Origin of the sequence: Streptomyces cucumeris (genome assembly GCF_024295805.1) — a bacterium.
Classification (GTDB): Bacteria; Actinomycetota; Actinomycetes; order Streptomycetales; family Streptomycetaceae; genus Streptomyces; species Streptomyces cucumeris.
Window position 1 is genome coordinate 51,802 of sequence record NZ_JANCLX010000034.1, and the last position, 47,607, is coordinate 99,408.

At 70.7% G+C, this 47,607-nt stretch carries 47 protein-coding genes and 4 pseudogenes; 27 read left to right on the forward strand and 24 right to left on the reverse strand.

What is annotated here, in order from left to right:
• Positions 1 to 109: 109 nt before the first annotated feature.
• The 4 genes from NMK44_RS34045 to NMK44_RS34060 form a co-directional block, all read right to left on the reverse strand.
• Positions 110 to 538 carry a DUF6003 family protein gene (locus NMK44_RS34045; protein ID WP_254750428.1) on the reverse strand — a complete coding sequence of 143 codons (429 nt, stop codon included), beginning with the start codon at positions 536 to 538 and terminating at the stop codon, positions 110 to 112.
• Between the two features lie 66 nt (positions 539 to 604).
• Positions 605 to 1,249: a response regulator gene (locus NMK44_RS34050; protein ID WP_254750430.1), complete on the reverse strand. Its 645-nt coding sequence runs from the start codon at positions 1,247 to 1,249 to the stop codon at positions 605 to 607.
• On the reverse strand, positions 1,201 to 2,475 hold the full coding sequence (locus tag NMK44_RS34055) for a sensor histidine kinase (protein WP_254750432.1): 1,275 nt from the start codon (positions 2,473 to 2,475) through the stop codon (positions 1,201 to 1,203). The genes NMK44_RS34050 and NMK44_RS34055 overlap by 49 nt, the downstream gene beginning before the upstream one ends.
• Positions 2,476 to 2,498: 23 nt before the next feature.
• Entirely contained in the window at positions 2,499 to 3,245 is a 747-nt protein-coding gene (locus NMK44_RS34060) for a CPBP family intramembrane glutamic endopeptidase (protein ID WP_254750434.1), read from the reverse strand.
• Positions 3,246 to 3,473: 228 nt separating this feature from the next.
• Here NMK44_RS34060 and NMK44_RS34065 point away from each other — a divergent pair, with 228 nt between their 5' ends.
• On the forward strand, positions 3,474 to 3,701 hold the full coding sequence (locus NMK44_RS34065; RefSeq protein WP_254750436.1) for a hypothetical protein: 228 nt from the start codon (positions 3,474 to 3,476) through the stop codon (positions 3,699 to 3,701).
• Between the two features lie 64 nt (positions 3,702 to 3,765).
• Here NMK44_RS34065 and NMK44_RS34070 read toward each other — a convergent pair whose 3' ends face one another.
• From NMK44_RS34070 to pdxR, 3 genes are all read right to left on the reverse strand, one after another.
• A complete protein-coding gene (locus tag NMK44_RS34070; protein WP_254750438.1) occupies positions 3,766 to 4,623 on the reverse strand; it encodes a maleylpyruvate isomerase family mycothiol-dependent enzyme in 858 nt (285 codons plus the stop codon).
• 63 nt (positions 4,624 to 4,686) lie between these two features.
• Positions 4,687 to 5,586: an alpha/beta fold hydrolase gene (locus NMK44_RS34075; RefSeq protein WP_254750440.1), complete on the reverse strand. Its 900-nt coding sequence runs from the start codon at positions 5,584 to 5,586 to the stop codon at positions 4,687 to 4,689.
• Positions 5,587 to 5,781: 195 nt separating this feature from the next.
• On the reverse strand, positions 5,782 to 7,185 hold the full coding sequence (gene pdxR, locus NMK44_RS34080; protein WP_254750442.1) for a MocR-like pyridoxine biosynthesis transcription factor PdxR: 1,404 nt from the start codon (positions 7,183 to 7,185) through the stop codon (positions 5,782 to 5,784).
• A 47-nt stretch (positions 7,186 to 7,232) separates the two neighbouring features.
• On the opposite strand from pdxR, the gene NMK44_RS34085 reads away from it, so the two are divergent.
• On the forward strand, positions 7,233 to 8,438 hold the full coding sequence (locus tag NMK44_RS34085) for an MFS transporter (RefSeq protein ID WP_254750444.1): 1,206 nt from the start codon (positions 7,233 to 7,235) through the stop codon (positions 8,436 to 8,438).
• A gap of 20 nt (positions 8,439 to 8,458) precedes the next feature.
• Here NMK44_RS34085 and NMK44_RS34090 read toward each other — a convergent pair whose 3' ends face one another.
• The gene (locus NMK44_RS34090) at positions 8,459 to 8,851 is read right to left on the reverse strand and encodes a hypothetical protein (protein ID WP_254750446.1); all 393 of its coding nucleotides are present in this window, start codon (positions 8,849 to 8,851) and stop codon (positions 8,459 to 8,461) included.
• 213 nt (positions 8,852 to 9,064) lie between these two features.
• Here NMK44_RS34090 and NMK44_RS34095 point away from each other — a divergent pair, with 213 nt between their 5' ends.
• Together NMK44_RS34095 and NMK44_RS34100 are read left to right on the forward strand one after the other, a co-directional pair.
• The gene (locus NMK44_RS34095; protein WP_254750448.1) at positions 9,065 to 9,511 is read left to right on the forward strand and encodes a hypothetical protein; all 447 of its coding nucleotides are present in this window, start codon (positions 9,065 to 9,067) and stop codon (positions 9,509 to 9,511) included.
• Positions 9,512 to 9,564: 53 nt separating this feature from the next.
• Positions 9,565 to 10,496, forward strand: a protein-coding gene (locus tag NMK44_RS34100; protein WP_374215379.1) for an IS5 family transposase whose coding sequence is annotated in 2 segments (ribosomal slippage) — positions 9,565 to 9,954 and positions 9,957 to 10,496 — 930 coding nt in all. Because the reading frame shifts where the segments join, the coding sequence is not laid out codon by codon here.
• Here NMK44_RS34100 and NMK44_RS34105 read toward each other — a convergent pair.
• On the reverse strand, positions 10,439 to 11,428 hold the full coding sequence (locus NMK44_RS34105; RefSeq protein WP_254750450.1) for a LysR family transcriptional regulator: 990 nt from the start codon (positions 11,426 to 11,428) through the stop codon (positions 10,439 to 10,441). The two genes, NMK44_RS34100 and NMK44_RS34105, sit on opposite strands and share 58 nt — an antisense overlap.
• A gap of 108 nt (positions 11,429 to 11,536) precedes the next feature.
• Here NMK44_RS34105 and NMK44_RS34110 point away from each other — a divergent pair, with 108 nt between their 5' ends.
• Both NMK44_RS34110 and NMK44_RS34115 read left to right on the forward strand, forming a co-directional pair.
• Positions 11,537 to 12,580 (forward strand): zinc-dependent alcohol dehydrogenase family protein, encoded by a 1,044-nt coding sequence (locus NMK44_RS34110; RefSeq protein WP_254750452.1) that lies wholly within the window; start codon positions 11,537 to 11,539, stop codon positions 12,578 to 12,580.
• Between the two features lie 29 nt (positions 12,581 to 12,609).
• Complete coding sequence (locus NMK44_RS34115) at positions 12,610 to 13,293, forward strand: SDR family oxidoreductase (RefSeq protein ID WP_254750454.1); 684 nt, start codon at positions 12,610 to 12,612, stop codon at positions 13,291 to 13,293.
• A gap of 44 nt (positions 13,294 to 13,337) precedes the next feature.
• Here NMK44_RS34115 and NMK44_RS34120 read toward each other — a convergent pair whose 3' ends face one another.
• From NMK44_RS34120 to NMK44_RS34130, 3 genes are all read right to left on the reverse strand, one after another.
• Entirely contained in the window at positions 13,338 to 14,633 is a 1,296-nt protein-coding gene (locus tag NMK44_RS34120; protein WP_254750456.1) for an enolase C-terminal domain-like protein, read from the reverse strand.
• A 4-nt stretch (positions 14,634 to 14,637) separates the two neighbouring features.
• Positions 14,638 to 15,597: a sugar kinase gene (locus NMK44_RS34125; protein ID WP_254750458.1), complete on the reverse strand. Its 960-nt coding sequence runs from the start codon at positions 15,595 to 15,597 to the stop codon at positions 14,638 to 14,640.
• Positions 15,598 to 15,722: 125 nt separating this feature from the next.
• Complete coding sequence (locus NMK44_RS34130; protein WP_254750459.1) at positions 15,723 to 16,532, reverse strand: IclR family transcriptional regulator; 810 nt, start codon at positions 16,530 to 16,532, stop codon at positions 15,723 to 15,725.
• Between the two features lie 182 nt (positions 16,533 to 16,714).
• On the opposite strand from NMK44_RS34130, the gene NMK44_RS34135 reads away from it, so the two are divergent.
• From NMK44_RS34135 to NMK44_RS34180, 10 genes are all read left to right on the forward strand, one after another.
• Entirely contained in the window at positions 16,715 to 18,052 is a 1,338-nt protein-coding gene (locus NMK44_RS34135; protein ID WP_254750461.1) for an ABC transporter substrate-binding protein, read from the forward strand.
• Between the two features lie 11 nt (positions 18,053 to 18,063).
• Positions 18,064 to 19,056, forward strand: coding sequence for a carbohydrate ABC transporter permease (locus NMK44_RS34140; protein WP_254750463.1), 993 nt, complete (start codon positions 18,064 to 18,066; stop codon positions 19,054 to 19,056).
• Complete coding sequence (locus NMK44_RS34145; RefSeq protein ID WP_254750465.1) at positions 19,053 to 19,961, forward strand: carbohydrate ABC transporter permease; 909 nt, start codon at positions 19,053 to 19,055, stop codon at positions 19,959 to 19,961. The genes NMK44_RS34140 and NMK44_RS34145 overlap by 4 nt, the downstream gene beginning before the upstream one ends.
• The gene (locus tag NMK44_RS34150; RefSeq protein WP_254750467.1) at positions 19,958 to 20,812 is read left to right on the forward strand and encodes an NAD-dependent epimerase/dehydratase family protein; all 855 of its coding nucleotides are present in this window, start codon (positions 19,958 to 19,960) and stop codon (positions 20,810 to 20,812) included. Before NMK44_RS34145 ends, NMK44_RS34150 begins: the two co-directional genes overlap by 4 nt.
• A complete protein-coding gene (locus tag NMK44_RS34155) occupies positions 20,809 to 21,504 on the forward strand; it encodes a bifunctional 4-hydroxy-2-oxoglutarate aldolase/2-dehydro-3-deoxy-phosphogluconate aldolase (RefSeq protein WP_254750469.1) in 696 nt (231 codons plus the stop codon). Before NMK44_RS34150 ends, NMK44_RS34155 begins: the two co-directional genes overlap by 4 nt.
• The gene (locus NMK44_RS34160; protein WP_254750471.1) at positions 21,501 to 22,394 is read left to right on the forward strand and encodes an aldose epimerase family protein; all 894 of its coding nucleotides are present in this window, start codon (positions 21,501 to 21,503) and stop codon (positions 22,392 to 22,394) included. The genes NMK44_RS34155 and NMK44_RS34160 overlap by 4 nt, the downstream gene beginning before the upstream one ends.
• Positions 22,395 to 22,479: 85 nt before the next feature.
• Complete coding sequence (locus tag NMK44_RS34165) at positions 22,480 to 23,280, forward strand: SDR family NAD(P)-dependent oxidoreductase (protein ID WP_254750473.1); 801 nt, start codon at positions 22,480 to 22,482, stop codon at positions 23,278 to 23,280.
• A gap of 102 nt (positions 23,281 to 23,382) precedes the next feature.
• Complete coding sequence (locus NMK44_RS34170; RefSeq protein WP_254750475.1) at positions 23,383 to 24,621, forward strand: enolase C-terminal domain-like protein; 1,239 nt, start codon at positions 23,383 to 23,385, stop codon at positions 24,619 to 24,621.
• A 42-nt stretch (positions 24,622 to 24,663) separates the two neighbouring features.
• Entirely contained in the window at positions 24,664 to 27,063 is a 2,400-nt protein-coding gene (locus tag NMK44_RS34175) for a glycosyl hydrolase family 28-related protein (protein WP_254750477.1), read from the forward strand.
• Positions 27,020 to 28,189, forward strand: a complete 1,170-nt coding sequence (locus NMK44_RS34180; protein WP_302888943.1) for a lactonase family protein — start codon at positions 27,020 to 27,022, stop codon at positions 28,187 to 28,189. The genes NMK44_RS34175 and NMK44_RS34180 overlap by 44 nt, the downstream gene beginning before the upstream one ends.
• Before the next feature lie 30 nt (positions 28,190 to 28,219).
• Here NMK44_RS34180 and NMK44_RS34185 read toward each other — a convergent pair whose 3' ends face one another.
• The 4 genes from NMK44_RS34185 to NMK44_RS34200 all read right to left on the reverse strand — a co-directional run bounded on the left by NMK44_RS34185 (position 28,220) and on the right by NMK44_RS34200 (position 31,588).
• Positions 28,220 to 28,852 carry a DUF4232 domain-containing protein gene (locus NMK44_RS34185; protein WP_254750481.1) on the reverse strand — a complete coding sequence of 211 codons (633 nt, stop codon included), beginning with the start codon at positions 28,850 to 28,852 and terminating at the stop codon, positions 28,220 to 28,222.
• A 205-nt stretch (positions 28,853 to 29,057) separates the two neighbouring features.
• Positions 29,058 to 29,288, reverse strand: a complete 231-nt coding sequence (locus NMK44_RS34190) for a hypothetical protein (RefSeq protein ID WP_254750483.1) — start codon at positions 29,286 to 29,288, stop codon at positions 29,058 to 29,060.
• Between the two features lie 275 nt (positions 29,289 to 29,563).
• Positions 29,564 to 30,067: a lamin tail domain-containing protein gene (locus tag NMK44_RS34195; RefSeq protein ID WP_374215382.1), complete on the reverse strand. Its 504-nt coding sequence runs from the start codon at positions 30,065 to 30,067 to the stop codon at positions 29,564 to 29,566.
• 492 nt (positions 30,068 to 30,559) lie between these two features.
• Positions 30,560 to 31,588: a methyltransferase gene (locus NMK44_RS34200; protein ID WP_254750487.1), complete on the reverse strand. Its 1,029-nt coding sequence runs from the start codon at positions 31,586 to 31,588 to the stop codon at positions 30,560 to 30,562.
• A gap of 213 nt (positions 31,589 to 31,801) precedes the next feature.
• Here NMK44_RS34200 and argG point away from each other — a divergent pair, with 213 nt between their 5' ends.
• Both argG and NMK44_RS34210 read left to right on the forward strand, forming a co-directional pair.
• On the forward strand, positions 31,802 to 33,250 hold the full coding sequence (gene argG, locus NMK44_RS34205) for an argininosuccinate synthase (protein WP_254750489.1): 1,449 nt from the start codon (positions 31,802 to 31,804) through the stop codon (positions 33,248 to 33,250).
• 361 nt (positions 33,251 to 33,611) lie between these two features.
• Positions 33,612 to 34,718 carry a PP2C family protein-serine/threonine phosphatase gene (locus tag NMK44_RS34210; protein WP_254750491.1) on the forward strand — a complete coding sequence of 369 codons (1,107 nt, stop codon included), beginning with the start codon at positions 33,612 to 33,614 and terminating at the stop codon, positions 34,716 to 34,718.
• 4 nt (positions 34,719 to 34,722) lie between these two features.
• On the opposite strand, the gene NMK44_RS34215 is transcribed toward NMK44_RS34210, so the two are convergent.
• Positions 34,723 to 35,532: a MerR family transcriptional regulator gene (locus tag NMK44_RS34215; protein WP_254750493.1), complete on the reverse strand. Its 810-nt coding sequence runs from the start codon at positions 35,530 to 35,532 to the stop codon at positions 34,723 to 34,725.
• 22 nt (positions 35,533 to 35,554) lie between these two features.
• Positions 35,555 to 36,019 (reverse strand): hypothetical protein, encoded by a 465-nt coding sequence (locus NMK44_RS34220; RefSeq protein ID WP_374215380.1) that lies wholly within the window; start codon positions 36,017 to 36,019, stop codon positions 35,555 to 35,557.
• A 33-nt stretch (positions 36,020 to 36,052) separates the two neighbouring features.
• On the opposite strand from NMK44_RS34220, the pseudogene NMK44_RS34225 reads away from it, so the two are divergent.
• Positions 36,053 to 37,087, forward strand: a pseudogene (locus NMK44_RS34225) (UDP-N-acetylglucosamine--N-acetylmuramyl-(pentapeptide) pyrophosphoryl-undecaprenol N-acetylglucosamine transferase); the annotation flags it as partial.
• Positions 37,084 to 38,091 (forward strand): SDR family NAD(P)-dependent oxidoreductase, encoded by a 1,008-nt coding sequence (locus tag NMK44_RS34230; protein WP_254750495.1) that lies wholly within the window; start codon positions 37,084 to 37,086, stop codon positions 38,089 to 38,091. The pseudogene NMK44_RS34225 and the gene NMK44_RS34230, both read left to right, overlap by 4 nt.
• 11 nt (positions 38,092 to 38,102) lie before the next feature.
• Here NMK44_RS34230 and NMK44_RS34235 read toward each other — a convergent pair whose 3' ends face one another.
• The gene (locus tag NMK44_RS34235) at positions 38,103 to 39,113 is read right to left on the reverse strand and encodes an AraC family transcriptional regulator (protein ID WP_254750497.1); all 1,011 of its coding nucleotides are present in this window, start codon (positions 39,111 to 39,113) and stop codon (positions 38,103 to 38,105) included.
• A 159-nt stretch (positions 39,114 to 39,272) separates the two neighbouring features.
• On the opposite strand from NMK44_RS34235, the gene NMK44_RS34240 reads away from it, so the two are divergent.
• The 4 genes from NMK44_RS34240 to NMK44_RS34255 all read left to right on the forward strand — a co-directional run bounded on the left by NMK44_RS34240 (position 39,273) and on the right by NMK44_RS34255 (position 43,882).
• Entirely contained in the window at positions 39,273 to 40,682 is a 1,410-nt protein-coding gene (locus tag NMK44_RS34240; RefSeq protein ID WP_254750499.1) for an MFS transporter, read from the forward strand.
• Positions 40,679 to 41,098: a carboxymuconolactone decarboxylase family protein gene (locus NMK44_RS34245; protein WP_254750501.1), complete on the forward strand. Its 420-nt coding sequence runs from the start codon at positions 40,679 to 40,681 to the stop codon at positions 41,096 to 41,098. Before NMK44_RS34240 ends, NMK44_RS34245 begins: the two co-directional genes overlap by 4 nt.
• Positions 41,099 to 41,140: 42 nt before the next feature.
• A complete protein-coding gene (locus tag NMK44_RS34250; protein WP_254750502.1) occupies positions 41,141 to 42,220 on the forward strand; it encodes a beta-keto acid cleavage family enzyme in 1,080 nt (359 codons plus the stop codon).
• Between the two features lie 96 nt (positions 42,221 to 42,316).
• Positions 42,317 to 43,882 (forward strand): long-chain-fatty-acid--CoA ligase, encoded by a 1,566-nt coding sequence (locus tag NMK44_RS34255; RefSeq protein WP_254750504.1) that lies wholly within the window; start codon positions 42,317 to 42,319, stop codon positions 43,880 to 43,882.
• Between the two features lie 14 nt (positions 43,883 to 43,896).
• On the opposite strand, the gene NMK44_RS34260 is transcribed toward NMK44_RS34255, so the two are convergent.
• Positions 43,897 to 44,583: a cysteine hydrolase family protein gene (locus tag NMK44_RS34260; RefSeq protein ID WP_254750506.1), complete on the reverse strand. Its 687-nt coding sequence runs from the start codon at positions 44,581 to 44,583 to the stop codon at positions 43,897 to 43,899.
• 55 nt (positions 44,584 to 44,638) lie between these two features.
• Here NMK44_RS34260 and NMK44_RS34265 point away from each other — a divergent pair, with 55 nt between their 5' ends.
• Positions 44,639 to 45,151 carry a PadR family transcriptional regulator gene (locus tag NMK44_RS34265; protein ID WP_254750508.1) on the forward strand — a complete coding sequence of 171 codons (513 nt, stop codon included), beginning with the start codon at positions 44,639 to 44,641 and terminating at the stop codon, positions 45,149 to 45,151.
• A gap of 103 nt (positions 45,152 to 45,254) precedes the next feature.
• Entirely contained in the window at positions 45,255 to 45,776 is a 522-nt protein-coding gene (locus NMK44_RS34270; RefSeq protein WP_254750510.1) for a P-loop nucleotide/nucleoside kinase family protein, read from the forward strand.
• Between the two features lie 77 nt (positions 45,777 to 45,853).
• Here NMK44_RS34270 and NMK44_RS34275 read toward each other — a convergent pair whose 3' ends face one another.
• Complete coding sequence (locus NMK44_RS34275; protein ID WP_254750512.1) at positions 45,854 to 46,174, reverse strand: hypothetical protein; 321 nt, start codon at positions 46,172 to 46,174, stop codon at positions 45,854 to 45,856.
• Positions 46,175 to 46,255: 81 nt separating this feature from the next.
• Positions 46,256 to 46,483: pseudogene (locus NMK44_RS34280) on the reverse strand (response regulator transcription factor); the annotation flags it as partial.
• A gap of 401 nt (positions 46,484 to 46,884) precedes the next feature.
• Here NMK44_RS34280 and NMK44_RS42255 point away from each other — a divergent pair.
• A complete protein-coding gene (locus tag NMK44_RS42255) occupies positions 46,885 to 47,010 on the forward strand; it encodes a hypothetical protein (protein WP_302888944.1) in 126 nt (41 codons plus the stop codon).
• Between the two features lie 42 nt (positions 47,011 to 47,052).
• On the opposite strand, the pseudogene NMK44_RS34285 reads toward NMK44_RS42255, so the two are convergent.
• Positions 47,053 to 47,484: pseudogene (locus NMK44_RS34285) on the reverse strand (MerR family transcriptional regulator); the annotation flags it as partial.
• Between the two features lie 15 nt (positions 47,485 to 47,499).
• A pseudogene (locus NMK44_RS34290) lies at positions 47,500 to 47,607 on the reverse strand (IS5/IS1182 family transposase); the annotation flags it as partial.

Consider the following 47,607-nt stretch of genomic DNA (forward strand, 5'->3'; position numbering starts at 1 on the left):
CCCCCCGCCGGCCCGCCCCCCCCCCCCCGCCCCCGCCGGGCCCGCGGCCCCCCCCCCCCCCCCCCCCCCCCCCCCCCCCCCCCCGCCGTGTTACGTGATCGGCCGAGGGCTATGAGCGCTCGGCGATCTCCCCCACCATCTGGGGGTCGAGACCGGTCAGCTCCGCGATCCGGTGCACCGGCAGGCCAGTGGCCAGCGCCTGGTGAACGAGGCGGTCACGGTCCTCCGCGGTGTGCCGGAAGTCCCTCAGCCGGGTCTCGACCGCCGCGATCGCATCCGTGGCACACGCCTGACGAACGGTCTCGGTCTCCTCAGAGGTGAGCGGCAGCGGAAGGCGCTCCGCCTGTTCGGGGATCGAAGCCTCCGCCTCGGGCGGCAGGATGCGCACGTGGCGCGAGTCCGATGTCGTGTCATGGGCCTGGAGCCAGGCCCGCACCGCGGTTGTGTCCAGGCACTCCAGCCGTCCCACCGCGGCCAGCGGGGCTCCCAGCCGCGGACGAGCATCGGGAATCAGGACGAGATAGGCGTCATCAGCCACGTCGGGTACGTCGCTCTCACATCAGTCACCGGTCAGAACAGGGCGATCCTAGCCGCGCGGAGGGGGTCATCCCTTCAGATACGCCAGTACCGCCAGCACCCGCCGGTTGTCTTCCGGTGACTGATCGATCCGCAGTTTCCCGAACACCGACGCGATGTGTTTGGCCACCGCGCTCTCGCTGATGTGCAGGGTATGGGCGATGGCGGTGTTGGAACGGCCCTCGGCCATCAGCTTGAGGACCTGGTGTTCGCGGGGGGTCAGGGAATCGGTACGGCCCCGCTTCTCGCTGCGCGTGAGCAGCTTGGCGATGACCTGGGGATCCATCACCGTGCCACCCGCGGCGACCGTGCGCAGGGCATCGATGAACTGTGCCGTGTGGGTGACGCGGTCCTTGAGCAGATAGCCCACGGCGCCCTCGCCGGAGGCGAGGAGTTCATGGGCGTAGAGCTGGTCGACGTACTGGGAGAGGATCAGGACGGGGAGTGCGGGGCGGTGACGGCGGGCCTCGAGGGCCGCTTGGAGCCCCTCGTCCGTATGCGTCGGCGGCAGCCGGATATCGATCACGGCGACGTCCAGATCGGTCCGGGCGAGGGCCTTCACCAGCGCGGGGCCGTTGTCGACCGAGGCGATGACCTCGCAGCCGTGTTCCCTCAGGGTGCGCGTCAAGCCGTCGCGGAGGAGGAAGAGGTCTTCGGCGAGGACGACACGCACGGGATCTCCAGGGTCACGATGGTCGGTCCGCCCGGCGGACTGTGCAGGGCGAGTGTGCCGTCGAAAGTATCCAACCGGCCCCGGACACCCTGCAGCCCGGTACCGGCCGACAGGTCCGCACCGCCGTGGCCGTCGTCCGTCACGGTCACCCGCAGCCGCTGCCCGTCATGGGCGAGGACGATGTCGACGCGGGTCGCCGCCGCGTGTTTGGCCGTGTTGGTGAGGAGTTCGGACACCGCGAAATAGGCCGCCGATTCAACGGGGGCGGGCAGCCGCACGGGGGGCAGGTCCACCGTCACGTCCACGTCCAGATGACTGTCCAGGGCCAGTGAACGGACCGCGTCGGCCAGGCCGCGGTCCGCCAGGATCGGGGGATGGATACCGTGGACCAGGTCCCGCAGATCCTGCAACGCGCGCTCGGAGGCGGCGCGGACGTCGAGGAGGAGCGCGCGCGCGGTGCGCGGGTCGGTGTCCAGCAGACCGGTGGCCTCGTCCAGGGTGAGTCCCAGCGCCACCAGACGGGCCTGTGCGCCGTCGTGCAAGTCCCGCTCGATACGGGTGAGTTCGGCCGCGTGGACATCCAGGGCGGTGGATCGTGTGGCGGCCAGCCGGGCCACCCGGCGGGTCAGTTCGGTGCTGCGCGGGGCGGACAGCAGGCGGTGTGTGAGACGGGCGTGCAGCGCCGTCGCGACCGGCGCCAGGCGCAGGCCCGCCACCAGGAGGGCGACTCCGAGGAGCAGGGCGGTGACCATGGTGGCCGACGTCGTGACGGGTACGAAGGCGTACCAGTTGCCGTCGCCCAGCCGACGCCATACGAAGGGCTGGACGAGCGCGCCGAACAGCCCGTACTCGGCCAGCGCGAGCGGAACCGCCGCGAGTACCCCGCCCGTCCACGGCTCCAGCCAGGCCCAGCGCAGATCGTGCCAGAAGCCGTCGTCCGCGAGGATCGCGGCACTGCCGCGCCGGGCCGTGGTGTCCGCGTCGTGCGGGAGGGGGTCGGGAGGGCTGAGCGGGCGGCCGGACCAGCGGGCCGCGCGGTCCCGGTACCGGTCGGATACGCGGCGCAGGAGCCGGGCGGCCGGAGGCAGGGCCCAGAAGCCGACCCCGAGCGGTATGAGCAGCAGCGCCCCGCCGACCAGCATCCCGGCACCGATCACCGCGAGACCGTTCAGCCCGAGCAGTTGACAGCGCCCGAGGGCGACCCACCGCTCGCGTCGGAAACGCACCGCCCGCATGACCCCCGCCCCGCTCACCCCGCCGTCGCCGTGATCGTAACCGGCGCGGTCCGCCGTACGCGCCACACCCACGGCACCGCCGCCACCGCGCACGCCAGGCCGAACAGGACCATCGGTACCGCCTTGCCCTTCTCCTCGTCCATGAAGCAGAGCATCCCCAGGTTGACCAGGGCGTGGAAGGCGCCCGCGCAGAGCAGGCGGACGGGCCCCCGCGCCTGGTCCAGGGCCAGGCCCAGGATGACGGACATCGCGGTCGTGGCCAGCAGGAAACCCGCGGCGTAGGCCGGACTCCCGGCCAGCGCCTGGACGTGCCACAGGCCCCACAGCACCCCGACCGCCGCCGACGCGGTGAACGGGCCGAACCGGGTGCGCAGCAGGGGCTGCAGGAAGCAGCGCCAGCCGATCTCCTCACCGCACGCCCCGACCAGTTGGGCGAGAGCGATGAGGAGGAAGGGGTGGTGGAGGGTGAGCGGGTCGGTGGCATGGGCCGCGCCGCTGAGGACGGCGTACGCGCCGGCCGACAGGAAAATGATCAAGGGGGCGGTGGCGAGCAACGGCAGCCCCGGTGCGGCCACTCCCCCGGCGGATCCGGAAAGCAGGCCACGGGTCCGGGACGGCCACACCAGGGCCGCGACGGCCACGGCCAGTGCCGGACCGAACTGGGTCAGCTGAACGACCTCAGTGGGAATACGGGTGGCCGGCTGCACGGCTGCCAGCACCCCGGCCGCCACGAACGCGACCGTCCCGTAAACCGCTGCCATTGCTATCCATCGCTGTCTCGTCTGCATGCCCTCGACGATGCCGGGCCGCCGGCGAGCGCGGACTGCACCTGGTTGCCCGATCACCCTGTATCCAGCACCACCCCCCCGGCGGCCGAACGCGCCGATCACGGAACGGTTAGGGTGAACGGGGAGACGGACAATTCTGTACTGGCCAGGGAGGGTTGGATGAGGGGCAACCATGTGTCCCCACCGGGAACCCCAGGCGCGGTGGATGACACCGAAACCACACAACAGCGCATAGCGCCCGGGCCGCGGATCGACAGCCGCACCGTGAGAACGGCGCTGCTGTGGCTGATGATGCTGGCCTGCATCGCCTGGGTGGTCGTCGTCGGAGTGAGCTTCCTTCAGCTCGACCACGACCTCGAGCATCCGTCGCCCGAGAACGGCCTCTCCGACTGGCTGTGCTCCGGACAGACCCGCACCTGCCGGCCCTGAAGGCACCCGCGGCTTCGCCCTGGCGGGGATCGGGCCCGTGCCGATGCCCAGAAGGGCCGGCGGCTCAGTAGATGATCGAGACGATCTGGCAGGCGGCTTCGGCCAGTTCGCGGTCTCCGTCGATACGCGCGCGGGCCACAGCGGTGGCGGGCTGGATGCCCCGGGTGCACAGCTGCCAGGCGGTCTCGGTGTCCCAGCGGACCGTGGCGGACAGATGTCCGGCGGCCTGCTCGGCCAGCGACCAGCCGTCCCCTGCGAGTGTCGCGGTCCAGGTACCGCCTGCCGGGCCGTCGACGCCCACCTGGATCCGGGTACCTGCCGGGGCGTGGACCACACGCAGCGTATGGGGCAGCGCCCGCATGAAGGTATCCAGGACGACGGACAGGAACTGCTGATCGGGGTCGGTGTCCTGGCCGACGGCATGGCGGATCTGCTGGCGGTGGGTCCAGTACTCGGTGAAGTCCCGCGCGCTGTCCAGCCACATCGGCGCCGGATCGGCACCGGCCCAGGACACCCCCAGCGACGGGGCGGCGAGGTCGACGGTCTCGTAGAAGCGGACGATCTGCCCGCCGACGAGATCGAGTGTGTCGGTGAGCGCGGGCGGGCTCACTCGGCGGTGGGCGTCGACCCACTCCTGGTTGATGCGGTGGATGAACCGCTCCAGCGTCTCGCCCGGTGCGAAGCCGGGCCCTTCGGTGTGGCCGTCGCGATCGCGGGCGAGGCGCCCGTAGAAGTCGCCCAGGAGGTGGGCGGCGAGGTCGCGGACGCTCCAGCCCGGCACCGCCTCCTCGCGCCACTCGGCGGGCGACAGACCGCGCAGTGTGGCCATCAGCGCGGCCTGCTCAGGAGCGAAGAGGGCACGGGCGTCGATCGGGTCGCCGAGCCAGGCATGGCCCGGCGCATTGCTGAGCTGGGAGTTCATAGCCCAACCCTGCCAACCGGTGTGCCCGGCCGACCACTGGATATCCCAAGGACGCGCGGGCCGCTAGACCGTGCCGGTGAAGTCGGCCATCACCCCACGCCACCGCTCGACGACGGCGGCGTTCGGCAGGGCGTGACCGTAGCCGCCGAGGAAGACGCTCTGGGCTCCGGGGATGGTCTCGGCCAGCGCCCGGCCGTGCTCGACGGGGACGATCGGGTCATCGACCCCGTGGATGACCAGGGTCGGCACATCGAGCGTGCGCAGGCGGGGCGCGAGGTCACCCATGGCGGCCGTGGCGGTGAGGACCGGCCCGCTGGGGTCCGGGCGCATCGGGTCGATCGCGCGGTCGAACTCCCGGGTCAGGGTGCGGCGGCACTCCCCCAGGTCGTATTCGGTGGTTCCGGCCACGAAGGCGTACATCCGGAAGCGGGCTTCGATGAACGCCTCGCGGGTGGTGGGCGGAGTGGCCGTCAGCTCGGCGTTGAGGGCGCCGAGTTGCTCCAGGAACCGCGGGTGCGGTGGCGGGGAGAAGAACAGGGGCCGACCGGTCAGGGCGGAGGGGTTCGCGGCGAGCGCCGAGCTGGTGGAGACCAGGGTCAGCGAGGACACCCGGGGACGGTGGTCCAGGGCCATCAGCTGGGCGACGAGGCCGCCCATGGAGAGACCGACGACATGCGCGGTGTCCACGCCGTAGGCGTCCAGCACCGCGACGGCGTCACGGGCCAGATCATGGCAGTCATAGGGGGCCTTGTCGAGGTCCACCAGGCCGGATTTGCCCGTGTTGCGGTGGTCGTAGCGGATGACGTACCGGCCGTCCGCCGCCAGACCATGGCACAGGCTGTCCGGCCATCCGATGGCCTGGGCGTTCCCTCCGGTGATGAGCAATACGGCGGGGGCGGCGGGGTCGCCGAAGTCCTCGCTCCACAGTTTCAGCTCACCGGCATCGACGATCTTCTCGGACATGTGATCCTCGCGTTCCTCGCATGGGCGGAGTGGTCGGAGACGGACGGCCGAAGCTCTGGCCCCGGTTTCAGCGGTCATGCGTCTCAGCGCTCCGGTGAAGGTCTCCATGGTCGGGGTGGTGCGCGGGGCGACCGATGAGCACTCACTACTCACCTTCCGCCGGGCGGCCCTGACCGGCCCGGCGGTGGCGCTCGATCAGCCGGTGAGGAGGTGGCCGACGGCCGCGATCCCGTCGGCGATGGCACGTTCGCCGACGTCTCCGAAGCCGAGGACGAGTTGCGCGGGTGTGGCCGCGTGCGAGGCACGGCAGGCGCTCATGCCGTAGAGGCCGATGCCGCGTGCGCGGGCGGCGGTGACGACCTGATCCTCTTGGACACCGGCAGGCAGATGGGCGACGGCGTGGAAACCGGCGGCGAGCCCGGTGAGCGGCAGTCCGGGGGCGTGTGCGGCGAGGGCGGCGAGCAGGGTGGTGCGGCGGGCCGCGTAGATGGTGCGCATCCGGCGCAGATGGCGGTCGAAACGCCCGGACTCGATCAGTCTGGCCAGGGCGAGCTGGTCGAGTGTGGAGGTGCCGCGGTCGCTGCGGTGCTTCTGCTCGGTGATCGGTCCGGTGAGTTCGGGCGGGCAGACCATCCAGCCGATGCGGAGGGCGGGGGCGAGCGACTTGCTGACGGTGCCGAGCGATATGACACGGTCCGGCGCCAGGCCCTGGAGCGCGCCGACGGGTTCGCGGTCGTACCGGAACTCGGCGTCGTAGTCGTCCTCGAGGATGATCGCGTCATGGTCCCTGGCCCATGCGAGCAGGGCCAGTCGGCGCTCGGGGGCGAGGACAACACCTGTCGGCCACTGGTGGGCCGGGGTCACCACGACGGCACGGGCGTTCGTGGCGGCCAGCGCCCGGAGGTCGATTCCGTGCTCGTCCACCGGCACGGGAACCGCCCGCAGGCCCGCCGCGGCGGTGGCCGCGCCGACGGTGGCGGGTGAGCCGGGGTCCTCGAAGGCCACGGTGCGCACACCGTGGCCTTCGAGGACCCGTAGCGCCAGGCCGAGGCCCTGGGCGTATCCGTTGCAGACGACGATGTGGTCGGGGTCGGCCGCGGCGGCCCGCACCCGGCGCAGATACCCGGCCAGGACCTCACGCAGCATCGCGCTGCCGCGCGGGTCGCCGTAGTCCAGCTCGGCCGTCGGCATGGCACCTGTCGCCTCGCGGAGGGCCCGGAGCCAGTCCTGGACGGGGAAGGACGCCAAGTCCGGTACGCCCCACCGGAAGTCGGCCACCAGTCGCGGAGCGGCGGCCCGCGGCGGCGCGGCGCTCGGCGGGGCCGCGGCGCCCGCCGCCACCCGGGTCGCGGAGCCCGGTCGGGTGACCAGATAGCCCTCGGCCTGGAGTTGGGCGAAGCACTCCTGCACCAGACCGCGGGACAGGCCGAGCGTCCGGGCGAGTTCGCGGGACGACGGCAGCCGTTCACCGACCCGCAGACGGCCGGAGCGGATGGCGTCACGCAGTCCGTGCTCCAACTGCGCGCGCAGCGGCCGGCCGGACGAACGGTCGACGGTCAGCAGCAGTTCGGGCGGGGAACTGGACCACTCCGGAAGCATGGAACTGGACCTTATCGGCGATCCGGTCGGGCGCTTAGCGTCCTGCCGTGACCGACACACAGCACCCGACTCCCCCGCCGCTCACGCCGCCCCGTCCGCCGTTGCTGACCCGGCCGTTGCTGCTGCGCTTCGTGTCGATCCTGGGCGCCTCGACCAGCTTCCACCTGCTGCTGCCCGTGGTCCCCGGCTATGCCGCGAGCGGCGGCGGAGGCGGCGGGACGGCCGGATCGGCCACCGGCGCTCTGATGCTCACGACCGTGGTGGGTGAGCTCGCCACACCCGCCCTGGTCAACCGCTACGGCTACCGGGCCGTGCTCGCCGTCGGCCTGGGTCTGCTGGGCGCACCGGCGCTGGCCTTCACCGTCTCCCGCGACCTGTGGTGGATCGTCGTGGTCTGCCTGCTGCGCGGTCTCGGTTTCGCGTTCACCGTGGTCGCGGGCGGCGCGCTGACGGCCTCGCTCATCCCGGCCGAACGGCGCGGTGAGGGGCTGGCCCTGGTCGGCATCGTCAGCGGGGTGCCCTCGGTCCTGGCGATGCCACTGGGCGTGTGGCTGGCCGCCCACGCGGGCTACGGGGTGGTCTTCGCCGCCGGGGCCGTGGCCGCGCTCGCCGCGATCCCCACGGTGCCCGGTCTGCCCGACCGGGTTGGTGCCTCGGGACGGCCACTCGGGATGGCCGAGGGGCTTCGGACGGCCGAACTGCTGCGCCCCGCCGTGACGTTCGCGGCCACCGCCCTCGCCGCCGGGATCATCGTCACCTTCCTGCCGCTGGCGGTCCCCGCCTCGGCGGCGGGACTGGTGTCGGTGGCGCTGTTCGTTCAGCCCGCGGCGGCCACGCTGGCCCGCTGGCTCGCGGGGCGGCACGCGGACCGGCACGGCCCCGCCGGCCTGGTCCTGCCCGGTCTTCTGCTGTCGGCCGTCGGCACGCTGCTGATGGCGTCGACCGGCAGCCCGGTGGCCGTGGTGGTGGCGGTCGGCGTGTTCGGAATCGGCTTCGGCATCGCCCAGAACGCCACGCTGAACCTGATGTACGCGCGTGTGCCCGCCACGGGATACGGCACGGTCAGCGCGCTGTGGAACGTCGCCTACGACGCGGGGATGGGCGTCAGCGCCGTCGCGTTCGGCTGGGTCGTGGCGGGTACCGGCTACCCCTGGGCCTTCGTGCTGACCGCGGTGGTGATGCTGGGTGCCCTCGGCCCGGTGCTGGCCGACCGGCGCACCGCTCCCGAGGCACCAGAGCCGCCGCCACGGTGACCGCGACGTCCTTGCGTCTGTCACCCCTCGCGGTTGTCCAGCCGTAGCTCGGCCTCCCGCTCCTGATCGCCGGAGACGGACCCGATGTCCTGGACCGCGAAGGCGGACGCGAGGCCCGCCAGCAGCCGGTCGACGGCCCAGTAGCCGCCCTGGGCGCTGACCGTCACCGGCTCCGTGAGCCGGGGCGGCGCCGCCGGGGCGGGCGCCTCGAAGACATCGACGGTCGCGGCCCAGACGATCGTTCCCGTCCCCGCCGGGTCCCGGGGTTCGTCGTCTCTGGCCCGGTCGGTGTGGAACATGGTGTCGAGCGCGGTGAAGACGGTCTGTGCGTCCCCGGGCGGGCAGCCGCAGACCTCCACCTGGACCCACGTCGCACCCTCACTGGTCGGTGGGGTCTCTTCCGTGTCGTTCACTGTGGCCTTCCTCTGCGCATGGTGCTCGCGGCTCGCGGCCCTCCGGCGTCGGCGTGCCGTACGGCGATGGACACGTACCCGCACCAACGGCCATCGTCACGGGGACCGGAGCGAAGTGGGCACTGAAGGGGCGCCCCGTCAGCCGCACGGCCGAGCGGCCATGCCCCGGAATTCGGAGGCGCCGGACCCGCCCGGGGGCTGACAATGGCGCGCATGGTCGTCTTCCGCTGCCGTCGCTGTCACGGCGATGTCACCGCACCCGTCCAGGAGATACCGCTGCCCGATGCGGACGAGACCCCGGCGCCGTACGAGGTGCCGGAGGGTGAGGAGTGCCCGCCGCGGATGCGGCCGGGGACCTTCGCCTACGATCCGCCGGAGGCAGGCGAGCGAGTGTTCCGGCCACAGGTCACGGGGGCTGCCCTGGGTCTCCGCCGGGCGGGGCTGGAGGGGATCGTGCTGGCCCGGGCCGATGTGCGCGGAACCGAACTCATCTCGCTGCGCGGACGGCTGAACGGCTGCTGCGGTCTGGACGGCTGTGACGGCCCGAACCTCGTCTGCCGTGGCTGCGCCGCCGAAGTGGCCACCGAGCGATCCGACTGCTGGACCCTCCAGGAGGTCGTGCTCGTCCCCGACGCGGTGGAGGCAGTCCTCACCGACTAGGACTTGTCCGGGCGATCACGTGACTGCTGCGTGTCTGCGTCGTTGGTTTGGGCATGGGGCGGGGTGATTTGACGGATGCGGAGTGGGAACGGTTGCGGCCGTTCCTGCCGGTCAGCAACGGGCGATGCGGTCGGTGGCGGGATCACCGGCAGGTGATCGACGGCATCCTTCACCGGGTGCGGACCGGTGTGCAGTGGCGGGATCTGCCTGAGCGGTTCGGCCCGTGGAAGACGGTGTATGAACGTCATCGGCTGTGGTCGGCTGACGGCACCTGGGAACGCCTGCTCCAGCAGGTGCAGGCCGCCGCTGACGCAGCCGGTGAGATCGACTGGGACATCGCGGTGGACTCCACGATCGTGCGTGCGCATCAGCACGCGGCCGGAGCCTACACCGACCCGCCACCGGCCCTGGCGTCAAAGGGGGCCCAAGCAGCAGAACACCAGGCCGAGACGCCGTGGCAGAGTCTGCACGCCCGGCTGGCGGAGGTGGTGCGGGAGGTGAGGGCCTGGGCCGCTCGCGCGGTGGGCTCACCAGCAAGCTCCACCTGAGCGCCGACGGCCGCTGCCGCCCGCTGTCCCTGGTCGTCACCGGCGGACAGCGGGCGGACTGCACCCAGTTCCAGCCGGTGCTGGAGAAGATCCGTGTTCCACGGACCGGACCGGGCAGACCACGCACGAAGCCCGACAGCCTTGCCGCCGACAAGGCTTACAGCAACGGGCCCTGCCGCGACTACCTGCGAAGACGGGGCATTCGGCACACCATCTCGGAGAAGGCCGACAGCCAGGCCGCCCGCCTACGCAAAGGCTCACGCGGCGGACGGCCACCCGGCTTCGACGCGGAGCGATACAAGAAACGCAACACGGTCGAGCGGACGATCAACCGGTTGAAGCAGTCCCGAGCCGTGGCCACTCGCTACGACAAACGCGGCTACGTCTTCCTCGGCACCGCCACCACAGCCGCCCTGGTCATCTGGCTCCGAACTTGATCGCCCGGACAAGTCCTAGCTACGGGCGCATCCTCCACGATGACTTCGAGCGCTCTCAGCGCGGCGGTGATCGCCGGTTCCTGCGGGGTGCCGGGCCGGACGGCGATGTCGACGGTGCGCGTGAGCGTGGCGTCGGTGGTGGGCCGCGCGGTGAGGGTGGGCGGGAGGTGCCTCGTGGCCATCCGGGGAAGCAGGACCGGGTGGCCCCCCTTCGCGGCGAGAGCAATCATGGCGTTGAAGTCGGTGCAGGTGTGCCTGATCTCGGGGGTGAATCCGGCAGACCGGCAGGCCTGGAGGACGGCCGCTCCGCACGCGGTGTGCGCGGGGGCGGCGATCCACGGTGCGTCCGCGAGGTTCCGCAGTTCGACCGGATGGCCCTCGGTGCCTGCCGCCGGGTGCTCACGCGGCAGTACGGCGACCAGCGGGTCGATGGCGAGGATGCGTGTTTCCACGCCGTGCGGAGCCGGGGTGGCGAGGTTGGCGTACCGGTAGACCAGTGCGAGGTCGGCGCGGCGCTGGAGGAGCAGACGCACCGCGTCGATGGGCTCCGCCTCGGTGATGTGCACGCGCAGTCCGGGGTGCGTGTGCTCCAGTGACCGGCTGAGCGGAGCGGCCAGCGGGGCGAGGCCGCTGGGGAAGCATGCGAGGTCGAGCCGCCCGACCGGTTCCGCGGCGCCGTGGTGCAGGCGGCTCTCGGCCCGTTCGAGTGCGGCGAGCACCTGCTCGGTGTCCTCGGTCAGCGCACGGCCCGCGGCGGTGAGGGAGATGGTGCGGCCCGTGCGTTCCAGCAGGTGGGCGCCGGTCTCCTCTTCGAGGAGCCGCAACTGCTGGGAGACGGCGGAGGGGGTGACGCCGTGGAGTTCGGCCACCGCTGTCACCGTGCCGTAGGCGGCCAGGTCGCGCAGCAGAACGAGGCGTCGGATATCGAGCATCAGTTCATCTTAAGTGAAAGGTGTAGGTGTTGTAGCTGGACATGAAGTGGCGTCGGAAGCGACGCTGAGCGGCCTGCCCCCGTCACTCGGCATCAGGAGCTGTTTCCCGTGCGCGCCACCGTCATCCACGGCCCTCATGACATCCGCATCGAGGAGGTCCCGGATCCCCGGATCGAACACCCCACCGATGCGGTGGTGCGTGTGCTGAACGCCTGTATCTGCGGCAGCGATCTCTGGGCCTACCGGGGTGTCGCCCCGCGGGTGGCCGGGCAGCGCATCGGCCATGAGTTCCTCGGCGTCGTCGAGGAGAGCGGCTCGGAGGTCACCGGCTTCACGCCCGGCGACCTGGTGCTCGCGCCCTTCGTCTGGTCCGACGGTGTGTGCGTGCACTGCCGGGCGGGGCTGCAGACCTCCTGTCCGCACGGTGGTTTCTGGGGTGAGGTCGGCTCCGACGGCGGGCAGGGCGAGGCCGTCCGCGTGCCGTACGCCGACGGCACGCTGGTGCGGTTGCCCAAGGACGCGGCCACCGACACCGCACTGCTCCCGGGATTGCTGGCGCTGTCCGACGTGATGAGCACCGGACACCACGCCGCCGTCTCGGCCCGGGTAGGGCCCGGGTCCACCGTCGCCGTGGTGGGCGACGGCGCCGTCGGTCTGTGCGGTGTGCTCGCCGCGCGCCGTCTCGGCGCCGACCGGATCATCGCGCTCGGCCGTCACCCGAGCCGTACCGACATCGCCCTCAAGTTCGGCGCCACGGACGTCGTCGCCGAACGCGGTGAGACGGCGATCGAGGCGGTCCGGGAGCTGACCGGCGGCCTCGGCGCACACGCCGTACTGGAAGCCGTCGGTACCGAAGAGGCGATGCGCACCGCGATCTCCATCGCCCGGGACGGCGGCGCGGTCGGCTATGTCGGCGTCCCCCACAGCGGCAGCGCGGGGGTCGACCTGCGCCAGATGTTCAATCGCAACGTCGCCCTGGCCGGTGGTGTGGCCCCGGCGCGCGCCTACATACCCGAGCTCCTCGCCGACGTACTGGCCGGTGTCATCGACCCGGGGCCGGTGTTCGACCACACCGTCGGCCTGGACGGTGTTCCCGGTGGCTACCGCGCGATGGACGAACGATCGGCGTTGAAGGTCCGCATCACGTTCTGACACCTTCCCAACGACACCGAGGAGAGTTCATGAAGATCGCCATCGCAGGCGGGCACGGGCAGATCGCCCGCCGTCTGGGCCGACTGCTCACCGCCCGGGGAGACCGTGTCATCGGGCTCATCCGCAACCCCGGCCACAGTGAGGACCTGGTGGCCGACGGCGTCCAGCCCGTCGTCTGCGACCTCGAGGCGGCTTCGTGCGACGAGGTGGCGGATGCCCTGTCCGGGTGCGATGCCGTCGTCTTCGCCGCCGGGGCCGGACCGGGCAGCGGCGCGGCCCGCAAGCACACCGTCGACCACCAGGCCGCCGTCCTGCTGACCGAGGCCGCGCTGCGGACGGGGATCCGGCGGTATGTGATGGTGTCCACCCGTGGCGCCGGCAGTCCGCCCCCCGCTCACGCCGACGAGGTCTGGGCCGCCTACGTCCACGCCAAGACCGCGGCCGACGAACACCTCATGGCACAGGATCTGGACTGGACGGTCCTGCGGCCCGCGGCCCTCACCGACGATCCCGGGACCGGTGCGGTGCGCATCACGGCGGAGCGCAGCGTCGGCGAGATCAGCCGCGACGATGTCGCCCGGGTGCTGGTCGCGCTCCTGGACACCCCAGCCACCACCGGGCTCGTCCTGGAAGTGGCCCAGGGCTCTGATCCCGTCACCGGTGCGGTGGCGCGCGCCGCGAACCACCGCACCGGCGCGACCGGACGCGGGTAGCGGCCGGGCCCGGGCCTCGCGGCAGGCTCGGCCGGCGGCCGCGGTCAGGGACGTTGCGCGCTTCCGTCGCGATTGCGCAGCAGTGCCCACCGGTCGTGCTCCAGTGGCGCGATCGGGGGGTGGCGCCGTGCGACGGCTTCGTCGAAGTCGACGCCCAGGCCGGGTGCTTCGACGGGGTACAGCGCGCCCTGTCGTGCGCTGATGGTTCCGGGGAACATCTCCTTGGTGGCGTCGGTGTACTCGGCGGCTTCCTGGATGCCGAAGCTGGGCGCGTTGACATCGAGTGCCACGGTGGCCGCGCGTCCGACCGGGCTGACGTCGCCGGGGCCGTGCGGGGCGAGGCGGATCCCGAACATCTCGCAGACCGCGGCGAGTTTGCGGGCGGGGGTCAGTCCGCCGAGGGTGGGGATCCGGATCCGGGCGTAGTCGATGGAGCGGGAGGTGATCAGCTCCAGGTATTGGGCGGGGTCGCTGAACAGTTCACCCATCGCCAGCGGTACGGTGCCGGCCGCCCGCAGGTGCGGGAAGTGTCCGCTGTCCTCGGGGCTGAGCACGTCTTCCAGGAAGAACAGCCGGGCCGGTTCCACCGCGCTGATGAACTGGCGCGCCTGAGCGGGGGTGAGCCGCTCATGGGCGTCGTGCAGGAGCTCGACGTCGTCGCCGACGCGGTCGCGGACCGCGATGAGCGTCTTGGGGACGATGCGCAGATAGGCCTCACCGTCCCAGGGGACCTGGCGGTTGGCGAGCGCGGCGGCCTGCGCGGCGTCGCCGGGATGGGTGCCGTAGGCGTCGGCGCCGGGCAGGGCGACCTGGACGCGGACGTGTTCGAAACCGCTGTCCCGGGCGGCCCGCACCAGTCCGGCGATCTCGTCGGGGTCGCTTCCGCTGACGTGGGTGTAGGCGGTGGCGGCGTGGCGGGCACGTCCGCCGAGCAGGTCGTACAGCGGCAGTCCGGCCGCCTTGGCCTTGATGTCCCACAGCGCCACGTCGATACCGGCCAGCGCGTTGCCGCCGAGTGAACCCCCGCGCCAGTAGGCGCTGTTGAGCAGCAGCCGGTGGATGTCCTCGATGTCGCGGGGGTCACGGCCGAGGAGCAGCGGACCGAGGTAGTCGTCCACGATGGTGCGGATGGCGCGGGTGCGCTGGGGGTCGCTGGCACATCCCAGCCCGTACAGTCCGGGCTCGTTGGTCTCCACCCGCACGATCAGATACGGGCAGCCCTGCGGCGCGGTGAGGAAGGTGCGGACGGCGGTGACACGCAGCTTGCTCTCGCGTACTTCGTGCCAGGGGGCCGGGGCCAGGATCGGGGAGCCGGTGGGATCGGTCGGCCCGTGGTTCATGGGATCACCTCTGTGGTGGAGCGGGGTCGGGCTGTCGGTCGTGTTCGGCGAGCCAGTCGGCGATGTGCGTGGCTGAGGGGAAGCCTTCGTAGTCGCCCGCGTGGCGCACCACTTGGGCGGCGGCGAAGGCGGCCAATCGCAGACCGGTCCGGACGCCGAGCCCGGTCAGCCGGGAGTGGAGCCATCCGGCGTTGAAGGCGTCTCCGGCTCCGACGGAATCGACCAGGTCGCTGACGTGCCAGGCGGGGACACGCACCTGCTCTCCGTCGCAGAGCGCGGTCACCCCGTCGGCGGAGCGTTTGACGATGACGTGCCGTGGTCCCGAGTCGGCCAGAGCGGACACCGCGCGGTCGAGGTCCTGGTGGCCGGTGATGAGTCGGGCCTCGGCCTCGTTGCACAGGAGGTGGTCGACCGAGGGCAGCAGCCGCCGGTACAGGGCGGCGGCCTGCCGCTCGTTCCACAGCTGCGGGCGGAAGTTGGGGTCGAAGCTCACCGGTACGGCGGCGGCGCCCGCGATGGCCAGGGCGCGTTCGGCCGCGGCGGCGGGACCGGGACCGAGGGCCGGGGTGATGCCGGTGAGGTGCACGAACCGCGCGGAGCTCACGGCGTCCTCGTCGACGTCCTCCGCGGTCAGCGCGGAGGCGGCGGACCCGCGCCGGTAGTACAGCACCCGGGCCTCGGTGGTCGGCCTGTCCTTGAGCATCAGCCCCGTGGGGAGATCCGGTGAGCGCCGGATCCTGTTCGTCGTCAGGCCCTCGGCCTCCAGCACCGCGAGGAGGCGCGAGCCGAGCGGGTCGGTGGAGACGCGGGACGTCCACTGGACGTGGTGGCCCAGGCGCGAGAGTCCGATTGCGGTGTTGAGTTCGGCGCCGCCCACCGAGCACCCCAGGTGGGCGGCGGCGTCGAGCAGGCCCGTGGTCGGCGAGAAGCAGACCATGGCCTCACCGAGTGTGAAGACGTCCATCGCCCGCCAACCGTTCGCCTATATGAATGATGTACACACCTCCGAACATAGAAGTCGGAAGGTCTGTCTGTCAATCAGTACCTCGCGCCCCGGCGGTCCTTGACCGGGGCGCGAAGCGGGAGGGGTCAGCGCGCGCGCAGCCGGTGGGCTATCTGATCCACGTCGCGGGCGGCGCGCAGCAGCGTCTCGCCCAGGTCGGCCATGCGCTCGTCGGAGGCGCGCGTCTTCGGGACCGAGCAGCTCAGCGCGTTGATACCGGCCGCAGGACTTCTCAGCGCCACCGCGACACACCGGATCTCCGGGGCGTTCTCGCCGTCGTCCGTCGCGTAGCCCCGGTCACGGATCCGCGCGAGCTCCTCGTGCAGCAGCCCGGGGTCGGTGATGGTGGCGCGGGTCAGGGAGTTCAGCGGCCAGTCCAGCCGGCGGTCCACCTCGCCGGGGTCGAGCGCGGCCAGCAGCGCCTTGCCCAGGGCGGTGGCATGCGCCGGGAGCCGGCGGCCGACGGCCGAGTACAGCCGCACCGCGTGGATGGACTCACGTTTGGCGAGGTAGACGACGTCGCTCCCGTCGAGGCGGCCCAGGTGCACGGTTTCGCCGGTCTCGGCGGCCAGGCGGTCCAGCACCGGGGCGGAGACCGTGATGATGTCGTCGGTCTCGACGTAGGCAGCGCCGGTCAACAGGGCACGTACGCCGAGGTTGTAATTGATGCCACTGTCGTCGGTCTCCACCCAGCCCCGCGCCTCCATCGTCCGCAGAATCGCGTGCAGGCTGCTCTTGGGGATCGACAGGGTCGCGGACATCTCGGCCAGCGAATACCGCCGCCGGCTGGAGCCGAGCAGCTCCAGCACCTCCAGCGTGCGCAATGCCGACTTCACACCGCTCGGCGCCGCCTCGCGCCCCCCGTTGTTCCGCGCGCGATTGCCCTGCTCGCTCACGTGCCCTCCCGATTACGAGTTGATGACGACCAGTGAATGTGAGTCGCAACGAACCTTGACGCTTCACCGGTCGCCACTTAGGTTCCCATAACAGAACGCCGTTCGCAACCATGAACGCAAGGGGTGGCTCAATGCACCTGTACTACGGCCGTCACGGCCGACGCGCGGCTACCGCCGCGGCCATGGCGGCACTTCTGCTGCCGCTGGCCGCCTGTGGCGGTTCGGGCAAAAGCGCCGGTGACGGCAAATCGATCACGATGTGGACGTTCAAGCAGTCCCATGTCAAACCACTCCAGGACGCGGCGGCGCGATTCAAGGACCAGACCGGGATATCCGTAACAATTCAGGCGGTCACCCCGGACGACGCCTACACCGCCAAGCTGCAGAGCGCCGCCAAGACCAACGGCCTGCCGGATGTGCTCGAGGTGCACACCCAGGGCGAGGACTTCGTGTACGGCGGGGCGGGGCTGCTGACCGACCTGTCGGACAAGGTCGACGCCTCCTGGACCCGCGGGATGGTCCCCAGCGTGCGCAAGGCCGGTGTCGTCACCCCCCGTCTGGAGGCCGCTTCCAAGAAGCCCGGATCGGCCTACCCGGGCGTGAAGGCCGGCGCCCGCTACAGCGTGCCCTTCACCATCGGCACCTTCGGCATCGTCTACGCCAACAAGGCCAAGCTGGCCGAGGCGGGGGTCTCCTCGGTCCCCAAGACCTGGGAGGACCTGGTCGCGGCGGTGAAGGCCACGACCAAGAAGGACAAGCGGAAGGGCGGCATCACCGTCGGCCTGGGCACCGCGTCCACCGGTCTGAACTGGGCGCTGCAGCCGATGGCCTTCGGTGCCCTCGGCAAGGCCGGCTACCAGGGCCTGTTCGGCCGCGACTCCGGTAAGACATGGGCCTCCCCCAACGGCCAGAAGGTCCTGTCGCTCTACGACAAACTGACCCCGTACTGGGCACCGGGAGCCCAGTCGCTCTCGATCGACGCCGCCGACCGGTCCTTCGCCCAGGGCGACGCCGCCTTCGACATCGGCGGCACCTTCACCCTGGCGAGCCTGCGCCAGTTCGGGATGAAGCCCGATGAGGTGGAGGCGTTCCCGATCCCGGCGCCCAAGGGCGGCAAGGCCACGGACCGCAGTCTGGCGGCCTTCTCCCTGACCAGCCTCGCGGTCACCACCCAGTCCAAGAACGAGGCCGCCGACCTCAAGTGGCTGCGCTTCCTGGCAAAGCCCGATGTCGCGGGCACATTCGCCAAGGCCGCCACCGATCTGCCCGCGGTGGACCTGGGCGACAACCCGGTCCGCGTCGTCGGCCCCACACTGGCCTCGCTGACCAAGGTCTTCTCCTCCGGCAGCCAGGTCTACGACCCCAACGACACCAGCTTCATGCCGGCCCAGTACCCGGCCAACTGGGAGAAGGCCGGAGCGGCACTGGTCAACATGTCGCCGCTGAAGCGCTCCTCCCCGCGGGAGACGGGCAAGCAGCTCGACACGCTCATCAAGAACTACTGGGCCGCCGGGAAGTGAGCATGGCGTCCTTGTCGGTTTCGAAAACCCCACCCCCCGCTTCCGCCGCACCGCGGGCGACGCCCGCGGGGTCCACCGGATCCACCAGACGCGGCCCGCGGCGACGGGTCCGGGAGGCGGTCACCGCCTACGCGTTCCTCACCCCCGCAGTGCTGCTGTTCCTCGCACTCGGCCTCTACACCCTCGGCTACGGACTGGCCCTGTCCGGGGCGACCTGGAACGGGTTCTCCCCGGAGTGGACCTGGGTGGGCCTGGACAACTACCTCGATCTGCTCTACCGCAGCCCCGTATACGCGCCGATCGTGCGTTCGGCCGCACTGCACACCCTCGTGGTGATGATCGCCGTACCCCTGCTGACGGTGGCCATCAGCTTCCCGCTGGCGGTCCTGCTGAACAACGCCGCACGGCTGCGCACGATGATGCGCACCGTGTTCTTCCTCCCCTACGTCACCTCCGGGATCGCGGTCTACCTCGCCTGGCAGTACGTCCTGCGGCCCGACGGAGGAGTCAACGCACTCCTGCGCGCCCTGGGGCTCGGCACACTGGCACAGCCACAAGGGTTCCTGGGCAACCCCGCGACGGCGCTGCCCACGGTCATCGTGGTCATGGTGTGGACGGCGGTGCCGGTCGGCATGCTCCTCTACCTCACCGGACTCCAGTCGCTGGACCCGGCGATGCTGGAGGCCGCCTCCCTCGACGGAGCGGGGTGGTGGCGGACCAACATGCACATCGCCTGGCCGCTGCTGCGCCCCATCACCGCCGCCGTGATCCTGCTCAACCTGCGCGAGGCGCTCCAGGGATTCCAGACCTTCCTGGTGATGACCGGCCCTGAGGGGGCTCCCGGCGGCAAGACCAACGTCCTCGGCCTGCAGGCCTACCACCTGGCGTTCCTCGAACAGATGCAGCCGACACTCGGCCTGGCCAGCGCACTGGGCTGGCTGCTGTTCCTGATCGCCATCCTGCTCGCCGCCCTGAACCTGCGGGCCCTGCGGAGCACCACATGACAACACCCACCACCACCATGACGCCGAGCACGGCCGGCGGTGTCCCCGCCCGGGTCCGTCCGGCCCACGGCCGGCCCCGCTCGGGCAAACCGCTCCTCCCCCGCGTCATCGTGTACACGCTGCTGCTCTGCTACGCGGTGGTCAGCCTGTTCCCGTTCGCCTGGATGGTCTCCGGCAGCCTCAAGAGCGACCAGGACATGCGCGACCCGGGTGCCTTCGTACCGCATCACCCGACGCTGGAGATCCTCACCCACACCTGGAGCCAGCTCGACTTCCTCAGCTATTTCCTGAACAGCCTCAAGGTGACCGGCCTGACCGTACTCGGCGTGCTGGTGCTCTACAGCCTGGCCGCCTATGCCTTCGGGGTGCTGCGCTTCCCCGGCCGCACCGTGCTGTACCGCTTCTTCGTCGCGCTGCTGTTCGTGCCCTCGGTGACGGTGCTGCTGCCCATCGTGCTGCTGGAGAACGAGGCCGGTCTGCTCGGCACCCATCTCGGGCTCATCCTGCCGCTGATCAACGGCACCGCGCCGCTGTCGATCCTCCTGCTCACCACCGCGATGGCGGGCGTACCGCGTGAGCTGCGCGAAGCCGCGACGATGGACGGGGCGGGGGAACTGCGCACCTTCCTCCAGGTCTATCTGCCGTCCATCCGCCCGGCCCTGGTCACGGTCGCGATGCTCACCGCGATCCCCACCTGGAACGAATACCTGCTCACCCGGGTGTCGCTGACCGAGCCGACGGCCTTCACCCTGCCGATCGCCCTGCAGAACCTCACGACCAGCGGCGTTCCCCAGTACAACGTACTGATGGCCGGAGCCCTGATCGTGGTCCTTCCCGTCATCATCCTGTTCACCTGCCTCCAGCGCTACTTCGTCAACGGACTGATCGGCGCGGTGAAGGGATGAAGCCCATGCACATCCTGGTCACCGGTGCGAGCGGACACATCGGCCGCCATCTGTGCGCCGCTCTGGCCGCGGCCGGACACACCGTCACCGGCACCGACCGCACACCCGCCCCCGACGGCGCACCCGGCCGCCACCTCGTCGGCGACCTGCGCGACCGCGCGTTCGTCACCGGTCTGATGACCGGTGTGGACGCGGTGGTGCACCTGGCCGCCATCCCCAGCCCGCACGGCTACCCGGACGACGAGATCTTCGCCGCCAACGCGCACACCACCTATCTGGTACTGGACGAGGCGGGACGGGCCGGAATCCACCGCGCGGCCATCGCCTCCAGCCTCAGTGTGCTCGGCCTGGCGTGGGCGGACCGGGACGTACCACCCGCCTACGTGCCCGTGGACGAGGACCATCCGATCCTCGCCGAGGACCCCTACGCCCTGTCCAAGCAGGCGGCGGAGGCGACCGCGGCGATGGCACACCGTCGCTGGGGCATCGATGTGATCGCGCTGCGGCTGCCGTTCGTCGGCACCGGTGAACGGCTCGCGGAGCATGTGCGGCGCACCCGTGACGACCCGGCCTCGACCCGGCGGGAACTGTGGGGCTGGCTGGACACCCGCGACGCGGCGGAGGCGTTCCGGCTGGCGCTGTGCGCACCGCTGCACGGCGCGCACGTCCTGAACGTCACCGCGCCGACCACCATGTCGGACCGGCCCACCGAGGAGTTGCTGGCCCGGCTGCACCCCGGCGTCCGGCGCCGGGCCGCGCTGCCCGGCCATGACAGCGTCTTCGACAACGCACGGTGCCGCGCGCTGCTCGGCTTCACCCCGCGCCACACCGACCCCGAGGGGCACCGATGACATCCGGCGCCACCTCCGAAAGCCGCCACGGATCGGTGCTGGACACCGCCACCACCGAGTTGCGCGACCGCCTGGCGCGGCAGCGGCTGCTGCCGGTGCTGCGCACCGCGACCGCGGCCGAGCTGGCCGACCGGATGGCCCTGTGCCACTCCGCGGGGCTCCGGGTCATCGAGCTGACCACCACCGTTCCCGGCTGGGAGCGGGTCCTGGCCGACGCCCGTGGCGACTCCCTCTACAGCGGCACTCTGCTCGGCGTGGGCACGGTGACGACCGCCGAGGACGCGGCCCGCGCGGTCGCCCTCGGCGCCGACTTCCTCGTCAGCCCCTACGCGACACCCGACGCCCGCGACGCCGCCGGTGATGTGCCCTTCTTGGAGGGAGCGTTCAGCCCGAGCGAGCTCGCCCAGGTGGCGGCCCGTGGCATCGCGAAGCTGTTCCCGGCCGCCAGCGTGGGCCCCGGCCATCTCCGCGCGCTGCTCGACGTACGCCCCGGCGCACCCGTGGTGCCGACCGGCGGCATCACCCCCGACACCGCCGCGTCCTGGCTGCGTGCCGGAGCACTCGCCGTCGGTCTCGGCGGCGCGCTCACCACGCTGGGGCCGGAGGGCATCCGGACCCTCCAGCGTCAGTTGTCCGAGATCGACGCACCCACGACCGGCGTGACCCCGGCATCCGGCGGAGGGCCCTCATGACCCGCCCGGACGGCGGCGCCGTCGAGTCGTGCGAGATCAGCCTGGCGGGGCAGCCGTTCACCGCGACGGTCGACCCGTCCGGCGCCGCCCTGACCACCCTCACCGATCGCGCCACCGGCATCCAACTGCTGCTGCGCACCCCGTGGGCCGATCAGCGCCACGGCGCCATGCGCGCTGCCGACTCCGGTGCCGAATGGCACCGGCGCTATCCCGGTGGCTGGCACACCCTGATCCCCCACGCCGGTGACGCCAGGGTCCTGGACGGAGTCGAGCACCCCTTCCACGGTGAGGCCGCCTGGCGGGCATGGGAGGTGGAAGACACCGGGACCGGCCACTGCACCCTCACGGTCGCCCTGCGCACGGCTCCCCTGGAGGTGCGGCGCGAGTTCGCCGTGGACGACACCGGGCTGCGCATCACCCAGACCGTGCGCAACTTCTCCGCGCGCCCCGCGGCCTTCGCCTGGACCGAACACCCCGCGTTCGGCCCCGAACTGGTCGGCGGACGCTGCCGACTGGAGCTGGACGACGCCACCGGCACCCAGGAGTTCCCTCTCCATCCGCCGCCCGGCGTACCGGACCGGCCCCCGCCGACCCGGCCGCTGACCGTCGTGCACTCCGGTGTGCGGACAGCGCGGCTGTACAACGAGGAGCTGGCGTTCGGGGTGGAACTCGCCTGGGACGCCGAGGTCTTCGACCATGTGTGGATCTGGCAGGAGCGCCGCACCACCCCCGGGTTCCCCTGGTGGGGAACGGTGGACACGGTGGCGATCGAACCCGCCTGCGGTCCTTATGAACACCTTCCCGACCGGCTGGGCGGGCAGGTGGTGGCTCCGGGCGAACGGCGCACCACCACACTGACCCTCCGCCGGATCCCCGGACACCGGCCCTGAGGCCACCCATCCGGCACACCGACCCACCGGTGTGGCCGAGCCCGGCCGTCGGCGGCCACCTCCGCACACAGAGGAGATCGGAGCAGTGACCACACCGCTCACCATTCCACCGGACTTCACCGGCCAGATCGCGGTCATCGGCGGCGGAACGCAGGGCATCGGCCTGGCCACCGCCCTCCGGCTCGCCGCGGGCGGCGCGAAGGTCGCGCTGGCCGGGGTCGGCGCGCAGACCGTCGCCGCGGCCCGCGAGGCCCTCCAGGACCATGACGCCGTCGTCGTCGAGGCCGACCTGGCCACCGCGGACGGCGTCGAGACGCTGGCACACGCGGCGCTGGACACCTACGGCGACGTCCACGTTCTCGTCAACAGCGCGGGCATCCAGCGGTACGGCACGGTCGACACCACCGGCGATGACGCCTATGAGCAGGTGATGGCGGTGAACCTGCGCTCGGCGTTCGCCCTGTCGGGCCGGCTGCTCCCGCGGATGCGCGGCCACGGCGGATCGATCGTGCACGTGGCATCGGTACAGGCGGCACTGCCCGAACGCAACGTGGCCGCCTACGCCGCCAGCAAGGGCGCGCTGGTCTCGCTCACCCGGACGATGGCGCTCGACCACGCCGCGGAGGGCATCCGGGTCAACTGCGTCTGCCCCGGCTCGATCGACACCCCGATGCTCCGGCGGGCCGCCCATGAACTCCAGCCCGAGTACACGGCCGATGACACCATCCGCGGCTTCGGCCGGGCGCATCCACTTGGCCGGGTCGGCCGCGCCGACGAGGTCGCCGAACTCATCGCGTTCCTCGCCAGTGCCCGGGCCGGATTCATCACCGGTGCCGTGCACACCATCGACGGAGGTCTGACGGCGGGCCGCCCCGGCGGCCCCTGACCGGTATCCGCCGGACGCCCCTCCGCCCCACCCACACCCTTTCCCCGTTGCCCGGTTGTCCCCTTCCCCGTCGCACCCTTCTCACCGTCCGGACGGATCAGTATGAAGATCACTGGCCTGTCGGCCACCACCGTCACCCTCGACCTCGAAGCGCCACTGCGCCATTCCAACGGCGCCCACTGGGGCCGCTTCGTCCGCACCCTCGTCGAAGTCCACACCGATGAGGGGATCAGCGGTCTGGGCGAGCTCGGCGGCGGCGGTCAGAGCGCCGAAGCGGCGCTCAAGAGCCTCGAGCCCTACCTCATCGGCCACGACCCCCACCATCTCGAGGCATTGCAGCTGATCGTGGCCAACCCGACGGCCTCGCTGTACAACAACCGCACCCAGTTGCTGGCGGCGCTGGAGTTCGCCTGCCTGGACATCATCGGCAAGGCGGCCAACCTGCCGGTCCACGCGCTCCTGGGCGGCAAACTGCGCGACCGGGTGCCGTTCGCCTCCTATCTGTTCTTCCGCTACCCCAACCCCGACGGCAGCGGCGAGATCCGCACCGCAGAACAGCTCCTGGAACACGCCGCCGACCTGCGCGCCCGGCACGGATTCACCAGCCACAAGCTCAAGGGCGGGGTGTATCCGCCCGAGTACGAACTCGACGTCTTCCGGGAGCTCGCCCACGGCGTCGAAGGGCAGCCGGTCCGCTACGACCCCAACTGTGTCCTCAGCCTCGCCCAGGCACGCCGGTTCGCCGCGGGCATCGCCGACCTCAACAACGACTACCTGGAAGACCCCACCTGGGGCCTGAACGGACTGCGCCAGCTCCGCCGTGACATCGCCATCCCCCTCGCCACCAACACCGTCGTGGTCAACCCGGAGCAACTCGCCTGCAATCTCCGGGACCCGGCCGTGGATGTGATCCTGCTCGACACCACGTTCTGGGGCGGGATCCGGGCCTGTCTGAAGGCCGCGGCCACCTGCGCCACCTTCCAGCAGCCGGTCGGGGTGCACTCCTCGGGAGAGCTCGGTGTCCAGCTCGCGACCATGCTGCACTTCGGCGCCGTACTGCCCAACTTCACCTACTCCGCGGACAGCCACTACCACCACCTGCGCGACGACATCATCGTCGGCGGCAAGTTCCGCTACGTGGACGGCGCCATCACCGTCCCCGACGGCCCCGGCCTCGGCGTCACCCTCGACCGCGACAAGGTCGAGCACTACGCGGCGCGCTACCGCGAACTCGGCGACTACCCGTACGACCGCGACCCCACCCGCCCCGGCTGGTACCCGCACATTCCCAACCACAGCTGGGCAGACCCCGCGCGTACCGCCCGCCCGGCCGACTTCTAACCCGTACCCACACCCATCCGATCCGCTTCCAAGGAGCACCTGATGAGACCGAGTCTGTTGGGGTTGGCCACCACTGTGGTCGCCAGCACCGCCATCACCGCCGCGCTGCTCCCGCTCGCCTCCGCGGCCGAGCCGTCCGCAGCGACGCCCACCCCGAAACCGCGGCTCATCGACACGCGGTTCCCCACCGGCGACCATGTGGTGGCCGACTTCGACGTCGCCGACTACGACGCCGACGCCACCGGCAAGCGTGACTCCACGGCCGCCATCCAGAGCGCTCTCGACGACTGCTACAAGGCGGGCGGCGGCACGGTGTGGCTGCCCGCCGGACGCTACCGGGTCACCGACACCCTGAAGGTGCGTGCCTACTGCACCCTGCGCGGTGACCACCGCGATCCCGAGCAGGGCGAAGGTGACTACGGCACCGTCGTACTCGCCGATCTGGCCTCCGGAGACAGCGGCCCCAGCCTGTTCCGGATCGGCGGCAGCGCCGGTGTCGTCGGCATGACCGTGTTCTACCCGCGGCAGAACGCCGAGAAGCCGGTGCCCTACGGGTACACCTTCGAGATACCCGGCCGGGCCGTCGGCGGCGAGGAGAACTACATGATGAGCACCGTCGAGGACGTGACGATGCTCAACTCCTACCGCGGTATCGGCATCAGCGACACACCCAACGACAAGGGTGTGAAGCCCAAGTACGGCCAAGTCCACGAGACCGCGACCATCCGTGACGTCAAGGGCACCGCCCTGTCCAAGGGCGTTGTCGCCTACAACGGCGCGGACGTGGGCACCTGGGAGAACGTCGACTTCGACCCCAAGTACTGGGCACAGGCCGGATCGGCCTACAACGCGCCCCCCAAGGCCGCGATCGAGAAGTGGACCCGCGCCAACGGAACCGCCTTCACCTTCGGCGACCTGGAATGGGAGCAGTTCTACAAGCTGAAGGCAGCGCACTACAAGACCGGCATTGACATCGTCAAGGGTCAGCGCATCGAGTTCGCCGGTGTGTTCCTCCAGACCACCATCACCGACACCGACACCGCGGTCCGGGTCGGCAGATCCGACGAACGGTGGGGCGCGGGCTTCGCCAACAGCACCCTGAAGGGTTCGCAGTACGCGGTCGACAACAGCGGCGGCGGCTACGTCAAGCTCACCGGCACCACGACCAGCGGAGACGTCAAGGGCGACGTCCCCGTGCTCAAGGAGGAGCCGCCCGTCTACAAGCCCGTCACCGAGCCCAAGGTCAGCCGCGCCAAGCTCTACGACGTGACCGCTGACCCCTACAACGCGCCGCACGGCTTCGGGACCCTGCCCACCGAAGACGCCACACCGGCCGTCCAGAAGGCCCTGGACGACGCCGGGGCGGCAGGCGGCGGCATCGTCTACCTGCCAGCCGGCTGGTACCGGATCAACAGCCACCTGAAGGTGCCGGCCAACGTCGAACTGCGCGGCTCCTCCTCGGTACCCAACCGTGACCAGATCGGCAACAGCCACGGCACCGTGCTGCTCGGCTACGACGGCCGCAACACCTCGACCCCCGATACCGATACTGCTCTGATCACCCTCGCCGGGGACTCCGCCGGCACCCGCGGACTGCGTGTGTTCTACCCCGAGAACAACCCGTTCAAGGACGAGGGCATGGCCCCCTACCCCTACGCCGTCCGCGCCAAGGCCGACCGGAACTACGTCGTCAACATGGGTGCCACCAATCCCTGGAACGGCCTTGACTTCACCGACTCCGACGCCGACAACTTCTTCATCCGCAAGGTGGACGGCGTCTTCCTCAACCACGGCATCAGCGTCGGGGCCAACGAAGGCGGTCGCATCGAAGGCGTCCTGTCCAACGGCAACTCGGCCTTCCGCCTCGACTACGGCATCTCCGGCTGGCTGGGTGAAGACGGTGCCGTCTTCCCCCTGGTCATCGACAAGTACACGCGCAAGCGGGAAACACTGGTCGATGTCAACGGCGCCCAGGACCTCAGCATGCTCAATGTCTTCGGCTACGGCCCGCACGACGGCCTGCGTGTCCGTTCCGGTTCGGCGAGCGCCTTCAACCTGGGCACCGACAACCTCGGAGAAGGCGGTCACACGGTCGAGGCCACCTCAGGCCAGGCCCTCGCCGTGAACACCATGCGCTATGCGGGAGCCACCTCGACCGGGAACGTCAAGCTCCACGGGGTCATGGCGATCAACATGGTCCAGCATGCGATCCAGGTCTCGGCATCGCCCGACTCCGGGGGCACCGCCAAGGTGATCGGCAACCTCACCGAGCCCCACACCTATGAGGAGGGCAGCAAGGTCACCCTCGTCGCCAAGCCCGCCTCCGGCTACCGCTTCACCGGCTGGACCGAGAAGGGCTCCGTCGTCTCCACCGACGCCGAGTACCAGCTCACCGTCGATGCCGCCCACACCCTCACCGCCACCTTCGAGAAGACCGGCTGACGACCGGTCGGCACAACGCCCACCACCCTTGAATGCCCCGGTGCCGACCGACGAAGGTTCCTGCGTTCCTCGGTCGGCACCAGCCATTCCCCGGACACGGAGACCACAATTGCGCGGACAGGCGTTCTGGATAGGCAGCTACACCTCCGCAATGGGCGGTGGCGAAGGCATCTACCGTGTGCGGCGGCGACCGGACGGTTCACTGGAGGGACCCGAGCTCGCGGCCGAGGCGGTCTGCCCCTCCTACCTGGCCGTCGGCCCGGGTGGAAACACCTTGTACGCGGTGCGGGAACAGCAGGCGGGCGGTGTGGCCGCCTACAAGGTGCGGGACGGACGGCTGCACGAGACCGGGCGCCGGGCCGCCGGAGAGCTGCCGTGTCATGTGTCCGTGACGGCGGACGGTGGACATCTGCTCATCGCCGATTACGGGTCCGGCACGGTCAGGGCGACGGGGCTGGACTCCCACGGCCTGTTCACCGGGGAGCCGGACGTCGCGGAGGGACACGGCAGCGGCCCGGACCCGGTACGGCAGGAGGGGCCGCACGCGCACATGGCCGTACAGGCGCCGGACGGAACCGTTCTGACAGCCGACCTCGGAAGCGATCTCATCAGAGCCTTCCGGCTCCAGGACGGACGGCTGCGGCTCATCGGCGAGACGGCCTGTCCCTCCGGATCCGGGCCGCGGCATCTGGCCCTCCACCCGAGCGGGTACGTCTACGTGGTGACCGAACTGGCGGCCACCGTGCTCGTCCTGTCCCCGAGCGGCGGGTACGCCGGTCTGGAGGTGACCGCGGAGTCACCGGCCATGGCCGCGCCGTCCGGTGACGCGGCCCACTGCGCCGCAATCAAGATCAGCGGCGAGTACGTCTACACCTCCACACGCGGTGCCGATGTGGTGACCACGCATCGGGTGCGCGCGGACGGCGCCGCGCTCGAGCCCGTCGCGGACGTCCCCTCCGGTGGAGCGGGACCACGCGATCTGCACGTGGACGGGGCCTGGATGCATATCACCAACGAGCGCAGCGACACGGTCACCACGTTCGCGATCGGGCCCGACGGCATCCCCGTCCCCACCGGAGCGCCGCCCCTGCACGTGCCGTCACCGGTGTGCGTCGTACCCGCCTGACACCGGCCGCCGGGTGTTGCCCATCGCTCATCAGTCGAGGGCGTTGGCGCTCTCGCTCTGCCAGTAGGTGACCTTCGCGCTGCTGTCGATGTACACCGAGCCGCCGGGCAGCGAGACGGACGTGGCGGAGTCCTTGCCCTCGAGGAACACGCTCAGCTCGCTGACCTTCGTACCCTCGCTGCCCGAACCGTCCGCGCTGGAGGTGAGGATGCCCGCGTAGCCCGACTTGCCCGGCGCCAGGGAGACCACGGCCTGCGGCTTGCTCTCCTCGATGACCGGAGTGGCCGCCTGCGCGTCATCGAACCGCAGCGCCGGGAAACCCGGCAGGTCACACGTGACGCCGGAGTTGTTGGTCGCCTTCAGCAGCAGGTGGTTGATCGGCCGGGAGACCTTGGAAACCGTCATCGACACCTTGTCCGGGTCACAGGTACCGCCCTTGCCACCCGTGTCCTGTGCGCCGCCACCGGCGGGCGCGTCCTGCTCATCACCGGTCTGGGTGTCCGAACCCTGAGATGCGGCGGCCGAACTTGTCGCGGAGCCGGAGCGCTTGACCCCCTCCCCGTCGTCGTTGTTGCACGCCGCGAGGGTCAGGGCGGCGGCCATCAGCGTCGCACTGGCGACGGCGGTACGGACGATACGGGCGTTGACGGTGGTGATCGACATCGGTGATTCCCCCTGCGGGTCATGTGGGCGTTCTGCGGTACGCCACAAGACTGTCCGGCCCCACTGGTGAACTGCTGCCGTACCGCTGCCAGACCGCTAACGCCCCGCTAACGCGCCCCGCTGACAGCCTCAGAGCGCTCCCGCGTCGCAAAAGCGGAACAAGGGGCCGACGACACCAGTCGTCGGCCCCCTGCCACCTGTCGGATCAGTACTCGCGGACGTACCAGCCCTTCCGGATCTCACCGTCCGGGGTGGCCTTGAAGTGCTGGCACTTGAAGTCCGGACCGCGGTAGGAGCTCGCCCGGACGGAGTCGCACTTCGCCTTGGTCGCGAAGGGGCCGGCGACGAGCTTGATGAAAGGAGCGGCGTTGGCCGCCGGTGCGGCAGCGAGGGTGGCGGCGACCGCGACCACGGCGGCGCTCAGGAGCTTCTTCACTTGATGGTTCCCCGTTTCACGCGGGATGCGGGTCAGGCATCCCATGATCGAATACAGAAGGTGATGCTACAGAGTGATCACTCGCGCGGGAAGGGATTTCATGGGCGACGGGGCCCCCCCCCCGCCGGGGGGGGGCGGCGGGCCGGGGGTGGGGGGGGGGGCCGGGGAAGCGGGCGGGGGAACCCCCCCCCCCCCCCGCCGGGGGGCCGCCCCCGTCCGTGGTGAGGGTGGCGTGCCGGTGACCGGGCCCTGGCTACCGGCACCGCCGTGTGGTGTTAGTGGCGTCCGCCGTGGTGGTGGCGGCCCCAGGACTGGGCGTCGACGAAGCGGCGGTGGTCGTTGCGGAGGGTGGCGGTGTCGGAACGGTTGTCCCAGACGTAGTCACGCCGGTCCTGGTACACGTCACGGCTCCGGTCGAAGCCGATGCCGGTGTGGACGCGGACGGTGGAGTGGCCGTCCAGACGGTAGTGGCGGAAGGCGAAGGTGTCGCCGTCCCGGTTGGACAGGGTCCAGCCGTCGAGGTTCACCGCGCGACGGCTGTTGTTGGTGATCTCCACCCACTCATCGTTCAGGGAACGGTTGGAGCGATCGTCCCAGCCCGGCGAGTTGTACTGGACACGGGTGATCTGCACATCCGACCGGTGCGGGTGATGCGCGGCCGCTGCTGAAGCCGGCACCGTCAGGGCCGCGGTCAGGGCACCGGCACTCAGGGCGGCGGCGGTCAGACGACGGGCGATGATGGACTTGGACACAGGTCCCCCTGCATGGTGCGGGCACATCCGGACCCGGCAGTTGCCTTGGGCCGGTCGGATCCGGATGTGCGGGTGGTGGCGGCCGGTTGGCCGCGCAGTCACACCTTGCCCACCCTGCACCCGCTTCATGGAGGAAAGGTGAACCCTGTTACGAATCGCCCACATCGTCATGACTGTCGACTGTAATGTCCATTTATGCATCGAATGCATGAGGTTGACGGGTCATCGGGTCGGGAACCGTTGCAGCCACTGCTCCGTGGTCGGGGGGCGCCATGGCGCGCCACCCCGTACGCCGGACCGCCTTCACCCGAAAGTGAGTAACAACTGCGTGCCGAACTGCCTGCTCAGAATGTGAAGTGAGTGTCCTGCATTCGGGTGAGACGCACCGCCAGCACCCACATCGCCGCGGACAACCTGCACACCGGCCGTCCTTGCCGGGCCAGGACGGCCACGTAGCCCACGGCCAACGGTGACGGCGCGGTTTCCGGTTCACCGGCCGGGGCCCCGGCCGCAGCCACATCAGGCCGGTGTCGCCTCGATGACGGCGAATCCACCGGCCGGGGTGATGGCGGTACGGCGCAGACCGGCAGCGGCGAACAGCGCGTCGAACTCAGCGGTCTCGCGTTCCCTGCCACCGGTCATGGCAAGCATGTTCAGGTCCATGAGCGGCGCGATTCCGGGGGTGCCGACCTCGGGGATGAGGTAGTCCACGACCACGATCCTTCCTCCGTCCCGCAGCGCGGTCCGACAGTTCTTCAGGATGCGTACGCAGTCCTCGTCGTCCCAGTCATGGAGGACGTACTTCAGGACGTAGAGGTCAGCCGGAGGGACCTCCTCGAAGAAGTCCCCGCCGATGGCGGTGAACCGTTCCGAGAGGCCATCGGCCTGTGCGGCCGCCGTGGCGTCGGGGACGATGTGCGGCAGGTCGAAGACCCCGCCACGGAGGCCGGGGTTCGCCTTCATCATCGCCCGGACGACCTCACCGTTCGCTCCGCCGAGATCCAGGGCGAGCCCGACCTCCGATGTGTCGACCACCGCCGCGATGTCCTGCGCGGCGGCCCGGGAGAGGTTGCCCATGGACTCGGTGAACAGCGCCGCCTCCTCGGGCTGGCGGGCGAAGTAGTCGAAGATCGTGGTGTCTCCGTGGGCCGCCGTGGCCTGATGGTCCCCGGTGCGTATCGCCTCCGCGAACCGCCCCCAGGGGAGCCAGTGACCCGGAGCCGCCTGAGAGATGGCGAAGCCGCGCAGCGAGTTCGGGTCCTCCTTGCGCAGGGTGCTGAGGAGAGATGTGCCGCTGTAGTGGGCACCGCCGTCCCTGCTGGTCATCAGGCCGAGCGAGGCGCAGGTCCGCATCAGGCGCCGCGCCGCGTCGAGGTCGATACCTTCGGCCTCGGCGATCGCACCGGGGGTGTCGGTGCCCTGCGCGAGATGATCGGCCAGCCTGTACAGGGCCGCGGCACGGACCGTCTGGGTCACCCAGAACCCCGTGACCATGGCCATCATGCGCTCGTAGTCCTGGGGCTGTGCGGGGGTCGGCGGCAATGACACTGTGGGGGCTCCGTTTTCCGTAGGGGGCGCAACGCGGTTCGCGCGGCGGAGAGTTGTCTCCTGTGGGGATGGCGGAAAGTGGATGAAGGTTCCGCGTGGTGGCGGCAGCCTCGCCGCCGGCCTTCCGGGCCCGCCGGGCGCGTGCGCCGGGGGCGGCCGGCGCACGATGATCCGGGCATTGCATGATCATGCAATTCTCTGCATACTATTGCCATGTCCAAGGTCCTCACCTCCCTTCCCGTCGGCGAGCGCGTCGGCATCGCCTTCTCCGGCGGCCTCGACACCTCGGTCGCCGTCGCGTGGATGCGCGACAAGGGCGCCATCCCGTGCACCTACACCGCCGACATCGGCCAGTACGACGAGCCGGACATCGCCTCGGTGCCCGGGCGGGCCAAGACCTACGGGGCCGAGATCGCGCGCCTGGTCGACTGCCGCGCGGCACTGGTGGAGGAGGGCCTGGCCGCTCTCACCTGCGGGGCGTTCCACATCCGCTCGGCAGGGCGCTCCTACTTCAACACCACCCCGCTCGGCCGCGCCGTCACCGGAACGCTCCTGGTCCGGGCCATGCTCGAGGACGACGTACAGATCTGGGGCGACGGCTCGACGTTCAAGGGCAACGACATCGAGCGGTTCTACCGGTACGGCCTGCTCGCCAATCCGCACCTGCGGATCTACAAGCCCTGGCTGGACGCGGACTTCGTCCATGAACTGGGCGGCCGCAAGGAGATGTCGGAGTGGCTCCTCGCCCACGATCTCCCCTACCGCGACAGCGCCGAGAAGGCGTACTCCACCGATGCCAACATCTGGGGTGCCACGCACGAGGCCAAGACGCTGGAACACCTGGACACCGGCGTGGAGACCGTGCAGCCGATCATGGGCGTACGGTTCTGGGACCCCTCGGTCGAGATCGCTCCCGAGGATGTGACGATCGGCTTCGACCAGGGCCGCCCGGTGACGATCAACGGCAAGGAGTTCGCCTCTCCGGTCGCCCTGGTGATGGAGGCGAACGCCATCGGCGGCCGCCACGGCATGGGCATGTCGGACCAGATCGAGAACCGGATCATCGAGGCCAAGAGCCGCGGCATCTACGAGGCACCGGGCATGGCCCTGCTGCACGCGGCCTACGAGCGCCTGGTCAACGCGATCCACAACGAGGACACCCTCGCCCAGTACCACGACGAGGGACGGCGCCTCGGCAGGCTGATGTACGAGGGCCGCTGGCTGGACCCGCAAGCGCTCATGGTGCGCGAGTCGCTCCAGCGCTGGGTGGGCGCGGCCGTCACCGGCGAGGTGACACTGCGGCTGCGGCGCGGTGAGGACTACTCTCTCCTCGACACCACCGGCCCGGCGTTCAGCTACCACCCGGACAAGCTGTCGATGGAGCGCACCCAGGACTCGGCATTCGGCCCCATGGACCGGATCGGCCAGCTCACCATGCGCAACCTCGACATCGCCGACTCGCGCGCCAAGCTGGAGCAGTACGCCGGACTCGGTCTGATCGGCACCGCCGAACCCACCATCGGTGCCGCCCAGGCCGCCGCGACCGGACTCATCGGCACCATGCCCGAAGGCGGCGCCGAAGCCATCGCCTCCCGCGGCGAGGGACCGGGCGAAGACGACGAGGTCCTCGACCGCGCCGCCATGGAGTCCGGCACGGACTGACCCGCCACCTCGAGCGGAACGCACCACCGCAGAGGGGTGGGGGGGGGGGCCGGCCCGCGCGCCCCCCCCCCCCCCCCCCCGGGGGGGGGGGCCCCCCCCGCGGGGGGGGGGCCGGCCGCCCCCGCCCCCCCCCCACCCCTCTCCGCGCTGTGTAGGCGCAGCCGGACCGGCTGCGTCGCCGCAGGTCAGGCCGGTGTTTCCGCTCAGGCGGGCCATCTGCCGGCGCCCGGAGCTCTCGGGACTTTCGTCCCGGTCTTCGGGGCCCGTTCGGCCGCTTCCCCGTTCTCCCGGCGCGCCTAGCGTGGTGGCGTCCGCGATCTCCGCGGGCACCGTTCCACCCCGCGATAGGAGAGAGAGCACCGTGCAGGAGAGCGCGGCGTCCCCGGCCGCAGCGGCGATGGCGCGAGTCTGGCTCCACCGGCTCACACCGCTGTCGCCCTTCGCGCTCATCGCCGTGATCGCCCTCGTGGAGGCGGTCACCCCGGACTGGCTTCGGCTGGGGCCCGTCCTCGCCGCGGCGTCGGTCCTCGCCGCCGCGATCTGCGGTCTCGGTGTCACGGCGGCCGTGGCCGCCACGACGATGGGTGTGAACGCGCTCCTGGACCTGTTCGACGGTCGCTGGGGTTCGTCCGCGTCCCAGATCATCAACATCGCTCTGCTGGCCGTCGGCCTGGCAAGTCTGCTGGCCTGCTCCATCCGGCAGCGCCGGGAGCGGGAGCTGACACAGGTGCGTTCCGTGGCCGAGACGGCCCAGCGCACGCTGATCCGCCCACTGCCCGCCCGCCTGGACTCCGTACTGCTCAAGGGCACCTACATCGCCGCCGAGTCGGAAGCCCGTATCGGCGGCGACTTCTACGAGGTCCTGCACACACCGCACGGGGTCCGCCTCCTCATCGGCGACGTACGCGGCAAGGGACTGCCCGCGGTCGACGCCTCCGCCGCCCTGCTGGGCGCCTTCCGGGAAGCCGCACACCATGAACCGTGTCTGGCGGACGTGGCGCGCTGGCTGGAGGGCAGCGCCCATCGCAACATCCGCCGGCTGTACGGGGAGGAGTTCACCGAGCGGTTCGCCACCGCGCTGCTCGTGGAGATCCCCGAGGGGTCCGTGGCGCGTCTGGTGCACTGCGGGCACCCACACCCACTGGCCATCCGGGACGGCGACGTCCACGGCTGGGAAGCGCCGGAGCCCGGCCCGCCGATCGGGCTCGCGGAACTGGTCGAGGGCGGACCGTCGGTGCAGACCGTCCCCTTCCGCGGCGGTGACCGTCTGCTGCTCTTCACCGACGGGGTCATCGAGGCGCGGGACGGGGCGGGACGGTTCTACCCGTTGCCCGAACGCATGGCGCGGTGGCGCGAGGATCCGCTGGACCGGCTCGTGGACCAGGTGCGAGCCGACCTCCGGCGGCACGCGGGTGGCGACCTCGACGACGATGCCGCCCTGCTGGCCATCGAACGTCTGCCGCTGTAGAGGTTCAGCGTGTGCCGCCCCGAGAGGTTCCGGCGCCGCCCCCTGCCGACTGCACACGCTCGAGTCTGGTCCATCCCGTCCAGCCTCGCTCCTTCAGCAGCTCGATCAACCGAGCGGCCGACGGCAGATTGGCGAACACCCAGGTGTCCATGAGGTCGACGAGCTGTGGTTCGAGGTCGGTGTCGTCGATGTAGTCCTCTCCCCGCTCGTCGGCCAGCCGAATGAAGCACGCGGAGGCCCGGTCGGCCAGCTCAATGAGGCGTGGGTCGTCGTCGGGCCGGTCCAGTGCCTCGCCCAGCGCGAGATAGAAGTCGACGAACGGCGGATGGGCGAGCTGCTCCATCTTGCGTGCCGCCCACTCCGGTACCCGCTCGGGTGAGCGCGCGGCCAGCGGGATCCAGCCATCCCGTTCGGCCTGGACGATCCGCTCATCGACCCCCAGCGCCCGCAGCCGGTCGAGAAGGACGACGACGTCCCGGGGCAACGCCAGATGGTCCCCGGAGGCGAGGCGGGCGATCCGCTCGCGGAGCCGCTGCCGCTCCCGTATCTCCGCCCGCAACCGCCTGTCGATATCCGCGACCGCCGCGACGAACTGCCCTTCCTCGGCGTGCAGCAGCTCCCGCACGCGTGCCAGCGGCACCCCGGCCTCGGCGAGGGTCCGGATCCTGATCAGCTCGACCAGCGCGGCCGCGTCGTATCTCCGATAGCCGGAGTGGTCACGCTCCGGTTCCGGCAGCAGCCCCTTGGCGTGGTAGTGCCTCACCGCGCGCACCGTCACCCCGGCATAGGACGCCAGTTCCCCGATGGTCAGCATGGGAACAGTCTCCTCGGGCCGTTCACGACCTCGCCCCGCCGGCCGGGCGGGGCAGCGTCCGGATGATGTCCGCGATGTCCGGAGCGTGAGTGAAGACCAGCCTGTGGTCGGCGTCGAGCCAAGTGGTGGAAACTTCTGGGAGCTCACGGACGAGCCGCTCGACACCTGCGCGCCAGAGCCGATTGCGCCACGCGGCACGGGCTTCCGCGCCGCCTCCGGCGATCGCGGTCGACATGATCATGTGAATCGGTCGGCGGATCCTTCGGTACCGGTGGAGGATCGCGGACCGCACCACATCGATCTCGATGCCGAGGCCGAAGATGTCCTCGGCGGTGAGGGCCACTTGGTGTGCACCGCCCTCGGCCGCTTCGGACTCCTGCCGGGTCGCCAGACGTTCCGCCATCGCGCGGAACTCCTCCAGGTCGGCCTCGGTGATGAAGGGCTCCGGCAGCGGGTTCGCCCCGTCGATCAGGACGAGCTCCGCCACGGAATCCGGACGCTCGGCCGCATAGTGCACGGCCAGATCCGGCTCATACCCGAAGCCGGGTACCGGCTGCACACCGTCGACATGATCCCCTTCGACCCTGCGCTCGGCGCCCGCCGCTTTCTGCTGCCCGCCGCGTTGATGCGCTGCGGAGCCCAGGTCCGGAACATCATGCGCGAGCAGGGAGCGCACATCGGGGTCGGCATGGGCGGCTATCCCAGCGCCCCCGTCATCGTGGGCGCGCGGCTCGCCGGGCTGCCGAGCCTCATCCACGAGTCCAACGCCGTTCCCGGCAGGGCCAATCGCTTCGCCGCCCGCCTCACCCCGCACATCGCGCTCGCCTTCGACCGCACCCGCGCACATCTGCCCTCCCGGGTGAACGCCGAGACCGTCGGCATGCCGATGGTCGGTCCGGTCGCCGCTCTGGACCGGCATGCCGAACGCGCGGCCGCCCGCCTCGCGTTCGGCATACCCGCCGGGGTGCGGCTGGTGGTGGTCAACGGCGGCAGTCTCGGCGCCGTACGCCTCAACGAAGCGGCCGTGGGCCTCGCCCGGCGGTGGCGGGCCAGGACGGACGTACGGCTGCTGCTGAAGACCGGCCCGGACGCACTCGACGAGGTGCGGTCCCGGCTCGCCTCCGAGGGCGGCGACCGGATCGCACACGCCGTGCCCTACCTCCACCGTATGGACCTCGCCTACGCGGCGGCGGATCTCATCGTGTGCCGTGCCGGCGCGGCGACCGTCGCCGAACTGGCGGCCACCGGTGTCCCCGCCGTCCTCGTGCCCTACCCCCACGCCCCGGGCGATCACCAGACCCACAACGCCCGTGTGCTCGCCGACGCCGGCGCCGCCCTGCTGCTGCCGGACGGCGAGACAACCCCGGAGAACCTGGCGGCGCTGACCGAGCCGCTGCTGAACGACCCCGCGCGGCTGGCCGCCATGGGCGACGCCGCCGATCCCGGCACCCACTCCCGGGCCGCCGACCTCCTGGCCGCCAAGGTGCTGCGGCTCGCCGAAGGGCCCGCACCGACCGAACCCCGTTTCCGTACGAAGGAGCACTACACCTCATGAACGATCCGACCGCATCGTCCTGGTCCGGCCGCACCGTCCTGGTGACCGGGGCCGAGGGCTTCATCGGCAGCACACTCGTCGATCTGCTCGTCGAGCGCGGCGCACGGGTCCGCGCGCTGGTCCACTACAAGCCGTACGGCGAGGCGGGGTACCTCGCCCACCACCTCGGTCCCGGCAGTCCCGTGGAGACGATCGCCGGGGACGTCCGGGACGCGGGCCGCGTGATGGACGCGGTGGCGGGCTGCGACACGGTGTTCCACCTCGCGGCGCTCATCGGGATCCCGTACAGCTACCAGGCGCCCGAGGCGTACGTGCAGACCAACGTCACCGGCACCCAGAACATCGCCGCGGCCTGCCACCGGTACGGCGTGCGCAGACTGCTCCACACCTCCACGAGCGAGGTCTACGGCACCGCGCTCACCGTTCCCATCGCCGAGGACCACCCCCTCCAGCCTCAGTCGCCGTACTCCGCCTCGAAGATCGGCGCGGACATGATGGCCCTGTCGTACGCGCACGCCTTCGAGCTGCCGGTCACGGTGGTGCGGCCGTTCAACACCTACGGCCCGCGCCAGTCCTCACGCGCGGTGATCCCCACGATCCTGGCCCAACTCCACGCCGGTGTACGGGAGATACGGCTCGGGTCGCTCACCCCCACCCGCGACTTCACCTACGTCACGGACACGGCCGCGGGATTCCTCGCACTGGCCGACTGCGATCGCGCGCTCGGCGAGGTGGTCAACCTCGGCACCGGCAGGGAGATCGCCATCGGCGACCTCACGGAGGCGCTGATCGCCGCCACCGGCCGGGACGCGCGCGTCGTGGTCGATCCGGCACGGCTGCGCCCGGCGGGCAGTGAGGTGCAGCGGCTGCTGTCCGACAACTCCCGCGCCCGGGAATGGGCGGGCTGGCGGCCGGAGGTCGGCTTGGCGGAGGGTCTGCGCCGCACCTCCCAGTGGGTCGCGGACCACTTGCACCGGTTCTCCGTCGAGCGCTACGACGTCTAGGAGCGAGGGCGCTACCCCCGCGACCGTTCCTGAGAAGCGGCTCGCCAGGCGGTCGGGCTGGTGCCGAACTCGTCGCGGAACCAGCGCGAGAAGGTGCTGAGCGCGGAGAAGCCCAGCAGTTCGGCGACCTGTGTGAGGGGCCGGGCATGGCTGCCGACGTACTGCTGGGCGAGCTGCGCGCGAATGGAGTTCAGCAACGAGGAGAAGGTCTCACCGGACCGCGCCAGGTGTCGATGGATGGTCTTGCGGTCGACGCCGAGGCTGTGGGCGACCTGCTGGAGTGAGCACCGGCCGGTGGGGAGCAGGGCCTCGATCAGATCGCGGACGCGGTCCACGTCGGCCGCGGGGCGGGGCGCCGCGATCGCCTCGAGGTACTGGCGGGCGTAGGGGCGCAGCAGTGGGTCGGAGAGCTGGTTCGGGGCGTCGAGGTCGCTTGCGTACAGGACGATGCCGTTGATGTTCTGGCCGAACCGGACCGCGGGGCCCAGGACGCGGTGGTGCGTGGTCGCGTCCCTCGGTGCGTCGTGGGCGAACAGCACGGAGACCGGCCGCCAACTGCTGCCGACGAGGTTCCGCACGTAGCGGTGGATGGCGCCGACGAGCAGCTCGGTGGTCTGGCGACGGCGCGGGGTGGGCAGGTCGAGGCCGAGCTGGATCGTGGCCAGGCCGTTCGTCTCGTCGATCCGGCTGTGCAGCGCCTCGTTGTGCAGATGCTGGTACCGCATGATCACTCCGAGCGCGCTGCGGACGTCCGGCTCCTCACGGGCGACGAGGCTGACCGGGCCCAGGACCGAGAGTCTGCGGCTCTCCGCGAGCCGTAGCCCGAAATCGTCGTGGCCGGTCTTGGCGGCCGAGAGCTCCATCAGGTCGGAGGCGGCGGCCACCGGGATCCAGGTGTTGGGGACGGCCAGATCGGAGGCGTCCAGACCCACCGAGGCGAGCAGCGCCGACAGATCGCCGCCCAGCGAGCGCACCAGCTCGACGTAGCCGGTGAGCACAGCGTTGCGGACGAGGAGCTTCATGTCCGGTGTACCTCCCGGTCGGGCGGCCGATGGGCCACGGGCAGTGCCACAAACTGTCAAGCAGTGTGCCACGTGAGGCAAAGCATCGGTGATGTCGCCGACCTACTCTTCCGTCACTCGCAGCGACATGGGGCGTGACCTGGAGGTGGACAGGTGGGCATGAGGAGATGGCCGGGGCACGGTGAACCACCGTTGGTTCTGGACGCGTCGGGCTCGGTCGCACATCTCGTGTCACGGCGCTACGCCTGGGGTGTGGCGCTGATGATCGTCGCACTGGCGGTGACCGACTACATCGACCGGCAGATCGTGGTGTCGACGTTCCCCTACCTGAAGAAGGAATGGGGGCTGTCCGACACCGCCCTGGGCGCCCTGGTCACCACCGTGTCGGTCACGATCGCCCTCTTCGCCCTCCCGGCCGCGCGGCTGGCCGACCGCTGGGGCCGGGTGAGGACGATCGCCGCGATGGGCAGCGCATGGAGCCTGGCCGCGCTGGCGAGCGCGGTGTCCGGGAACTACGCACAGCTCTTCGTCGCCCGCTCGCTGCTGGGCGTGGGCGAGGCGGGCTACGGACCGGCCGGGGCGGCACTGCTCTCCGGCTACTTCCCGCAGCGGCTGCGGGCGACCGTGCTGAGCGTCTTCCAGGCGGCGGGGCCGCTGGGCGCGGTGCTCGGGGTGGTACTCGGCGGTGTGATGGCCGAGCGGTTCGGCTGGCGGGTGACGCTCGGCGCGTTCGGTGTGCCGGGGTTGCTGCTGGCGGTTGTCTTCCTGAAGGTGCGCGACTACCGCGCTCCCGCCGTGTCCGGCGCGGACGGAGCGGAAGCAGCGGCCACGGCCGACTCCGGCGCGGGCGATGCGCTGACGGAGGACCGGGCGCATCCGCCGCGGCAGGACCTGGCGGCCACGGTGCGCGAGCTGTTCCGGTCGCGGACGGCCGTGTGGTGCTACCTCGGCGGTGCCTTCAACCTGGTGGTGCTGTCCACCCTCTACACCTGGCTGCCGAGCTATCTGGGCCGCGCCTACGGTCTGTCCTCCGCGCAGGCGGGGATGAAGGCTGCGCTGTTCATCTTCTCGGGTTTCCTCGGCGCGATCGTCTTCGGCCACGTCGCCGACCGGTGCGCGGTCCGACGCCCGCGGCGCAAGCTGATGGTCCCGGCGGTGCTCGCCGCGGCCGCGTGGGGACTGCTGTTCACCGCCTTCGGCGTGCTCAGCCCGGGCGGTGTGCAGTACGCGCTGATCGTGGTCGCCGGGCTCGCCGTGGCCGCGGCGCTCGGCACCGCCCCGGCCGCCGTGATCGACGTGGTCCACCCGAGCGTGCGGGCCACGGCGGTCGGGATGGCGACGCTGGTGCAGAACCTCTTCGGGCTGGCCATCGGGCCGGTACTCACCGGACTGCTGTCGGACGCCTTCGGCCTGGGGACGGCACTCGCGGTCATGCCCCTGTTCTGCCTCGCCGCGGCCGCCGTGTTCTGGCTCGGATCGCGCAGCTACGAGAAGGACTTCGCCGCCGTGTCCGGCGGCGGCCCGGGGGCGATGCCTCCGGACACCTACGAGATGGAGTTGAGCCGATGACCACGCATGACCCATCCACATCCGCCGCGGCGGCGGGGCGTCCGCCGACGCCCGTCGTGGACCGGATGCGGGCCCAGGGCGCCTGGAATCCGCTCTGGGACGGCCTGTCGGACATGGATCCGGTCTGGACCGAGCAGTTCATGGCGATGGCCATGGAGCCATGGACGAGCGGTGTGCTGGAGCCGAGGTTCATCGAACTGCTCTGCATCGCCGTGGACGCCTCGGCCACGCATATGTACGGGCCCGGTGTACAGCGCCACATCCGTGCCGCACTGGACCTCGGCGCCACCCCCGAGGAGATCCTGACGGTCCTCAAACTGACCACCCTGGTCGGCGTCCACGCCTGCAACGTCGGCGTACCGCTCCTGGTGGAGGAGCTCGCCGCACGCGAGAAGCACACCGACGAACCCAACTGACCCGGCTTCGCCATCCCGTTCACCCTCACACGGAGGCACGACATGCACTTCCTCGACGACTCACTGCTGCCCGAGAACCAGGAGAAGCTGGTCATCCAGGTCGCCCCCTACGGGCCCGAGTGGCTGCCGGGCGACAGCGACGACATCCCGGTGACCATGGACGAGCAGGTCCAGAAGGCGGTGGACTGCTACAACGCCGGTGCGCAACTGCTCCACATCCACGTACGCGAACTGGACGGCCGCGGCTCGAAGCGGCTGTCGATGTTCAACGAGCTGATCGGGCGGCTGCGCGAGGCCGTACCGGAGATGATCCTGCAGGTCGGCGGGTCCATCTCGTTCGCCCCCGAGAAGGAGGGCGACGCGGCGAAGTGGCTGGACTGGGACACCCGCCACATGCTGGCCGAACTCGACCCGAAACCGGACCAGGTCACCATCGCGATCAACACCGTCCAGATGAACGTGGTCGAGCTGCTGACCCAGGACGACATCGCGGGCACGTCCATACAGAACCCGCTGCTCCACAAGGCTTACCGGGACCTGGTGAGCGAAGCGGGCCCCGAGTTCTATCTGGAACACCTCAAGCGGCTGACCGCAGGCGGCATCCAGCCCCACTTCATGCTCGCCAACCTGCCGCAGCTGGAAACCGTCGAGAGGCTGATCCGCGCCGGTGTCTACACCGGGCCGGTCAACCTCAACTACGTGGCCATCGGCGGCGGTGCCTCCGCGACCCACCCGGCCGACCTCGTCGAGTTCGCCCGCCGGACCCCCGACGGCGCCGTGCTCACGATCGAGAGCATCATGCGCTCCACGCTCCCGATGAACGCCATCGCCATCGCGCTGGGCCTGCACGTCCGCGTCGGCATCGAGGACAACCTCTGGTCCCCGCGCAAGGAGCGCTTCACCTCCGTCCAGCAGGTCGAGCAGGTGGTCCGGATCGCCGATGAACTCGGCCGGGACATCGCCACCGCACAGGAGGCCAAGCGCATCTACCGGATCGGCGAGTACTGGACCGGCGCCGACGAGACGCTGGAGTACCTGGGCCTGCCGCCCAACCGCCGCCCCGGCGAGCGCGGTGTCCCACTGCGCCACCCGGCCCCCTCGCCGGCCGACGCGCTCGTCTGACGACCAGGACCGAACCGCACCACACGGCCGGGCCGCTTCCCCGCTCCCCTCGGGACGCGGCCCGGCCGTCTCATCCATGGACAGCACGGAGGCCAGATGCTCAACCTCGCCATCATGCTGGAGCACACCTCCCGGACCACTCCCGACCGCGACGCGGTGGTGTCCGGCGACCGCTCCCTCAGTTACGCCCGGCTCGACGCCGCCGCCAACCAGGTGGCCAACCTGCTGGTCTCCCGTGGAATCCGCCCCGGTGAGAAAGTGGCGCTGTCATGCCCCAACATCGTGGAATTCCCGGTCGTCTACTACGGGATCCTCAAAGCCGGTGCCGTCGTGGTCCCGCTGAACACGTTGCTCAAGAGCCGGGAGATCGCCTACCACCTCCGTGACTCCGACGCCCGCGCCTACTTCTGCTTCGAGGGCACCTCACAGCTCCCCCTGGGCCGCGAAGGCTGGGACGGCTTCTCCCGGGTCGACGAGTGCCGGGAGTTCTTCCTCATCACCACGGAGCCTGAGGAACCGCCTGCGGGCGGCCGGTCATCGGCCCCGAACCCGCCGCGGACGCTCGCGAGCGCGCTCGCCGGACAGAGCACCGAGTTCGCCACCGTCGTCACCAGTCCCGAGGACACCGCCGTCATCCTCTACACCTCCGGCACCACCGGGCAGCCCAAGGGCGCGCAGCTCACCCACGGCAACATGGCGCTCAACGCGCTGACGTGCCACAAGCTCTTCGGCGAGATCGAGCGGGATGTCCATCTGATCACCTTGCCGCTGTTCCATTCCTTCGGCCAGACCGTGCAGATGAACGCCGGCCTGGCCTCCGGTTCCACCCTGGTCCTGATGCCGCGGTTCGACGCCCGCGACGCACTGGCACTGATGCGCCGCGATCAGGTCACCTTCTTCACCGGGGTGCCGACCATGTACGGGGCGCTGCTCGACCACCCCGCCGCCGAGCCCGACATCGCGGCCATCACCGGACGGCTGCGCATCGCCGTCTCCGGTGGCGCGCCACTGCCCGTCGAGATCCACCGCCGGTTCGTGCGCCGCTTCGGCATCACCATCCGGGAGGGCTACGGCCTGTCGGAGACCAGCCCGGTGGCAACCTTCACCCCACCCGGGGCCAAGGCCAGACCGGGTTCGATCGGCACACCTGTATGGGGCGTCCAGGTCGAACTCGTACGCCCCGACTGGACCCCGGTCGGGCCCGGCGAGGTCGGCGAGATCGCGATCCGCGGCCACAACGTCATGAGCGGCTACTTCCGCCGCCCCGAGGCCACCGCCGAGGTGATCCGCGACGGCTGGTTCCGCACCGGCGACCTGGCCGGCCGCGACGAAGACGGCTGGCTCTACATCGTCGACCGGGCCAAGGACATGATCATCCGTGGCGGTTTCAACGTCTACCCGCGCGAGATCGAGGAGGTGCTCCTCTCCCACCCGGCCGTCAGCATGGCCGCCGTCGTCGGCGTCCCCCACCCCACCCACGGCGAGGAGGCGAAAGCGTACGTCGTCCCCGTACCCGGCACCCGGACCACCGCGGACGACCTCGTGGCCTGGTGCCGCGCCACCATGGCCGGCTACAAGTACCCACGCCTGGTCGAGTTCCGGCAGACCCTCCCCATGAACGCCACCGGCAAGATCCTCAAGCGCGAGCTGCGCACGGAATGACCACCGCTCTGAGCTCAGTGGTTCGCCCGTTCCTCACCCTCTGACACCGGTTTCGCCGCGGCCAGTTGATGGGTGATCTCCTCGGCGGTCAGCACGAGTGCGAAGCCCTTGCGCAGGACGGCGAGTTCGGGTTCCTGCCGGGACTCCTCATCGGTGGCGGTGACATCGGATCCGAAGACGACCTGGTAGCCGCGTTCATATGCCTGCCGGGCCGTGGTGCCGCAGCAGTAGTTGGTGAGCGTTCCCGTGACGATGACCGTGTCGCGGTCGAGGTTGCGCAGTATCGTGTCGAGCGGTGTGTCGTAGAACGCTCCGTAGGAGGGCTTGCGGATCACAACCTCGTCCGCGTGGCGGCCCATGGGGGCCCACACCTCGGCGGGGCCCGGCCGGCGCCAGTCGGTATCGGCGTGCGGGAGGAACCGCAGGGCATACGGGCGGTCCAGTCCGAGATGGGTGTCGTCGAAGATGGTCCAGATCACCGGAACGGAGGCGGCCCGGCATGCTTCGGCCAGTCGGCGGAGCCGGGGCGCCATCCGGGTGGCCGCGGGCACCCAGTAGGGACTCCAGCCGGGCCGGACGAATTCGTCCTGCATATCGATGACCAGCAGCGCCGCCCGTTCGGGCCGTACGTCGAACGATGCCCGGCCACGCTCGTAAGCGTCGTGCGCCCGCGCGGTCACCCATTCCTCGGTGTACGTCATCCCCGCCCCCTATATCGATTCGAGGTACCTCGGTTCGATGTGCGAGAGTAGCAGCATGCTCGAACTCGCGATCCTGGGATTCCTGGCCGAGGGGCCACTGCACGGCTATCAACTGCGCCACCGGATAGCCCACTTGTCCGGCCACGCCCGGCCGGTCAGTGACGGCAGCCTCTACCCGGCGATCAACCGGCTGGTCAATGCCGGGCTGCTCGACCGGCAGACCGAACCGGGCGCCTCGGCCGCCCAGCGGCACACCCTGAGCGTGACCGACACCGGCCACCGCGAACTACTGCGCCGACTGCGGGATGCCAACGGTCTGGACATCAGCGACAGCACCCGCTACTTCACGGTCCTGGCCTTCCTCTCCCTGCTGCCCGACACCGCTGATCAGCACGCGGTACTGCGCCGTCGGCTGGAATTCCTGGAGCAGCCCGCGAGCTTCTTCCATGACGGTGACCGGCCACTGAGCGCCGACGACACCGACGATCCCTACCGGCGCGGCATGCTGACCATCGCCCGCGCCACCAGCCGCGCGGAGAAGTCCTGGCTTCGCGAGGTGTTGGCCTGACACCGCGCCGACACCTCGCAGGCAGCCCCCGAGGCACGCCAAAGCGATGCCGGATTCTGCCTACGGCTGTTCCCACTCCCCACACGCGCTAGCGTCGGGTCTCATGATCGTATGGCTCAACGGCACCCACGGCGCGGGCAAGACGACGACCAGTGCGCATGTGCAGCAGCTGATCCCGGATTCGCGGGTGTTCGACGCCGAGAAGGTCGGCGAGACACTCATGGACATCACACCGAGCCTGCCCTGGACGGGAAACTTCCAGCACTGGCCGCCGTGGCGGCCGCTCGTCGTGGAGACTGCCCGCCACGTTCTCGACTACACCGGCGGCACCCTGGTGATGCCGATGACGGTCCTGGTCGAGCAGTACTGGCGGGAGATCAGCACCGGCCTCGCCGAACATGCCATTCCGGTGCGGCACTTCGTTCTGCACGCCGACCAGGACACCCTCCGTGGACGTATCGAGGGGGACACTCTGCTCGGCCCCTCCCCCTTCCGTCTTCAACACCTCGAGCCCTACGCCGAGGCGGCCCGCACATGGCTGCACGCCGAGGCCGAGGTCGTCGACACCACACACCTCACACCGGCCCAGGCCGCCCTGCAGATCGCGAAGGCCGTCACGGGGTGAGCCGCCCGGCGGCCCCGGCGGATGGACGCAGCGCCCTCGCCCGTGCGCCGGGGCATGGCGGAAGTGATGTCAACCCGTCACAGACCGGCGATGTCCCCGGCCCCCCGGGACACGGAGTCGAGCGCGTCCACGACGGCGTTGTGCCGCCTCGCGCGCGCCGCCCGCTCCGCCGGCACCAGCCGCGCGGCGACCTGCACGGCGTAGGCGTCCGGGTCACCGAAGGCAGTCCGCGGGTGCTCTCCCGTCTCCGCGTAGTGCGCCGTGAGCTCCTTGACCGCCTGGAGCACGACGGCCCGGTCCGCACCCGGCTGCATGGCCAGCCGGACCTGGAGACGCGCCATCCACTTCTCGCGGTCCTTCTCCCTCGCCTTTTCCGCCTTCTGGTCCTTCTTCGCCATGTGCTCTCCCGGGTGATCGGCAGCCGTCCGTCACGAAGTGGGACGTCAGAATTCCGCATCGGGTTGCGACAGCGGGTGCCGTCAGGCTCCCCGGCCCGGGGTGATCAGACCTGTCTCGTAGGCGAAGACGACGGCTTGGACGCGGTCGCGCAGGTCCAGCTTCGACAGGATGCGGCCGACGTGGCTCTTGATCGTGGTCGGGCTCAGGAACAGCCGGGAGACGAGTTCGGCGTTGCTGAGGCCCGTCGCGAGCAGGCGGAGCACCTCGAGTTCACGCAGGGTCAGGCCGGACAGATCGCGGTGCGGGGCGATGGTCCGCGGTCCGTCGCGCTTGGATGAATCCTTCGACACCTCGGGCGATGAGCTGGAGATCCACGCCGACATGGCGGACTTCCCATCGGCCGAGCCCAGTACGTTCCTCGTCGAGGTGAAGCGTGGTGTCCCGGCCGAGGAGTACGCCCACAGGCTCGCGGCGGCGGTGCGGCCGCTGGGCGGCGATGCCACGACCGTCCCCCCGGCGGAACAGAAGGGGGTCATCCTCATCATGGACGCGATGGCGGTGCTGCTCACCCTGATGCTGGCCTGCGTGGCCGGCCTCGGCGTACTCAACTCCGTCCTCCTCGGCACCCGAGAACGCGTCCACGCCCTGGGCGTCTGCAAGGGCGATCGGGGCGCGCCGTGGGCACCGGCATGCCGTCACCGGTCTCGATGTGTTCACGCTGGTCCACCTTCTCCTGCTGGGGCTGGGAGGCGTCGTGCTCGCGATGCTGGGCGCGCTGATCCCGGCCGGCTGGACGGCCAGGACCCGTACGGCAACAGCACTGCGCACCGAGTGACCTCGGGCGGCGCGCCACGCCGTCCGGTCGCCGTGGCGCGATTCAGGCGATGAGCAGACGCAGGCCGAGATCTGCCGCGTCGAGGTCGGCGAGGTCGCTGTTGCGCTCGGCCCACCGGCCGGAGGCGAGATCGTCGCCGAGGCTTCGCACCGCCCGCCGTTCGGCGTCCGGACCGACCCTCGTCCACACCGACATCGCACGGCGCACACGGTCCTCCAGATACGCTCCCGGCCGACGCCAGTACGCCTCGAACAGGCCGTCGGCGCAGTCCCAGGGAATGGGCACCGGCTCAGCGCGCGCTCCGATGGCGTCGGCCATCCCGGCGAGCGAGGGAAACCCCGCGAGCACGGCGGTGAACTCGGGCAGGTAGTCGCGGGTGAGCCAGAACCGGTCCTTCCATCCGGGCTCGTCGGTGTCGAAGGTGAGCACCACCACGCGGCGGGCCACGCGCCGCATCTCGCGCAGCCCCGCTAGGCCGTTTCTTACGGATCACCTCGCGGCCCAGATGTGGATGGCCGCGAGGTGGAGTGCGGCCTGGTAGACGGTTGCGGTCTTGTCGTAGCGCGTGGCGAGGCCGCGCCACTGCTTGAGGCGGTT

Coding starts and splice junctions, on each gene's coding strand:
- NMK44_RS34060 (WP_254750434.1), bottom strand. CDS start 3,245: ATGGCAGCGGTTTACGGGACGGTCGCGTTCGTGGCGGCCGGGGTGCTG.
- NMK44_RS34070 (WP_254750438.1), bottom strand. CDS start 4,623: ATGAACTCCCAGCTCAGCAATGCGCCGGGCCATGCCTGGCTCGGCGAC.
- NMK44_RS34075 (WP_254750440.1), bottom strand. CDS start 5,586: ATGTCCGAGAAGATCGTCGATGCCGGTGAGCTGAAACTGTGGAGCGAG.
- pdxR (WP_254750442.1), bottom strand. CDS start 7,185: ATGCTTCCGGAGTGGTCCAGTTCCCCGCCCGAACTGCTGCTGACCGTC.
- NMK44_RS34095 (WP_254750448.1), top strand. CDS start 9,065: ATGGTCGTCTTCCGCTGCCGTCGCTGTCACGGCGATGTCACCGCACCC.
- NMK44_RS34105 (WP_254750450.1), bottom strand. CDS start 11,428: ATGCTCGATATCCGACGCCTCGTTCTGCTGCGCGACCTGGCCGCCTAC.
- NMK44_RS34115 (WP_254750454.1), top strand. CDS start 12,610: ATGAAGATCGCCATCGCAGGCGGGCACGGGCAGATCGCCCGCCGTCTG.
- NMK44_RS34120 (WP_254750456.1), bottom strand. CDS start 14,633: ATGAACCACGGGCCGACCGATCCCACCGGCTCCCCGATCCTGGCCCCG.
- NMK44_RS34125 (WP_254750458.1), bottom strand. CDS start 15,597: ATGGACGTCTTCACACTCGGTGAGGCCATGGTCTGCTTCTCGCCGACC.
- NMK44_RS34135 (WP_254750461.1), top strand. CDS start 16,715: ATGGCGGCACTTCTGCTGCCGCTGGCCGCCTGTGGCGGTTCGGGCAAA.
- NMK44_RS34145 (WP_254750465.1), top strand. CDS start 19,053: ATGACAACACCCACCACCACCATGACGCCGAGCACGGCCGGCGGTGTC.
- NMK44_RS34150 (WP_254750467.1), top strand. CDS start 19,958: ATGAAGCCCATGCACATCCTGGTCACCGGTGCGAGCGGACACATCGGC.
- NMK44_RS34155 (WP_254750469.1), top strand. CDS start 20,809: ATGACATCCGGCGCCACCTCCGAAAGCCGCCACGGATCGGTGCTGGAC.
- NMK44_RS34160 (WP_254750471.1), top strand. CDS start 21,501: ATGACCCGCCCGGACGGCGGCGCCGTCGAGTCGTGCGAGATCAGCCTG.
- NMK44_RS34170 (WP_254750475.1), top strand. CDS start 23,383: ATGAAGATCACTGGCCTGTCGGCCACCACCGTCACCCTCGACCTCGAA.
- NMK44_RS34175 (WP_254750477.1), top strand. CDS start 24,664: ATGAGACCGAGTCTGTTGGGGTTGGCCACCACTGTGGTCGCCAGCACC.
- NMK44_RS34180 (WP_302888943.1), top strand. CDS start 27,020: ATGCCGCCCACACCCTCACCGCCACCTTCGAGAAGACCGGCTGACGAC.
- NMK44_RS34185 (WP_254750481.1), bottom strand. CDS start 28,852: ATGTCGATCACCACCGTCAACGCCCGTATCGTCCGTACCGCCGTCGCC.
- NMK44_RS34195 (WP_374215382.1), bottom strand. CDS start 30,067: ATGTGCCCGCACCATGCAGGGGGACCTGTGTCCAAGTCCATCATCGCC.
- argG (WP_254750489.1), top strand. CDS start 31,802: ATGTCCAAGGTCCTCACCTCCCTTCCCGTCGGCGAGCGCGTCGGCATC.
- NMK44_RS34215 (WP_254750493.1), bottom strand. CDS start 35,532: ATGCTGACCATCGGGGAACTGGCGTCCTATGCCGGGGTGACGGTGCGC.
- NMK44_RS34230 (WP_254750495.1), top strand. CDS start 37,084: ATGAACGATCCGACCGCATCGTCCTGGTCCGGCCGCACCGTCCTGGTG.
- NMK44_RS34235 (WP_254750497.1), bottom strand. CDS start 39,113: ATGAAGCTCCTCGTCCGCAACGCTGTGCTCACCGGCTACGTCGAGCTG.
- NMK44_RS34240 (WP_254750499.1), top strand. CDS start 39,273: ATGAGGAGATGGCCGGGGCACGGTGAACCACCGTTGGTTCTGGACGCG.
- NMK44_RS34245 (WP_254750501.1), top strand. CDS start 40,679: ATGACCACGCATGACCCATCCACATCCGCCGCGGCGGCGGGGCGTCCG.
- NMK44_RS34250 (WP_254750502.1), top strand. CDS start 41,141: ATGCACTTCCTCGACGACTCACTGCTGCCCGAGAACCAGGAGAAGCTG.
- NMK44_RS34255 (WP_254750504.1), top strand. CDS start 42,317: ATGCTCAACCTCGCCATCATGCTGGAGCACACCTCCCGGACCACTCCC.
- NMK44_RS34260 (WP_254750506.1), bottom strand. CDS start 44,583: ATGACGTACACCGAGGAATGGGTGACCGCGCGGGCGCACGACGCTTAC.
- NMK44_RS34265 (WP_254750508.1), top strand. CDS start 44,639: ATGCTCGAACTCGCGATCCTGGGATTCCTGGCCGAGGGGCCACTGCAC.
- NMK44_RS34270 (WP_254750510.1), top strand. CDS start 45,255: ATGATCGTATGGCTCAACGGCACCCACGGCGCGGGCAAGACGACGACC.
- NMK44_RS34275 (WP_254750512.1), bottom strand. CDS start 46,174: ATGGCGAAGAAGGACCAGAAGGCGGAAAAGGCGAGGGAGAAGGACCGC.